Source organism: Cognatiyoonia sp. IB215182, from assembly GCF_033963905.1.
In the GTDB taxonomy this organism is placed as follows: Bacteria; Pseudomonadota; Alphaproteobacteria; order Rhodobacterales; family Rhodobacteraceae; genus Yoonia.
Genome location: NZ_JAXBMB010000021.1, coordinates 1 through 44,397, shown reverse-complemented (window position 1 = coordinate 44,397; position 44,397 = coordinate 1). Strand labels below are relative to the sequence as shown.

Below are 44,397 nucleotides of genomic sequence, written 5' to 3'. Positions count from 1 at the left end.
CGTGCGATCCATGGCGAGGAATGCTGCGACCTCACCAATCGTCGGTGGGTCAGGACGGTTGAGCGCCATCATCAGTGAGAACTGCCCCTGCGTGATGCCGAAAGGTCGAAAGGCGTTGTCAAATCGCCTGGCAAGAGCGGCTCGACCGGTGGCAGCTATCGGAGCGCAATCTCCGGGCGCTTCGTAACGGCGAAGCATGGCAAGGCCAATCCGAACACAACCGTTCGTGAGAAGTGAGGTTCGGTCTCTTCGTGGACAGATTAGGTGTTGCGATAACGTACGGCAGTTAGCCGTACACTTGACATGTACGTTGATATGCCGTACATGCAATTGGGAAGCTCTCTTGCAACCCAGTTGCAAATGAGCAACGTCATACCAAGGAGGCAACTATGTTGGCGTTTGAGGATAGCACTGTGGCTGTCGATGAGCCCAAGAGCGCTCGGCTGGAAGCGCGCACACAACCTTCGGTGAAGGATGCGATCAGTCGCGCAGCGACCTTGAGTGGCGTTGAGGTGAGTTCCTTTGTCGTGAGCGCTGCGTACAAGGCCGCGCAAACGACGATTGAATCGCACAAGGTGACTGTCTTGGAGAGCGAGGCGGATCGTGCTGCGTTCTTTGGCGCACTCGAGAACCCTCCGAAGCCAAATAGTCGTCTGAGACAGGCTTTTGCGTTGCGCGAGCAGCTGATCGCGAATGCCGACTGACGCCGCAGTTGACGCTAAGTTCACAATCGAGCCGTTCGATGCCAAGAGCCAGGATCGAGCGGCTTTTTCCTGTGGTGTACCTCAAATTGACAATTACCTGAAGCTGACGGCCAAGAAGGGTTCGAAGGCTGATGTTGTCCGGATATGGGTCGTCCTCGACGATGACCGTAACACCATTGGGTTCTACGGAATCAACATGCACGCGGTCATTGCGGAAGACATGCCTGCAGAATTGGCAAAGAAGGCGCCTAGGCACGGCATGCTGCCAGCGGCGTTCATATCTATGATAGGCGTCGATCAAACGATGCAGTGGAAGGGCTTAGGTAGCGCATTGCTTGCTGATGCGCTCAGCCGGATTGGGCGTGTCTCTGATGAGATTGGAACCTCTGCGGTCCTCCTCGACGTTTTCGACTGCGGTAACCCTGAAACAGTTGCGCGTCGAAAAGCATACTGCGAGTCCTTTGGTTTCACCCAGTTGCCAGATCAGCCTTTGCGTCTGTTCATGCCGATACAGACAGTGCGGGCGTTGTCGGGCTGACTGCTCATCAGGGCGGAAAGCCGATGGGGTGGATGGCTCCTGCTCCAACCGGCGTCGCAATGCGCCATAGTGCAGGTGTCGATATCTGCTTTTGAGAGGAGCCACCCCATGCAAGTTACCACAATTGGTGTTGATCTGGCCAAGAACGTTTTCCAGGTCCATGGAATTGCGGAAGATGAAAATGTCGTCTTCAACAAGCCACTACGGCGCGCACAGGTTGTGCCATTCTTCAGGAAGCTGGAAGCATGCTTGATTGGCATGGAGTCCTGCAGCACGGCACACCATTGGGCGCGTGAGTTGACCGCTTTGGGCCACGAGGTTCGTTTGATCCCACCAATGTATGTAAAGCCATATGTCAAGCGCGGGAAGTCAGACGCCATTGATGCCGAGGCGATCTGCGAGGCCGTGACCCGACCGACTATGCGATTTGTGGCGATCAAGACCGTCGAACAGCAGTCGATGCTTTCACTGCATCGAGCGCGAGATCTGTTGGTCCGCCAAAGAACACAATTGATCAATGGATTGCGCAGTCTGGTCGCCGAGTTCGACATCTACATCGCCAGAGGGCTGGCGCGCGTCATTAGTTTTGCCGAGGATATCATCCTTGGTGAAGTGCTCGACCTACCGGACATTGCAAATGAGGTGATCCGTAACCTGTCAGAACAGCTCATGGCTTTGCACCAGCGCGTCCGTTGGTACGAAGAACGCCTAAAGCAGGTCGCTAAAGAAGATGCGCGTGTCCGCTTGTTGCGCACGATCCCTGGCGTTGGAGCCGTCACAGCGTCTGCCATTATCGCCAGCATCGGTGATGGACATCAGTTCCGAAATGGTCGGGAGTTCGCAGCCTGGCTTGGTTTGACCCCCGCGAATAAATCTAGCGGTGGCAAAGAGAAGTTGGGGAGGACCACGAAGATGGGCGATCAGTATTTGCGGTCACTGCTTGTCGTCGGCATGACATCGCTGGTCCGACAAACACGTTCACACCCAGAGCGTGCCAGCAAATGGCGGACGTCGCTACTCGAACGCAAACCTGCCCGCTTGGCTACAGTCGCGATGGCTAACAAGACGGCTCGGATCGTCTGGGCAGTGCTCACCCGCAACGCCCCCTACAACCCACATATGGTCTGAGGAGAAAGAACCACGAGTTAGCAAGACCTGCGAAATGATGGTGCATAAGTCAGCCGCTAAAGCCAGAACAACCCGCCGAATGTCCCGGGCATCATAGCCCGCTAAGCCGTAAGGGATCTGGTTTTGCGGAACCCATCAGGGCCAGCGGTCAAAGCCGCGCGAACAGGCCGGACACATGACTGCTTCTGACAAATGCACAAATCAGCTCAAAAATGTCTTGCTATGCAGGAGCATGGTATGGACCCCTCCGCCCTCAGGCGGCGTATCATCGAAGAGAAAGAAGGAGGATCATACTATGCAAATCAAAAGGATCGGCCTCGATTTGGCCAAATATATCTTTGAAGTTCACGGCGTCGATGCTCAGGATGAAGTTGTGCTTAGAAAGACGCTGCGGCGAGATGCGGTGGCACAGTTCTTTGCCGAGCTTGAGCCCTGCATTGTTGGCATGGAAGCCTGCTGTGGGTCACACTACTGGGCACGGGTTCTGACAGATTTGGGTCATGAGGTGCGTTTGATCTCACCTCAGTTCGTGAAACCCTATGTCAAGTCAAACAAGAATGATCGCAATGATGCGGAGGCAATCTGTGAAGCAGTTGGTAGGCCATCAATGCGGTTCGTTCCGCCTAAGTCGGCGGAGCAGCTGGAAATACAGGCCGTTCACCGGATCCGCCAGCGGGTGGTTGCTAACCGCACGCGGCTGGTAAACCAGGTCCGTGGTCTTCTCGGGGAACACGGTATCGTCGTGGCGCGCGACATCACCCGCATCCGGCGCAAGCTTGGCGAAATTGCGGACGACCAGTCAGGAAACTTCGGGGAGCTCTTTGTCGATATGTTGCGCGACATGCGGGAAGAATTGGCCGAACTGGACACACGTCTCGCGGGCTACAATCGCCGGATCAAGAACCTCTTCCGTTCGAATGAGATGTGTCAGCGTATCGGACAGATCGAAGGCATTGGTCCGATCACGGCAACGGCATTGGTTGCTGCGATCGGTGATCGCTCATGCTTTAAAAACGGTCGTCAGTTTGCCGCCTGGCTGGGTCTGGTTCCAAAGCAACGATCCAGCGGCGGAAAGGCTCGATTGTTCGGCATCAGCAAGCGAGGTGATCGATATTTGCGGACGATGCTGATCCATGGAGCGGGCGCAGTTCTCGGTCGCTCAGCTGGCAAAACTGACATCCGTAGCCAGTGGTTAAATCGGATGCGAGAAAGACGCCATCCGAACGTCGTTGCTGTTGCTTTGGCCAACAAGAATGCGCGGATCGTCTGGTCACTTCTGGCACGGAACCAAATGTATCGCGCAGAACACGCCGTATCGCCAGCGTGATTGCCGCACCAGAAGGCTTATAAGGGAAGGAACACACAAGGAATATTGCAGCATCTGCCAGGAGATGGAACAGGGTCACGCCCGTTGCTTCTCGAACCTGATGTGTGGATCGGCACGGTCGACACCAATGCCTTAGGAGCGATGAGGTAGAAGCAAGCGGAAATCCATCGGGGCTCGCGGTAACGAGCTATCGGGCCGCTTTAAGAAGCCGGATATACATCAGCAATCGCGACCTCGAAACCAGAGCAAAACAGACCGTTGCAATAAGGCGGGGTCCATATACATCCAAACACGACATTCGCCGCAGTGCAGCAGTTTGATAGGTTGGGCTCTGTGCCGACCTTGGAGCAAGCTCGGCATCAGCATGTCGGGACCCACTCTGCGGGAGTAAGGACGGCCCATATGGCCGGGATTGATCCGCGTGTGTATCGGCGCAAGTCGAGGCGCCCGGCAGACACGGAACTGTTCACAAGGATCAAAGAACTGGCCTCTGAGCGGCGTCGGTTCGACGGGCTCACCCCGTGGGAATACCACCAACGGTCAAGAGAGGGCCAAACCCTGAACAGAGCTAACCTATAAACGCGGACTCCAAGGGGAGCAGGTCACTCTCTACCACCCTCTGAACAAAGCGGTCGTATGCTGCGATATTATCTACTCTCTTGATAATCATCTTTTGGCCATCAGGTTCTTCTGAAGTGGTTCCGGAACCAACATTGGTGAGGTCCCAGCGAAGTGGACGCTGGTTGTGGGCCACAGACGACCGGTATTCGGGACAAGGCCACCTGTTGTGCCTGCAGCTATTGCTGCTATGGCATCAGTTCGCAGGTGTGACAGAAACTTGTGTTTGATGCAGTGCAAATGACCGAAGCAGACACTTACACCACCTATGAAACACTTCCTTACGGCCAAGAACTGCCCCGAAATCGTCTGTAGGGGCAAAAAAAGGATTCATGCAATCTTCGAAAACAAGAGGCGACACCACTGAGTGCGCTGAAGTCTAGCCCTCACCCGGTTAGGCAGAAATCTCGTTTCGAGAGTTTGTTGTCTCTTCTAGCAGCAGCCGGCGGGTCAGCCACACAACCGTAACATGCAACAAGACCGCGAAGACGCCCAAGGTCAGCAATGACGCGAACATCAGGTCGGTTTTCGCGCGCCCGTTTGCCAATAGCATCAGATACCCAAGTCCACGCGACGCACCGACCCATTCGCCGATCACAGCGCCAATAGGGGCGTAAACTCCGGCCAATCGCAGGCCGGAGGCCAACGATGGAAGCGCCGCCGGAATGCGGATGTGCCACAAGATGCGCGCCGGGCTGGCCTGCATCGTGCGCGCGAGGTCCAAATATCCCGGTGGCGTGCGCATCAGCCCGTCGAAGAAAGATGAGGTAATCGGGAAATAGATGATCAACACCGCCATGAAGACCTTGGACCACAGCCCGAACCCCAACCAGAGCGTGAGGATCGGGGCCAGCGCGAAGACCGGGAGCGCCTGGGTAAAGACGAGGATCGGTTGCACCAAGACCCGCGCGGCGGGCGATGACGCAAGATGCAGCGCCGTGGCAACGCCCAAGGTCGACCCGATGGCCAGGCCAAGGACCACCTCCAGCGCCGTCACCCATGTATGTTCTGCAATCAGGGCACGGTTCGCCCACCAGGTCTCTGCCACCAGCGCCGGGCCCGGCAGGATGAACCGAGGCAAGCCCGTCAGCGTGACGATCAATTGCCAGATCGCGAGGGCGAACAGCGTTGCCAGAAGGGCCGAAAGCGCCTTCACGGGCTGCCCTCCCGCAGCAGTTTGAGCAACGCCGCCTGACATTCCAGCGTTTGCAGGTCGTCGATCGGGCGCGGGATGGGAGAGGTGGGATGTGGGAACCGCTGCACCCCGGCGGGGCGGAGAACGAAGATCGATTGTCCCAGGCGCGCGGCCTCGGCCGGGTCATGGGTGACAATCAGAACTGTCTGGCCCCGCAGCACATCCACCGTCAATTCTTGCATCGCCGAGCGGGTTTGTGCGTCGAGCGACGAGAAGGGCTCATCCAGCAGAATGATCGGTTTGTCCTCCATCAGGGTGCGGGCCAAGGCCACCCTCTGGCGCTGCCCCCCCGATAGGGCGCCAGGCTTTTTCCCGGCGTGATCGGTCAACCCCACCTGCGACAGGATGCGGGCCAACCGCCCGGTATCTGTATCCTCCCCGCGCAGACGTGAGCCCAGTTGCACATTCTGGCGCACCGTGGCCCAAGGCAAAAGCAGATCATCCTGCGCCATGTAGGCCACCCGGTCGGCCACGGGCAGCGCGTCGCTGGCAGTGACAGAGCCATCGAACTTCGCCCCGGTCGCAAGCCCCGAGATCAGACGCAACAGGGTGGATTTCCCCACCCCGGACCCACCCAGCAGACAGGTCCATTCCCCGGCATTCAGCGACAGCACCAGCGGCGCGAAAAGTGGCGCGCCGTTGATCGACGCGCCACCTTGCAGCGTGACGCCGGGAGCGTCGGTCACGGGGTCAAACCCATTTGCCAAAAGCCCACTTCAAGCTCGGTGGCCGTGCGGAAGGTCTGACACAGCCGCTCCCATCGCGGGGACGCTTCGTAGTTTGCGCCGAGACGGCGGGCGATGGCCGCGTCCAGCATCTCACCAACGGCACGGCACGCGGCCTGATATTCGTCACCAGCATAGGTGCCGATCCAATCGGCGTAGATGTCCGAGCTCCTTTCCGCCGCCAAACGCGCCCCGATCTCGCCATAGCCCATCACGCAGGGGGCCAACGCCGCGAGCAGGTCCAGAAGGCCACCGCTATAGCCCGCCTCCAACACAAAGCGCGTATAGGCGAGGTTTTCGGAGCGTTCATTCGTGGCGAACAGATCCTCTTGCGAGATCCCTGCCGCTTCGCAGATGCGGATATGTAGCTGCATTTCCTCAGCCACCAATGTGTTCACGGTACCCACGGCTATCAACATCTCGGCATGCGTCTCTGATTTCACAACAGCCAACGCCCACGCCCGCGAGAAGTGGATTAAGAATATGTAGTCCTGCCGCAGATAATGGAGAAACGCATCGCGTGGCAGGCTGCCGTCTTTTAACCCTTCGACAAAGGTATGGCGGGTGTAGTCCCGCCATGCGTCGCCTGCGTGGTCGCGTAAGGCAGCGAAGACGTCGCCATAGCCGCTCATTGTGCGGTCACGTCGATGGCGATGGCCTCGACCGGATTGGCGGTCTCGATCATGCCGCTTTCCACCAGGAACGCTTCGAACCGCGCATAGCGACCGGCATCCAGTGCCGCCGGGCGCAGCGCAAAGCGCGGCAGCGTGTCGACCCAGGCGCGCGCGTTCAATTCATCCTGAAGCTCTGCGGAGGTGCCCGAGAAGATCTCCCAGCTGGCTTCGGGGTTGTTCACAATGTACTGGGTGGCCAGCTCTGTCGCGGTCAGGAACCGTGCGATCATATCAGTATCCATCCGATCGGGATTGGCCACATAGATCAGCTCATCGTAAGAGGGTACGCCCTCTTCTTCGAGGTAGAAGCAGCGGCCCGGCACCCCTTCGATATCCATCTGGTTCAGCTCGAAATTGCGGAAAGCGCCAATGACCGCATCGACCTGACCTGACATCAGCGAGGGCGAGAGTGAGAAATTCACATTCACCAGGTCAATCTCGTCAAGGCCGACGCCATGGGTGCCCAGAACCGCGCTCAGCACAGCCTCTTCCACACCGGCGACCGAAAAGCCTATGGTGCGCCCAGCCAGATCCGCCGGGGTCTCAATCGGGCCATCGGCCAGGACAAGCAGGCAACTCAGCGGCGTCGCAACCAACGTGCCGACCCGCACCAGCGGCAGGCCCTCTTGCACCTGGAGATGCAGGTTTGGTTGGTAGGAAATTGCCAAATCGGCCTGGCCAGCGGCCACCAAGCGCGGCGGGGCCGAGGGGTCGGCGGGCGGAATGATCTCAACCTCAAGTGCTTGTTCGGCAAAGTAGCCCAGCTCTTCGGCGATGATCAGGGGGCCATGATCAGGGTTAATGAACCAGTCCAGTAGAACGGTCATTTGGTCTTGTGCTGGCGCGGGCGTAGCGGCGAATAGCGCGGCCGCCGTCAGAAGATGTTTCATATGTCCTGTTCCTTTAAGAAGCTGAGGCTGCGACAAGTACAATCTCGCCTGACCAGTTTGGTTGAAGATTTTCGGCGACACGCCAGGCCCGCAGGCCGGTGGCGCAGCACAGCGCGACGCGCGGGGCCCGCACGCTTTGGATTTCCGGGAATGTCAGGCGTCGGGCCGCCGGGTGGATCGGGGTTGGGGCCTCATCTTGGGGGCGTAGCTCGATGATCAGGTCATCCTCGGTCAACTGCGATGCGGCGCAGAAGGGGAACCGCGTCGCTGGTTCGGGCGCGGTGTCGAAGCGGAAGCCCGACATGGACAAAGTCTGCGCGTTGAAATTGACCAGCAGTCCAAGCGGCGAGGGGTTAAACCCAAGCAGCACGTTCAGCGCCATCTGCGCCTGCATCGCGCCGATAGTCCCCACAACGGGGCCGAGCACGCCCGCCGTCGCGCAGCTTGCGCCGCTATCTGGTGCATTGGGGAAGACCGCCCGCAGCGAGGGGGCACCCCCGCAGAACCCGCCGACGTAACCGCCTAGACCCAGCACCGATGCACTGATCAGCGGCGTGTTCTGGTCAAGGCAAAGGTCGCTGAGAACGTAGCTGACGGCATAGCTGTCGGCGCAATCCAAGACCAGATCGGCCTGCGCCACCAGCGCGAACGCATTTGCCGGGGTCAGCTTCTGAGCAATCGCTTCAACGACGATGTCACAGTTGATTTCGATGCAACGACGCGCCGCTACCTGCACCTTTGGCTGTCCGCAATCCGCCTCGGTGAACAGGGTCTGCCGGTGCAGGTTCGACAGCGATACCCTATCCCCGTCGATCAGCGCGATGCGCCCCACACCAGCCCCCGCCAACAGCGGCAGTAGAGGGGCCGCAAGCCCGCCCGCGCCTACGACCAGCACATGCGCGTCGCCCAAGCGGCGTTGGCCGGCCGCGCCAATCCCGGGCAAGATCATCTGGCGCGCATACCGGGTCATCGCGTTGCCTCGATCCATTCCTGCACCCGCGCCTCAGGGTCCGCATTCAGGGTGATGTCGGTCACGGCAGAGACGATATCGGCTCCCGCCCTAAACACACCCGCCGCGCGTTCAACCGACATACCGCCGATCCCCACCAGAGGCGTATCACCCACACGGGCTTTCCATTCCGTCACGCGTGGCAAACCCTGCTGATGCCATTTCATCTTTTTCAGTATCGTCGGATAGACCGGCCCTAAGGCGACGTAGTCCGGTGCCATGGCCAACACGCGCTCAAGCTCGTCATCATCATGGGTCGAGACCCCCAACTTCAGCCCCGCCTTACGGATCGCGGGCAGGTCGGCCGTGTCCAGATCCTCTTGCCCCAGATGGATCCAGTCACAGTCCAGATCGATCGCCGCCTGCCAATAATCATTCACCACCAGCACCGCACCATGGTCTCGGCACAGATAGCGGGAGGTGGCGATTTCGCGGTGCACGGCCTCGTCGGGCTGATCCTTGATGCGCAACTGCACCAGCTTCACGCCTACAGGCAGCATCCGCCGCAGCCAGTCGGAATGGTCGAAGATCGGATAGAACCGGTCAAGCCTCATGACAGAAACGCCTTGCCGATCACGGGAGTGGACGCCTCCGCCATGTCGCGCGCCTCAATCGGATCCGCGTCATAGGCAAGCCGCCCTGCCTCCACCGCGCGCATCATCGCGCAGGCCATCGCCACCGGGTCGCCCGCGCGGGCCACGGCGGTGTTCAGCAGGACCGCGTCATAGCCTAGCTCCATCGCTTGGGTGGCGTGGCTGGGGAGGCCAATACCTGCGTCGATGACCAAAGGCACGTCGGGGAACTCGGCGCGCATCGCCCGAAGCGCGTATTGATTGTTCAGCCCCCGGCCGGAGCCAATCGGGGCACCCCAAGGCATCAAAACCTGACATCCGGCATCAAGCAGGCGTTCGGCGACGATCAGGTCTTCGGTCGTGTAGGGGAACACGTCAAACCCCTCGTCGGTCAGGATACGCGCCGCTTCGACCAGCTCAAAGACATCCGGTTGCAGGCTGTCGGTATGACCGATCAATTCCAGTTTGATCCATTTGGTATTGAACACTTCGCGCGCCATCTGCGCCGTGGTGACGGCTTCTTTCACCGTATGGCACCCGGCGGTGTTGGGCAGGATATGCACGCCCAGGTCCTGAACCATTTGCCAAAATGCCTGGCCGCTGCCGCCAGCGCCCTCTCGGCGTAAAGAAACCGTGGCAACGCCCGCACCACTTTCGCGAAACGTCTGCTCCAAAATCGCGGGGCTGGGATATTGCGCTGTCCCTAGCATCAACGGGTTGGGCAGGTCTGTTCCGTAAAACGGTTTCATCTTCATCCGCCCTGCATCGGTGCGACGACCTCAACGCGGTCACCATCGGTCAGTTCAACGCTGGCGCGCAGGCCAGCAGCAACAAATTCTTCATTGACGGCGGTGGCGACGCGTCCGGAATACCCGCACTCCTGCAGAAGATCTGTGAGCGTCGTGGCTGCAACCTCGCGCGCCGTTCCGTTAAGCACAATCTTCATCGACCATCTCCGAGTGAATGTTATTTAACGCAAGGTCCGCCACGCCCTTGGCCAGCGCGGGAGCAAGCAGGTAGCCGTGGCGATAAAGCCCATTGGCGTAGATCGTGCCACCCCGCCTGCGAATACGCGGCAGGTTGTCGGGGAAGGCCGGGCGTAAATCGACCCCGATTTCCTGCACTTCCGCCTCGCCGAAGGCGGGGTTCAGCGCATAGGCGGCGCTGAGCAATTCCAGCATCGACCGGGCGGTGATCCGGTTGCTGTCCTCGCTTTCGATCATCGTCGCGCCCAGCATGTAGATCCCGTCACCACGCGGTACGATGTAAAGCGGGATGCGCGGATGCAGCAGGCGCAAGGGCCGGGTCAGAGAGACATCGGGGCAGCGGATCACCAACATCTCTCCCTTTACCCCCCGCAAATCGGGCAGCGCGTCGCGGGCGCTGAGCCCCCGGCAATCAATCGCGTTCGAAAGGCCTTCGGGCGCAGGTGTTTGGTGGAACACCACTCCGCGCTCAACGAGAGATTGATGCAAGGTTTGAAGTGCCTCGCGCGGGTTCAGGTTGGCTTCCGCCTCGAAGAAGAGGCCGTGAGGGAAGCCACGAAGATCAGGTTCAAGCTCGACGATTTTATCACCGACCTCGGTGAAGCCCTCTGTCCGACGCGCAAAGCGGCGCAGATCGGCTCGGTCCCTGCGGGCGGCGACCACCAACGTGCCTTTTCTTTGAAGGTCGACCTTGCCAGCCCACCAATCGATGGCCTGTTGACCAAGACGCAAAACCGGCTCGTCCGCGTTCTCGAACTCGCACCAGGGTGCCAGCATCCCGCCCGCCCACCACGAACAGCCATGGGGTCCGGGCGGCCCGGCGGGATCAAAGACCTGAACCTGCGCTCCGCGCGACACCAGCTCGGTCGCCACTGCAAGCCCCGCCACCCCGGCACCTATGACCGACCAAAGGCTCAAGTTTTGCCCGAAGCCGGCCAGAACCGGTGGAAGTGATGCACCGGGCCATGGCCGTTACCGACGTCCAGTTCGTCCGCAACCGCGATAGCGTCTTGCAGATAGCTATGCGACATCCCGGTGCTCCGCTTCCATGGGCACCGCGCAAAAAACTGCCTGCTTTCGCAAAGACCGTTCCCTCCGCCGGAATTGCCCGGATCAGGTTCGATGGGTTAGCGCAGTCGCGCCTCTCAGCCTTTCGCAAGGCACCCCAACGGTTCAAGATGCGGGTATCAAGTCGGCACGGATGAGTCAAACACATGCATATCTGTGACCACAGGCTGATTTGTGACTATCGTAAATAGTCGACTTACGCCGCCACCTACCTGATTGTGAGCTTAATGTTCGTTTTCCGTACTCCGAGGCAGCTTTAGATTTTTGCTAAGTGTTCAGATCCGCGGTCCCATTGATCATGACGAATACCTTACCATGCGGCACACCCAGCGTATCATTGATGCGTGTCTCTGGCAGGATGCGCATGAACGGCGGATGAATGGCTTAGACCAGGGGACGACCTGCCAAGCGAGGGCCTGCTACTGGCCGAGCTTCTCAACCAAGCCTTGCCGTGCCGGGAACAGCTGCGTGCGGGTGATATCGTGTTCAGGATGATGCGATGAGAGGCCCTGTCGAGACGGCAATTGCTCACTAAGGTCCGTCAGGGCTGGCTTGATGCAGGCTATATGATCAAGCGCGGGGCGACACTGCGATCATCCTCTTACATCCTGCGCATATTGCAGATGATTCCGGATGCAACACGCATCTGCGACACGGATGATCTCGACGAGGACGCGCAAATACAGGCGCTGCAGGACATGATCCGACAGCGGATGGCAAGCACCACTGATTGAGCGGAGAAACCAAATGCGCGGCATGACCGCTGTTACCGCGTATTCCTTTCGGCCATCGCGATTATCACGACTGTCATCTACTTACGATGGTGCTTGAGTTCAAGATATCACCATAGACGATAGCTATCTAAACATACAAACACAGTATTTCCCAATGCTGCAACGAGGTCGTATGCAGAAATAACGATTTGCCTGAGTGTATTCGAAGGCAAAAGAAAAACTGGAATGCTACCTGTGGGAAAAAGGCGCGAGTTGTTTTTACGTGATTCCTTTTCCCAGCGCATTTCTTGGTTTTAAGAATAGGAAGTTCAGGTGTGTGTATTTCAACAGAAATCTGTCTGAAGATTCGTCCAACGACTGCCATAAGTTGCAGTGAATTAAGCCTTTGGTTGCGAGCATTGCGAATGGCCGCCAACGGATCGTACCTGACATCGGGGCAAAGCGGTGAGTTATGTTCACCTCTTGTCGGTGGGCGTTAAGTCTTCCGCGCAAAATCGATCGAGACCGTTAGAAATAGGAAAATATAGGGTATGTACCCAATGCACGTAATAATGCAGCCTAGCTCTCACTTGTCGATGGTTGGTTATAAAGCAGTCTTCAATTTGCTTGGGTCTGAGCAGTCAGACAAGAAAGATAACGGATTAGGGGATGCGATGATTACTGATGCCGATGCAAAGAGGCAGATTTTTGTGTGGGCCAGACACCGAGCAGGGGAAGCTGCCGGCAAAGAAAGAATCTTCCAAACTCCAGCCGGGGTGCTATCCAATGCGTGGCGCAGAGATCCGGGGCAAACGCCCTCTTGCAAGGCGGCGAAGACAGAGACGTGCTGCTGATAGCGGGCTTGAGCCTGCCCTGAAACATCAGGCAAAGCCAGTGAATTTGAATTTGGAGCGAAGAGACTATGCCGTATATCGTTAACAACCTCGTGCGCGAAGGTACGCAACACGTCATCAGTTGTATGGGGGCCGAGCCAGCTGTAGAGCCAACGCCCTGGCTCAGTGCGATGCTCACGAAAGGCAGATCGAACTTCGACAAGCCCGGCGAGCAGATGCCGCTGACCGAAGAATTGCGCGCGCAGCTACCGCATACGGTAAGGGTTGAGAAGCCACCCGAACAGGGCGTGCCTGATATCTTTGAATGCCTGTGGGTCGGGAACATCGTTAGTGAGCGTTTGAAAGCCAAGCTTGAGGAGCTTGAGCCCGGAGCGCACGAGTTTTTTCCCGTAACCGTCAAGCGGGATGATGACAGTGAGACCTTTGGTACTTGGTATATCCTCTATCTGCACCAGAAACCTGACATAATTGATCATGACCGAACGCTCTATGCAGGCGAGATTGGTCAGGATATCGGGCCCGGTGCGGAACGGGGCCTGGCATGCAACTTTGGTTTTAAATACGTCGTCAACCCCAAAACGGCCGACCGGGACGTCGGCGGGCCATTGATCAATTTCAAACCCGGTGGATTGGCGGGCCGTCATCTCTGGCGCGGGACAGTAGGAAACCCACAGTATTTTGAAAGCAGCCCGGCAGGTCGTTATCCGGGTCATATGTCGTACACAGATCATCTGGGAAGGAAACTTTTCGTTTCCGATGAATTGGCCCAGTTTTTTGAAGATGAATCCATAACCGGCTGGAAACTCGTCAAGGTTATCGAGGAGCCGGTGTCCTGGTTCTTTGAGCAAAAAGAGAAGGGGGCCGTAGCATGACCACAATCGTAATTGACGGTCAGACTTATGATGTCGAGATCAGTGCAACAAATCATATTGGGTATTCTGATGTAAACAACAACTTTTCAGACGCCAACGGGTTGCCCAAATATCAGGTCACCGCAGTAGTCAATGGCCAGACTATGACCCAGACGGTCACAGCGAAGGCATGTCGTCGTTGTGGATGCGAAACCTACAAACGGTCGGTATCGTAATCGTCGGCCTGCCCTGAAACATCAGACAAAGCCAGTGAATTTGAATTTGGAGCAAAGAAACCATGCCATACATCGTTAACAACCTTGCGCGTGAAGGTAAGCAGCACGTCATCAATTGTATGGGGTCTGAACCTGCGATGGAGCGAACTCCATGGCTCAGCTCAATGCTGACTAGAGGTAGATCTTTATTCGATAAACCCGGCGAGCAGATGCCGCTGACTGAGGAAATGCGCGCGCAGGTACCGCATACTGTGAAAGTGTCAAAGCCGCCTAAACAGGGCGTTCCGGACATCTTTGAGTGTTCAGGTATAGGATACATCGTTAGTGAGCGTTTTAAGGCCAAACTTGAGGAGCTTGAGCCCGGAGCGCACGAGTTTTTTCCCGTGACTGTCAAGCGAGATGATGACAGTGAGACGTTCGGCACTTGGTATATCCTCTATCTACACCAGAAGCCTGACATAATTGATCATGACCAAACGCTTTATGCAGGCGAGATTGGTCAGGATATCGGGCCCGGCGCGGCGCGTGGCCTGGCGTGCAATTTTGGCTTTAAATACGTCATTGACCCCAAAACGGCTGACCGGGACGTCGGCGGGCCATTGATCAATTTCAAACCCGGTGGATTGGCGGGCCGTCATCTCTGGCGCGGGACAGTAGGAAACCCACAGTATTTTGAAAGCAGCCCGGCAGGTCGTTATCCGGGTCATATGTCGTACACAGATCATCTGGGAAGGAAAATTTTCGTTTCCGATGAATTGGCCCAGTATTTTAGCGATGAAGCCATAACCGGCTGGAAGCTCATCAAAATCATTGAGGAGCCGGTGTCCTGGTTCTTTGAACAGAAAGAGAAAGGGGTCGTAGCATGACCACTATCGTAATTGATGGACAGGCCTATGATGTCGATATCAGCGTAAAAAACCATATTGGGTATTCAACCGGCAACGTGAACTTTTCAGACCTGAACGGGGTGCCCAAATATGAGGTGACTGCGCAAGTCAATGGCCAAACCATGACCCAGACGGTCACATTCGCCGCGCATCATATCATTCCAATCAGTGTTTTAGATGATGAAAAGTCGAAAACACTTTTGAAAGCAATTGGATTTGATGCAAAGAACTTTGCCCAAAATGGTGTCGGTCTGCCGAACTTCGCGCCCGCCTCGTCGTCTACCAATGAACTCCTTGCTCTGAGTACCCAGTTTGGTGCAAGCCATACCGGCGCGCATGCAAGCTATAACATGCACATTGGCTCTACAGTCGAAGTGCTTGCAGATAAGTATGACGACCTTCTTGATAAAGGGACAGATCAGGAAATTGATAATTTCCTCAACAATGCCAAGGCAACGGTTAATGGAATGGTGGTGCAGATCCGTGCCGATCTGACCAATCCTCACAATGGCATCAGTTTACATCTAAATGATCCTGGCTATCAAATCGATGCTTATAGTGATCTAAAGCATCAAGTCGATGCGACAACAGGTGAGTTCAAAGCTGGCACTGCTTTTGGCGATAGTGACCTCGTCGCGGCAGGTGGAAAGCTGGGATCAGACAATCCGTTAATCACGGAATACCAGTGGTCAGGTGATAAAGAAATTGATCTGACGCAGGGACCTCAAACATTCGATGTTGAGAACTATCGCGCTGCGGATTTGGCCCATGGTGAGGCCTTGAACACGCGAATAGATGTCATGCTAGGCCGGTTCGATGTCACCAGGTCGGCGCTAAATGCAGCCGATAAGATTGATGGCAACGGCTCAACGATTATTAACTCTACGACCTACTTGGCCATTGCAACAGCTGTTTTAGGTCTTTCAATTCAGGAAGATATGTCTCCGGCTGACGCTGCTGCTGCAATGGGGTTGGATCTTGAAACAGTCGTGAGCGAAATCACAAAAGGCCTTGCCCAAGATGCTGCAGTCAGCGGTGTTGTCGCAGCACTGTCTGGGCCAGCAGCTCCAGGAACCGCCACTGTTGCGCAAGCAGTGCGGCAAGTTTGGAAAGCCTACCAGTCAGGAGAGGATGTTCAGGCAGCCCTTGAAGTGACAACGTTTGTCGTCACCTCTCTGGACCACGCCGCGATAGCAGGAAAGATTGCAGAGACCGCAGTGGATGCTGTTAAGGAGAGAGTCAACGCTGTAACAGAATGGATATTTGGGACAAGCGATCCGGAACCCTCCCAGACGTCTGGGCCGGTTATTAACCCAAACCCGGGTTCATATGTACCTGAACTCTCCATACAATCCGACAACCTTACTCCAGGAAACTGGGAGAGTCTCCTGAATGGAGTAGACATAGACAGAATATCTGATGGTGAAACTATAGTTGCCGTCGGCGTTGACAACTTGGGTTATGATTTCGAGATCACCGCTAATGAGGTAAGCTATTGGCAAAATCGAGCTCTGCAGAATGAGATTTCTCTTGATGCCGAATACGTTATTGCAGCAATGGCAAACGGGGCAGCTGATCTAAATGGTCCGGAAGCTGTTTATGACATCATTGGTGGGGCAGAACAGTTTTATGATGTGCATAGTGACAGCGCCCGATGGAGTGGTTTTGTGTCTACAGACACTATCACCTCTGCGCTCACTTCTCATGGGTTTGATTCTGACGAAATTGCAGCCTGCTTCGCCGATGACGGGTTCTCACAGTTTTCAACTCCCGGAATCATGGGCTTCGATTCATATCTGAATATTCATGACGCAGACGGCAATTTTACGTGGGAAGTTCCCACCCGGTCATTTGGGGGTGGGGGTTCTCTCGGCGGCGGTGCAACGGGCAATTGGATTGACAATCGCATTGACACCGCCTTCAGTCTTATTGGAGGTTCTACGAACCACGTTTCACCCTTAGTGTTTGACCTTGACGGTGACGGTATTGAATTGACGCATGCCTACGATCAGAACGTCTATTTCGATATTGATAACGATGGGCATGCCGAACGTGTCGGTTGGGTCGGGCCTGACGATGGCCTTCTGGCAATGGATCATAACGGCAATGGTAATATAGACGATATTACAGAGCTTTATGGCGATGACATCATGCCCGCCTTCGACAAGCTTGCCTTGCATGACAGCAATGATGATGGCGTGATTGACGCAAATGATGTCGATTTTGACAATTTCCTTATCTGGCGGGATCTCAATCAGAACGGCCTGACTGAAGACGGCGAACTTCAGAGTCTGAGCGAAGCCGATATCGTCAGCATTTCCCTGGATGAGCAACCGGATTCCCGCTGGATCGAGGAGAACTATATCTCCTCTAATTCCACCTTCAAATGGGCTGGTGGTCAGACAGGGGAATTAGTGGATGCCCATTTCCTGAACGACAATGCCGATAGCTGGTTCAAGGGTGCCGAGGGTGAAGTCTTTGGGTCAGAGATCGAGATTGATTTTGATGCACTGATCCTGCCGCAATCGCGCGGGTACGGTGAGTTGGCCGCCTTTCACATTGCCATGTCGAAAGACCCGGAACTGAAGGAAATGATGCGCGATCTTGCCAAGCTTACACCCTGGCAAATCGATACCGCCTACGATAAAACGGAAGCCTTCCTTTTGCGGTGGGCTGGTGTGGAAGACAATGATCCTGATGCCCGAGCAACGGCTGTTGGCTCGAACATTGACGCCCGTCACGTAGACTTTCTGGAAGCGGTTACAGGCATCACCTGGCTACAGCGCGGTTTGACTACTGTGGTTGGCGTGAATGCTTCGATGGGCCCCAAACTTGCCTGGGGTCAGATTCATTCTATGCTGACGGCTCGGATTCTGGCGCAGGGCCCGCTAAGTTCGATTTTTGCTGAAGTAACCTATGATTTCGTTGCCGACGAACTGGTTCTTGGGACAGATATCGATACGCTGGTGGAACGGGCAAAAGCTTTTGAGTCATTTACGGACATAGTGAGTGGGACTACGGAAGCATTCTGGCTTTCCTTCGCGGATGTTCTGATCACTGCGCAGGACGAGCTTGGCCTGACGGTTGCAGAGATCAACAATATCGTTTCAGACGCCTATGGCGAAGAACTGTTCATTAGCCAACTCACAATTGGAGCGGACAGCGGTCTCCTTGATGACGAAGCAGTCAACCTTGGTCAAAGCGAAACCCTGGTCCTGTCGACCCGTATTGGCGACGATGCGGATAACGAAATGACCGGTCTTGAGCGTAATGACAATCTGTTCGGCAATGATGGTAATGACATTCTCCGCGGAGAGGGGGGTGATGATTTTCTGCAGGGTGACGGTGGTGATGACCTCATTGAGGGTGGCGATGGCTACGACCGGCTTGAAGGCGGCGAAGGCGACGACACACTGAAAGGGGGTGCAGGCCGGGATATCTTGCGAGGTGGTGACGGTGCCGATGTCCTTGAAGGTGGTGAAGGCGGGGATAATCTGTCTGGCGGAGCCGGAGCCGATATCATCGACGGTGGCGAAGGCATTGACGAACTCGATTACAATGAAGGTGGTGAGGAAGCCTCTGGCATCTATATCAATCTTGCCACTGGAGAAGCAAAAGGTGGCCATGCAGAAGGGGATGTTTTCACCAGCATCGAGTCTATCAAGGGATCAAATTTCTCCGATGTTCTGGTTGGCGATGACCAACGGAACATTCTGAACGGTGAAGAAGGTGACGATTACATCTATGGAGGAGATGGCAACGATCAACTGTTTGGAGCAGGCGGCAATGACAAGCTATTTGGTGAGGGCGGCGACGATTTTCTGCGAGGGTATTCCGGAGCTGAACATCTTGATGGCGGTGCAGGTACCGACACCCTTGCTTATGATCATCCGTTCAACACGGAGGGTGTTGGTGTTGATCTGCAGGCAGGCAGGGGGTTTGCCGGTGCGGAAGGCGATACCTATGCGAACCTAGAGAACATAGTGGGAACCGAACGTGGTAATGACATTCTCTATGGTAACGACAGCGCCAATGCAATTGATGCACGTGGTGGGGTCGACGTCATTGATGGCCGAGGCGGTAATGATGTAATTTACAGCCAGCGTGGGATTGATCACATCACCGGTGGAGCGGGGAGTGATCAGTATGTCTTCAAATCCTATGCCAAGCTGACTTTCCTCGATGTGGATACGCCGGACGACCCAACCGATACGACGCGGACTCTTAGTATCCAGGATCAGGTCGCGATCATCTACGATTTTGACATCAATGACTCGGCCGAGATCATTGATTTGTCAGACCAATTACTTGACGAAGTTGTGCTGCGGGATCACTTGAATGGAACCTTGATCGAGCTGGATGGCGGCCGCAGCCTTGTCCTGATGGACGTTGATAAATCTGCGCTGACCCCTACTCAGTTCATCTTGCCAGAAGGTGTCGCTGACCTCACCTTTGGAACTCCGGCAACCACCTCCGGTCTGAACATTACTGGCAGTGCGCTCGACAACATCATGCATGGCGGTTTTGGCGACGACACCTTGAGCGGGGGCGCTGGAAACGACAACATATATGGATCTTTCGGAAACAATATCCTTGAGGGTGGTGCGGGCGAGGACTGGCTGGTTGCAGGTCAGGGAACCGATGTATTGGATGGTGGCGAAGATGCCGACGTCGCAAGCTTCCTTCTTTCCAGCGAAAGCGTTTACATTGATGCCGCCAACAATACGCTGCTTGGAGGCACTGCTGAAGGAGACACCCTGATCGACATAGAGAAGATTGATGGATCGTCATTCGATGATACGATCATTCTTGGCGGTTCGGTAGCGCGGACTAACGGTCAGGGTGGAGACGATACACTTGTAGCAACGATTGGTGCGTCAACGCGTTTTCTGGATGGCGGCAGTGGATCAGATACCTTCGTCATCCTGGATGGTGAGGCTGGATATGTTGGTATTACGGATTTCGACTTTGATGATCCAAATGAGAAAATTGATCTGAGCGATTTCGCACTCAGCGGTGAAGTGATCAAGGTGGTAACCGTGCTTGGAAACGCACCGTATCTCAACATCATCCTTCCAGGTCAAAAAATAATTCAACTGCAAAACATCCCGGAAGGTCGCAGCATTGGTATCGATGATCTCATATTGGCGGATGGAACAACCGGAGTTTCCTTCATCCGACAGGTTCATGGCACGGTTGGCGAAGATACATTCATTGGTTCAGAATTGGATGATGAACTGATCTACTCCGGCCAGTTAACCAATGGTCTTCAAAGCGGTGATAATTATGTCACGGGCGCAGGTGATGATACTGTTTACCTGGCACCCAACCACACAGATGAGGTGAAGATAACCCGGAATGCCGGTGATACTGATACAGTCTACAACTACCAGGGGGGTGGGACTTACTATTACGGTGTTGACAACACGATAGCAGTTGATGAAAGCAACATAACAACTGTCCCCAGTACGTTGATTCTTGCAAATGTTAGCAATCTGGTTTCACTCAATCTGACTGAATTCACGAATATCCGGGGTATTGATGATATCACGTTCTCTGTTGTCGATGGAGATACACATCTGGATCTCGGTGACGGTCAAACTCTGGTGCTCAAGAACTTCGAGCACGATGAGATTCAAATTCAGGGGAGCAGCGTTGGCACGGCTCGAACCATCTACCAGTTCTTCTGGCAGCATGTCGCCCCAGATACGATAACGTTTTATGATGGCACCCTCAATGGCACAGACGATGCTGACGAACTCATAGGCGGAGATGGTGATGACGCCATTGATGGTGGTTGGGGAGATGATTTGCTCGAAGCCAGGGATGGTAACGATGTCCTGACCGGCGGTGATGGGAGTGATGTTTTTGTTATCACCCGGAATGCAGGGACCAGTGACCGCATTACAGATCTTGAATTCTGGCGTCCCGGCGAACGGATTGATCTTACAGACTTCGTAGCTATTCCCAGTTTTACAAACTTGATGATGTTGGCGACGCAAGTTGCGGGCGATGTTGTTCTTGATCTTGGTTCCGGTCAGGAACTGGTTCTGGAAGGTCTTGCCAAAGCCGATTTAACTGCCGAGAGGTTCATCTTTTCCAACGTGGCTCCCACACTCTCTGGCCCGGTCGACCTGGGCGAGATCGATGAGGATGGCGCCCGGACGATTACCGAAGCTGAGTTGCTGACCCATGCGTCCGATGCAAATGAAGACACTCTGTCAGTTACCTCAGTGTCTGTTGATGCGTCTATAGGGACCGTCGAACTGGTTGCAGATGGACAATGGTTGTTTACGCCATTGCCCGATTTGAACGGTGATGATTTCGAGGTTTCCTTTGTGGTATCGGATGGGGAAAGTGAAACGCCGGGGACTGCAATCCTTGATCTTTTGCCCAAAGAGGATGCGCCGGAAGTGAACAATCAACTTGCGGATCATGCCTCGGATGAAGACGAGCCAATCCTTCTGACTCTGCCCGACGATACATTTGTGGACGTTGACGGGGATACGCTGACATTGACCGCTACACAGGGTGATGGATCGGATCTTCCAGACTGGCTGACCTTTGACGGCACAACCCGTACCTTCAGCGGCACACCACCTACTGATTTCAACGGCACACTTGATCTCAAGGTCACAGCTTCGGATGGCACATCTGACATCTCTGACACGTTTACGTTCGAGATTGTGCCGGTCAATGATGCGCCAGTGGTTAGCAGCCCCGTTGATCTGGGCGGGATTGATGAAGATAACAGCCGCACAATTACCGAAGCCGAATTGTTGGCTCATGCGTCTGATGCGGAAGGGGACTCTCTGTCGATTACCTCGGTGTCCGTTGATGCCTCGGTCGGAACGATCGAACTGGTCGCAACAGGACAATGGCTGTTTACACCATTGCCAAACTTGAACGGTGATGATTTCGAGGTTTCCTTTGTGGTCTCTGATGGAGAAAGTGAAACGTCGGGGACTGCAATCCTTGATCTTTGGTCCAAAGAGGATGCGCCGGAAGTCAACAACCCCCTTGTGGATCATGCCTCGGATGAAGATATGCCGGTTCTTCTCACTCTACCGGTAGATACCTTTGCGGACGCGGATGGGGATGCGCTGACATTGATCGCCACACAGGGTGATGGATCGGGTCTTCCGGACTGGCTGACCTTTAATGGAAACACCCGTACTTTCAACGGCACACCGCCTGCGGACTTCAACGGCACATTCGATCTCATGGTCACGGCCTCGGATGGCACATCCGACATCTCTGACACGTTCACGCTGGAGATTGTGGCGGTCAATGATGCGCCAGTAGTCAGCGGTTCCGTTGATCTGGGCGGGATTGATGAGGATAACAGCCGCACAATTACCGAAGCCGAATTGCTGGCCCATGCGTCCGATGCAGATGGGGATTCCCTGTCGGTCACCTCGGTGTCAATTGATGCCTCTGTCGGAACGATCGAACTGGTCGCTACTGGACAATGGCTGTTGACGCCATTGCCCAATTTGAACGGCGATGATTTTGAGATCTCCTTTGTGGTCTCTGACGGAGAAAGTGAGACGCCCGGGACTGCCATCCTTGATCTTTGGTCCAAAGACGATGCACCGGAAGTCAACAATCCACTCGCAGATCATGCATCGGATGAAGATGTGCCGGTTCTTCTCACCTTGCCGGAGGATGCCTTTGCGGACGTTGACGGTGATGCGCTGATCTTGAGTGCGACACTAGATGATGGCACCGCGTTGCCGGACTGGTTGGTGTTTGATGCGGTTGCAGGGAGTTTTTCGGGGACACCGCCTCAAGACTTCAACGGCACGTTCGATCTCATGGTCACGGCCTCGGATGGCACATCCGACATCTCTGACACGTTCACGCTGGAGATTGTGGCGGTCAATGATGCGCCAGAGGAACTCACCTTGATGGGTTCAGAGGTCCAGGAACAAGACGCCGGGGCCGTGATTGGCGCGCTCTCTGTCAGCGATCCGGATATTGGCGATACGTTTACATATAGCGTCGATGATGACCGCTTCGAAGTCTTGGGTGGCAGCTTGAAACTAAAGGACGGTGTCAGTCTGGATTATGAGAGCGAAACTCAAGTTGCCCTCACGGTCACAGCCACGGATTCGGGTGACCTTTCGACCAGTAAGACCTTCACCCTTGATGTCGGAGATGTTTACGATCCGGTCGTCAATGTGCATGTCTTGGTTACCGAGACATCGCGTGTCGCAACGTTGTCGGGCACCATGGACTACTACACGATGTCAACCGACAACGGTCTTATTGAACTGAACGCTCTCGGAGGAGGTGCAACGGTGGGCGGTGCTTACACGTTCCGCTTTGAGGATGATGACAGCGAATTCACCATCAGCCTGCAAGCGGAGCAGCGAGTTAGCGATAATCTGGGTACGGACACTATAAGCGCCCTTGTCCGCTCCACAGCGCTTGCAAATGGTGGCTACGTGGCCACCTGGACAAGTGGTCAGGCAGATGCCGCTGGCTTTGAGGTCCATGGCCGTGTGTTTTCTGCAAGTGGGACGCCTATTGGTGATGAATTGGTGATTAATACGATGTCCTCCGGAGACCAACAGATGTCTTCTGCAGCCGGTCTGAACGATGGCAGTTTCGTGGTGGTGTGGCAGTCGGACGATCAGGATGGCTCGGGCCAGGGTATTTACGGTCAGCGCTTTGATGCAAGTGGTGGACCCATGGGAGATGAGTTTCAGCTCAACACCGAAACTGTCGGACATCAGAGCGCGCCTGACATTGCTGCTCTGAACGACGGGGGTTTTGTTGCCGTGTGGTATTCGGAGGGTCAAGATGGCGATCAGGGCGGCATCTTTGCGCAGCGCTTCAGCCAGGACGGCACGCCGTCGGGATCCGAGTTCCAGGTGAACACGCATATTGCAGGGGGACAGGACTGGCCGACTGTCACCGTGCTGACGGATGGGAGTTTTGTTGTCAGCTGGCAGTCTGAACTGCAGGATGGAGACCTGTTTGGAATCTATGGTCAGCGTTTCAACGCTGATGGATCCCCCCTTGGCGAGGAGTTCCTTATCAATACGCACACGGCAAACCATCAAGTCGAGCCTTCAATCACGGCGCTGGAAGACGGGGGCTTTGTCGTCACCTGGCAATCCCTTGATCAGGATGGTGCGTTCTGGGGTGTCTATGGCCAGAAATACAATGCCGATGGCGCGGCAGAAGGTGGCGAATTCCAGATCAATACCGCCACGGAGTATAACCAGTACTACGTTTCGGTGTCCGGATTGCAAGACGGTGGATTTGTGGCAACCTGGACATCGTATGGCCAGGATGAATCCGGTGCCAGTATTCATGGCCAGAGATACGCCGCTGACGGCTCAACGGTCGGCAGCGAGTTCCAGGTGAACACGCAGTGGATCTATCACCACCAGATGTATTCCGATGTCGTAGGCCTGGAAGATGGCGGGTTTGTGATCAATTGGCATTCGTATGGCCAGATTAATACGCCTGACGGTTACGAGATCTATTCTCAGCGCTTTGATGCGGATGGCAACAAGGTTATCACGACAATCTTTGACGGCGGTGACGGGGACGATACGCTCAATCTGTCTGCAAGCAGCAGCAACGAGACCCTTCTCGGCATGACGGGGGACGATCGTCTCACGGGAGGCAGCGGTGAAGATGCTCTCGTTGGCCATGAGGGCAACGACATCCTCAACGGCGGCGCTGGCAACGACATCCTGACCGGCGGATCGGGAGACGACATCTTCGTCTTTGACCCCGATTTCGGTAAGGACATCATCACTGATTTTGCGGCTGGTGCCGGGACGGAGGATGTCATCGAATTCAGGGGTGTCACCAACCTGGCCTCCTATGCAGATGTCCTGAACAGTGCGGCGGATGATGGCACCGATACGACCATCACGTTGGATACGGACAACAGCATTGTCCTGAAGAATGTCGTCCTGTCGGAGCTGTCCTCTGACGACTTCCGGTTTTACGCGTAACGCATACGACGCATGGTGTCGCAATCAAGCACCCAGGACGGGCTTGTTGCGGAGTGCCTGCAGGCACTCCGTTCAACACTCGCAGGCATTGGCCTGCTCAGCCTGCCGATCAATCTCCTGATGCTCACGGGACCACTCTTCATGCTGCAGGTGTATGACCGGGTCCTGGCGAGCGGTTCGGTGCCGACGCTGATTGTACTGGCTGGTTTGGCGGGTGGCATGTATGTGTTCTACGGTCTTCTTGAGGGCATCCGCTCGCGTGTCCTGCTGCGCGTCGGGCAACATCTTGATGCACAGCTGTCTGCAACAAGCTATGAATGCTCCATCACGCTGCCGGTTCTGATGGGTCGGAAGGCGGAAACACTTGATCCGGTGCGTGACCTGGAAACCGTGCGGCAATTCCTTGTCGGGCCCGGGCCGACAGCGATCTTCGATCTTCCCTGGATGCCGGTTTATCTTACTATCATCTATGTATTTCACCCGATACTTGGACTGGTCGCCATTGGGGGTGCGGTCTTCATTTGTATCTTGATCGGCCTCAATGAACTGGTATCGCGCAAGCCGTCGGCAGACGCCAATCGGCATGCCGTTCAACGCGCGGCCATTGTTGAACAGGGCCGGCGGAATGCCGAGGCCGTCCGGGCCATGGGCATGACGGCCACACTGAAAGAGCAGTGGGAGGCGTTTAATGGCACCTTTCTCACCAAACAGCGGCGAGCCGCAGACATGGCGAACCTATTTAGCACACTCACCAAGTCCTTTCGCTTCATGCTGCAATCCGCCATGCTGGGAGTGGGTGCCTGGCTGGCCATTGGTCAGGAGATCACCCCTGGTGTGATGATTGCGGCGTCCATCATGACATCACGGGCGCTGTCTCCGGTTGAGATGGCGGTCAGCCAATGGCGCGGATTTGTGGCCGCGAGACAGGGGCTCAAGCGCCTTCGGGACGTCGTAGAAGGTCGCCCGGAAGACCCTGAGCGCATGGAATTGCCATTGCCGTCCAAAACTCTGGCCCTGGAAAATGTCGTTTCGGGTCCTGTCGGCCATCCGGTGCTTCAGAATGTTGGATTTACGCTGGAGGCAGGTGACGGGCTCGGTGTGATTGGCCCCTCGGGGGCCGGTAAATCGTCACTGGCACGGACCCTGGTTGGTGTCTATCCGGTGCTGCGCGGCTCACTCCGGCTAGACGGAGCGGATCTCTTCCAGTGGGCGCCGGATCGGCAAGGTGCGTTCATCGGTTATCTGCCACAGGATATCCAGCTCTTTGCCGGAACCGTCGCACAGAACATATCCCGCTTCCAGACGGAAGCCGGTGCGGAAGATATCATCCGGGCGGCAGAGCTTGCGGATGCGCAGGCGCTGATCAAGTCGCTGCCGAATGGCTATGATACCGAGATCGGACCGGGCGGTATCACATTGTCAGGTGGGCAGATGCAGCGCATCGCCCTGGCACGTGCGCTTTATGGGACCCCGTTCCTGGTCGTTCTGGACGAACCCAATTCCAATCTCGATTCCGAGGGCGAGACCGCCCTGACCAAAGCCATCGCTGCCTTGCGGGAGGCTGGGTCGATTGTCATCGTCATTGCCCACAGGCCAAGCGCACTGGCAGGTGTGGATACCGTCCTGTTCATGAAGGAGGGACGTGCGCAGGCCTTCGGGCCCAAGGAAGAAGTCCTGCAACAGGTTCTCACGCAAAGCCCCAAACCGGTGCGGTCGGCGTAGTGCAGACATGAGCGAAACGGTCCAAATACTACGTCGTAGCATCAGACGGCATCTGTGGGGCGCTGGCGTGTTCTTCTGTGCGCTTCTCGCGTTCCTCATCGGCTGGTTTGCCTGGATGCAAATCTCCGGGGCGGTCATTGCGCCCGGCGCCATTGTTGTCGAATCCAATGTCAAAACTCTCAAACACAAGGAAGGGGGCATTGTTGCAGATATTCTTGTCAAAAATGGCGACGTGGTTCACGCGGGTGACCTTCTTCTGCGTCTTGACGATGCGACCACCCGTGCAAATCTTGCAGTTGTCAGTCAGCAACTTGACGAACTGGTTGCGACGGAAGCGCGCCTGATTGCCGAACGCGACAACGCGACAGATATAGCGTTTCCGGAGAGTATCGCCCGTCGTGTAGCTGATGCAGAGATATCTCGTATTGTCGCAGGGCAGCGCCAGCTGAGGGCTGCAAGACTGGCAGGATTGGTCGGGCGGACGGATCAACTCAACGAGCAAATCAATCAACTCGGCAGCCAAATCAGCAATCTCGAGGTCCAGGCGGACGCCAGGGCAGAAGAGATCGACTTGATTGATATGGAACTTGTCGGGCTCGAGAAATTGCTGGAAAACAATCACGTCGCCACAAATCGGGTTCTGGCAGTACGCAGGGATAGAACCCGTCTGCGCAGTGAGCACGGGGCATTGCTGGCCGAAGCGGCCCGCACCGAGTTGGAAATCAGCGAAAGGCGTATCCAGATCCTGCAATTGCAGGAAGACTACCGTGCCGAGACGCTCCAGCACCTTCAGGAAACGCGGAGTGAGATTGCGCGTTTGGCGGAGCAGAAAGCGGCGTCTGTCGACCAGCTCTCGCGCATGGATATCCGGGCACCAAGCTCAGGCTTTATCCATCAACTCAACGTGCACACAGAAGGCAGCTTCATCAGCCCCGCAGAACCGATCCTGTTGGTTGTTCCGAAGGAAGATGTGCTGATTATCGAAACGCAGGTCGCACCGACAGATGTCGATCAGATTTTCATGGGTCAAGAGGCGACCATTCGCCTGCCTGGTTTAAACCAGCGCACAACACCGGAACTGAAAGGTCAGGTTGTCACAGTTTCTGCGGAAACGACCCTCGATGAAGTCACCGGAATGCGTTTCTTCACCGTGCGGCTCCGGTTTCTGGAGGGAGAACGTGAGAAGATCAGTGACAACATCCTGATGCCAGGCATGCCGGTCGAAGCGCTGATCCAGACGGGCGAGCGCACCATCCTGTCCTATCTCATCAAACCGATCCAGGATCAGATCAGCCATGCCTTGCGCGAAGAGTAGCTTGTCCGGGCAGGTGGTTCAGCTATGGTTTGGGCTCTGTAACGGTGAAGTACGACATTCTCTGCGATCATCTAGCGAAAAACCATCGTCGTTCATTGGCCAACTCGCGCGGGCTTTGCGCAGAGCGGCATCATCAGCCTCCCGCCTTTGACATTGGAAGACAGACCTGTGCAGGTCTGCCAACTCACACGCCTGACGCTCGCTGAGGCCGTGCCAATCCACGACATTCTTCAGCTCCATACACGACGCCGTGTCTCACGCCCTCCTTCGGGTATCGTTCCCGCTGCGAACCGATTGCTGGAATCCTCGCTCTGACGGATGTCAGGGGGCCTTTTCAAAGGAATGGGGTGGTACCAGGTGTTCGTCCGTTGCACCCAATCTCGCGGGGCCATGCTGGATGCGCTAACTTCGATGTTTTTCACTGAATCGGCGGTACTTGGTCGGTTTAGATGGTCGGTCAACTTGACGCTTTGCAAATTTGATTAATTGGTTAACTTTTCGTTGTTTGCAGCACTTTTGACAAAGGACCTCAGATGTCTTTCATCCGATTTGGTAGCGTTATTGGTTTTGCTTGTGTGACCGCGATGCCTGCCTGCGGCAGCAGTTCCTCCGATGGCGATTCCGGCCCGGTGGTTAATCCGAACCCAACGTCTCAGCTGGTGACGTTGAACCCTGACAATACGATCCCTGATCAGAATTTTAGCGGGCTGGGAGCGTCGGGTAGCATCAGCGTGTCTTACTTTAGCGACCCGGTTTTGGGCTCGACCGGGTTCGCCTATGCGTGGGGTAATGTCGAAGGCACGGACGATTTTCTGGGTGTTGCCGGTATTCATGCAACCTCGACGCCAGGCGACGCGATTACAACCGGGGCCGTGACCTATGACGGGCGGTATGATTTGTTGCGTGTTCGTGGAAATGTTGAAGATCAGCAATCAGGTCAAATTGAACTTACGGCTACGTTCAATAGCGGCAGGGTTACTGGCAGCGCTGACGGTCTGGAGGTCAATGGCACCTTCTCGGGAAACGTGACCGCAATGGGTGGTACCGTTACATTTGATGGTGTGACGGCTAATATGGAAGGGGTAGTCGGTCAGGATCGTGTTGTGGGCGCTTTTGCCGGTGACGATGCGGACGGTATCCTAATTGGCGGCATTTATGGGGCCGTCACGCCCTAAGGCGGTGTTCTTTTCTACTCGGCAGTCTCAATTACTTCGGGCAAGGCAGTCTGCCATGTCATTGCCCGAAATCTACATCCTCCGCCACGGCGAGACCGTTTGGAGTGTTGAGAAGCGGATGCAGGCCAAAGCCGTCATTGGATCGGCGCGCTCAAAGGGTGGGTCCTCGCCATGCTCGCTTCCTTCGTGCAGCTGCGCGTGGCTTGCGGTCCCGCTTCGGGCCTTTGATCTTACACACCCGTGCTTCGCCAGCAGGTCAGGGCTGCAGGCGCAACCTATTTTTCAATGAATATAGAAGGAAAGGTGGGCGCTATAGCTTTGCGATTTCGAAAGCGCGCAGCCGTCTAGCCATACCATCACGTATGGATTTGATGAGCTCTTCCGGAAAACCGGGAGGCAAACTCTCGACGACTGCCTTCCAAGCAGGATCAAAGCGCTCCGTTATGTCTTCGAAGAGCGCGACGACCACCTCTGCGCCAAGCCCGGCGGGCTTGGCCGTTTGCACAAAGTGGCGGGGTACAATGTCAGATACTTTGTAGTGATTATTCTGACCAACCGACATCGCCAGTTTAACCTTCTGCGCTTGTAGCTGCCCAGCATCGAGGCTGGGCTGCACAGAAATCACATCATAGAAGGGCGTCATGCCGTAGCGCGCACCCGGATACAAAAACACGCTGTAGTTTTTGGCATGCCCATCGGTTGCCGCCATGAGCCAGAACAGGATTTGTGCTTTCAAGAAGTCTTCACGATCCTTAGTCGGCTCGTCACTGCCTTTCAGGAGGTCCAAAATGTTGTTCATGTTCGGGCCGCCATCATTTTGATACTTGATGGTAGACGGCACCCCGAGCGCTTGGCAGCAATCCTCTTGCGGCAAACGGATCATGCGGCCATCTGCAGTTTTTTGGCGGTCAAAACGCTCAATAACAAGAACTCGGCGATCACCAAAATCTGTCATTTCGGTGTTGGCCACGTTCAGTCCGAAAGCATGCAGTAAGCGCAAACACAGATGCTCGTTCTCAACAGAGTTAGAGAGATCAACACCGATGGGCAGAGTGCCAATCTGCGGCTTCAGAATATGCGTGGTGGGTGTCGTACCATGAGGTCTGATCCATTTGCCGTTATATCGCAGTAGCGCTGTCTTTTCCTGTGCCCCGGCAACCGAGATGCGAAAGTCCTGATCCTCATCAAGACCCAGCGGCGCGCCTGCGAGATTGGCTATGATATCCGCTGCAGCGTCATCGCTCAGCACCTCACCGGTTAACTCTGGGTTGGTGCCAGGGGTTTCACCTTCTGGCAAAAACTGCATCGCTCCGACACAGTCCCGGCCAACAGCCGCAAGCAAACTGTAAACATCCACACCTTCTGCCCCGCGTTTCTCGGCAACACGGCGGCGGATATCCTCACTGTCTGGCAGAAGATTGTCGAAGACCGCCATGACGGGCGCTCCGACATAGCGATCCTCACGTAGCGGCAAGGACAGGGAGATTGGCATGGTATGCTCCCAAGCCAGCCAATCCGGCGCATAGGAAAAATCAACTGCACCGTTTGGCTTACGGCTAAGCCTGCCAACATGGCGCGCATTGAGAAAGACCTCTAATGGGGCGTAAGTCTTGCGCCTTGCCATTAGAAGATATCCTCGATCTTCGTATCCGAGCCCTTGCTACGTGGGCGCACCACAATCTCAAGATCGAGTGCGGTCAAGATATCCATCATGGTCGTGAGGCTGGCATCACTCTCACCGTTTTCGATGCTGGAGATGGTGGCCTGACGAAGACTGGCCTTTGAGCCAAGCGCTCCTTGGCTCATCCCATTGTTCTTACGGTATCTTCTTACGATACTGCCGAGCTGTTTTTGTGTTCTTGCAATATTTTCCATAGCGCACCTTTTGCATTCAATATACGTTAAGGCGCATATTTTATCAATATACGTTTTAACGTATAAATTTTAGATATGCGGTGAGGCGTATAAGGTTAGAGTATGCGCGTTAGCGTATAAAAGAGGATCCCACTAAAATGGAAGATCATCATCATAGTTGTAAGCTTCAGGAACCAAATCTGGCCCCTGCGCTTCCTGGCGCAACATAACCCGCAAGTTCTCGATCACAGCGCTCCCTAGATCGTTCTGCGAATACCTATCATAATCACGTGCAACATCCAAAGCTTCTTCCAAGTTTCCAGAGGTTAGTGCTGGTGAGGACGGCCCTAAACCGACATCCACCCCTCATCTTCGATGCTGCGGTCGCAGCCCGCTTTGCGGTCATTCGCTGCAGACGCAAACTCCGGGCTTCGTCGAACTCACACATCGCGGATCGGACGGACCTTCACATCAATGGATCGAAGGTCCGTTTTGGACGATTGTCCTGCAAAAGATTTTCTTGTCCGTCCAAGTGCTTGTCTGCTAGGTGGTCGTGAAGTTGGAGCGCACGATGAAAGTACGGTTTTCAGAACGAGATACCTGGACCAACGCCCTAGCGGGGTGCGTGGACTAGGTATGCGCATCCTAAAAGGTTAGGTTCGCAAGAGCCTTTCTGTCAGGGCGGCACCATCCGGTGGCCGCCTTTTTTGTTTCAAAAACACAAGGAGATCAAAGCTGTGTCAAATCAGCAGTTGGAAGAACCTGACGATACAGGGGAGACCCCGCACATCTGCGCGGTCTCCCTGATCTCATCTTCACGCATACGACACCAGCGTTCTGTTCTGACATTGCCGCCTTCGGCGATGAACAGAGAATACTTGCATTAAGTATTTGATTTAAAATGATAATTTGACGGGCCCGCTCGTCGGATGTATGAAGCTCTCATCTGCTTTGGGGCGTTCGTCTAGTGGTTTAGGACATTCGTCTTTCTAACGGAAAACACGGGTTCGAATCCCGTACGCCCTACCAAGTAGATTGCGGTCGCGTAGCTCAATGGGAGAGCACCGGATTGTCTATCCGGGTGTTGCGGGTTCGAGTCCCGTCGCGACCGCCACGCGCCCTGAACCTTTGTCGAAGCCAGCTTTGACGGCAACTTGTTGTTTGGACACCGAGACCAGACCTTCATGCATCGCGCAGCATTGCATATGTATGGGCTCGATGCCGTCATCTGACGGTTTTAGTCAGATGACGGGGGCCAACCCAAACCGGACCTTGGTTGTTGGTGATCCGACGATCGCAGGGCCGGACTTAGCTGACGTTCCCACTCGCGATGTATAAGGCTGCTTTCCGTTTCTCGGATCGATGCTCGGCAGTCAGTCAAAGGGTTTTTTAGGTACGGTCAACGAGGTCCTTTACCGACCGCCAATAGCTGCGCCCAACCGGGACTTCTTCGCCCGACGACAAGATGATGATCCTTCCACCTTCTCGCGTGCGGTAGGTGCAGATTGCCCATCGCGCCACCCACCAGGAGCGATGGACCCGGATGCCGTAGTCCCCGAGCGCGTCGGATGCTTCGCTAATCGAGCCACGGATAAGCGTTTCGCCCATAGGCGTCTGCGCTCGCAGGTAATGGTCTTGTGCCTGAAGCAAGAGAAGCTCTGAGCCCATTTCAGGCGGCAACCGGTCCAGCCATGCTGGCCGAGAGGTGGGCGGGGCAGGTCTTTCGACGGAGGTGTCGCCAGCCGAGGCTCCCTCGACAAGGAAGTTCAACACGAGGGAGATGACCGCGACATAAGGCAGGAGCCGACTGAAATCTGCCCAAAAGGGATCCCTAAGGAAGATAGCGTGTAAGGCTGAAAGCCAAAGGGTTATCGGAACGCTCGCTACCAATGCGCCAAGACCAACACTCAGCGCTGGTGGCGTATTCAAGCTCTCAAGCCATGTAGCTGCCGCAAACGAGATAAGCAAACCGATCCAGTAGCAAGACATCACGACAAGCGCCCAGTAGGCCAGCCGCATTGGGGTTTGCATCGTCGAATAGGTCCCGAAGGGGCCTGTGAGCCCGATCAGGAAACCACCACCCGCCAGCCCCGCCCACAGCAGCCGGTTCCGCGCCAAAGCGCGTGCTTCGACCAAGGTCTCTCCAAGGACAGTGTCGTTGGCGACAAAACGCATGCTGTTGGCGTCATACCCGTTTCCGTTCCGGTTATTGCAGGCTAACGAGCCCGTGAAAAAGGCTCAACGGGTTCGGAGGCAGGTGTGCGTCTTGTCTTGAAAATCGGTCTTGGACTGGGTGTGGCTCTCAGTCTCGTGGCGGCCGGGGGCTACCTTTGGCTCAGAAACTCGCCCTATTGGGCCGGTATCACGCTTTTCGCAGAAGACATGCGCGTTGAGAACTTCCGGTCCATGGACCGGATCATGCCTGCGCGGGACATTCCATCGGGCGATGATATCTGGACGTTCGGGACCTATGACCGAGGTCTGCCCGACACTTATGAGTTCGAGGGGGGCGAACGCTCGGTCTCGGCGTTTCTGAACGAGACGATGACGACGGGGCTGCTGGTTCTCCAGGACGGTATCATTACCCACGAAGAGTACCGGCTGGGCGCGTCCGAGACATCGCCTTTCACGTCCTTCTCGGTCGCGAAATCGGTCGTCTCCACGCTGGTCGGGATTGCGATCGCGGAAGGGCATATCGCGAGCGTGGACGATCAGATCACCGATTACGTGCCCGCGCTGGCCGGGTCGGGCTATGACGGCGTGACGATTGAAGACGTGCTCACCATGTCATCGGGTGTGGCCTTTGACGAGGATTACGACAACCCGATGTCGGACGTGAACCGGCTGATCTATGGGGTGATGGCAGGTCGAAGCCTCGCCAACGCGCTGGCAGATCTCGAGCGTGCCCGCGAGCCGGGCACCTACAATGAATACATCAGCTCGGACACCATCGCCTTGGGATTGGTGTTGGAGACCGCGACGGGGATGCCGAACGAGGCCTATCTCGCGACACGCCTCTGGCAGCCCATGGGCGCTGAGGGGCCTGCATTCTGGAACACCGGGCGCGCGGGCGAGGTGTTGCCCTATTGCTGCCTGAATGCGCGGCTGCGCGACTATGCGCGGTTTGGGCGGCTCATTTTGGAGGCTGGCGCGCGCGATAGTGTGCAGATTGTCCCGCGCGACTGGGTGGAAATCTCGACGCGCTCATCTGCGCCAAGGTTGGAGCCGGGCGACAATCCGGCCTCGTTTTGGACCTTCGGCTACGGATATCACTGGTGGATCCCGGAAAATCCGCAGGACGAGGTCCTCGCGATCGGGATCTGGGGTCAGTACATCTATATCGACCGCGCCCACGAGACTGTGATCGTCAAAACCAGTGCCGACTACGACTTCGATATTCGCGATCACGAAACCGTCGCACTCTTCCGGGCGATCGCATCGCATACCGCTTTGGGTCAGGATTGAAGACGCAGCGCCATCCCATGCTTCTCAAGTGATTGAAAAAACAGTGAGGTTACCGAGGATGCCCACCCCCTACGTTTATCTTGTGGCGTCGGTCATCGCCGAGACGATTGGTTACTCCGCACTCAATGCAAGCGCCCAGTTCACGAAGCTATGGCCGTCCCTGCTCGTTATCGCGGGCCTCGGAGGTTCGTTCTACTTCCTCACGCTTGCTCTGAAGCACATGCCGATGGGGATCACCTACGCGGCGGCATCCGGTCTGGGCGTCATCTTCGTGGCCGTTGCTGGCGTTGTGGTTTTTGGTCAGAAACTGGACCTTGCAGCTATCGTGGGCCTCGCCCTTATCATCGCAGGCATTGTCATTATCAACGCGCTCTCAGATTTCGCTGTGCACTAACGGAGCTGCGTCCGAAATCGCTTGCAAACGTGCCTCAATCTCTGGAGCAAACTCAGAAAAGTTCCGCGAATTCGGGGTTCATATTTTGGGGGCAATCTGATTGAGATTGCTGGACAGACGTAATCTGCCAAGAGCACCAAGCAAACGCGCCAGTTCTGCATGATCTTTGGCTGTTGTACGTCTTCTTGTACGGCGCGCTGTTATTGGTGATTGCTGATCAAGCATCTGAGCAAACTTCCATGTCGACATGCAAACGCATTCAGGCACACCACCTTCAGCACCCGAAGGGTTTAGCGTCATTTTAATCGATTACTTACCGGGCACGATCCATGAGAAATTCTGTGCACGAAGCTTAGCCGATCTATGCAGGTGACATGCGTGGTCTTCTATAAGGGCGGATCGGCACCGCACCTTACCCTCCGACAAACTCAATACGTAGGATTCGCAGTAGTGCCCGAATCCTCCTGATGCTGCACGCTTCTCGTATTGAGAAGTCTAATCCGAGCGAGGTGGCGATGATTGTAACCGCTCATGCCCACGAAATTGAAGCAAACGCGGCACTGTTTGACCAAATGTATCAGCTACGTGCACGCCAGTTTAAAGACAGGCGGAACTGGCGAGTTGATGTCGTTAACGGTCAAGAGCGCGATATCTTCGACCAACTAAACCCCTTATATGTATGCGTAATTGACGAAGACCGCAGACTACTCGCGTCGCTTCGCCTTTTGCCAACTACAGGGTCACACATGCTCTCTGATGTGTTCCCTGAAGTCATGGGTAACATAGGTATTGTGCGAAACCCACTAGTTGTCGAGAGCTCACGATTCTGCGTCGATACCAGCGCAGTGAAAAACGTCGGTGCAAGCGGAATTAACGACATCACCAGAGAGCTGCTTTGGGGTCTCTTTCACACAGCTCAGACCTCCGGAATGACACATGTGATCTCTGTCTATGATGTTTTCATGGAGCGAATATTAAGACGGTCGGGCTGCCCATTCGAGCGGCTAGGCCCCATCGTAAAGTATGACGGTCTGAAAACCGTAGGCGGTATGTGTGAAGCATCCGATGATGTACTCAATGCGCTCTCACCACAAAAACAGAAAACCGTTGCCGCCGCCTAACGGCAACCGCTTATGGGGGTAGTCACCAATGGAAGATTTTGCTGAACTCGAAAAATCGAGCTTTTTCTACGATAGCATGAAGCAGGTCGACCCTGCCGTTTTCTATGCCATAGAAGCCGAAAACCAGCGCCAAAATGCAGCGATTGAAATGATCGCACCCAAGAATTATCTGAGCGCTGCTGTTCGACAAGGTGTCTCTTCAATCATGTCAATGACATCCATCGAGGGGTATCCTGGCAAACGATATCACGCTGGTGTTCAGAACATCGACACGATAGAGCAACTTGCTATTGATCGTGCTAAAGAAATGTTTGGCGCTTCCCATGCGAACGTTCAACCGAACTCTGGTACGCAGGCCAACCAAGCAGTTTTCTTCGCCCTGCTTCAGCCAGACGACCCCGTTCTGAGTTTAGGTCTATCAGACGGTGGGCACCTCAGTCATGGCCTGAAGTCTAACGTCTCAGGAAAGTGGTTCGATCCCAAGTTCTATAGAACCAACTGCGACGGTCTAATCGACTATGCTCACATGGAGAAAATTGCCGCTGAACATTGCCCAAAGCTGATCATTGTAGGCGGCTCATCTTATCCTCGGACTATCGATTTTCCTAAGGTCGCTGAGATTGCACGAAAACATCGTGCGAAGGTTCTTGCCGATGTCTCTCACTTCTCAGGACTAATTGTGTCTGGCTGCTACCCCAACCCATTTCCCCACGTCGATGTCATTACTACAACGACAAACAAGAATCTCCGCGGCCCAAGGGGTGGTCTTATACTCACGAAGGACCCAGACATGGCCAAGAAGATCGACTCTGCCGTCTTCCCTGGCATACAGGGTGGACCACTTCCAGAAATGATCACAGGCAAAGCAATCGCCTTTGGTGAGGCTCTTACAGATGATTTCCAAATTTATGGCAATCAGGTTGTGAAAAACGCTCGAAAATTTGCGACTACCTTAATGGAAAATGGCATCTCCGTCGTTTCCGACGGCACTGACACCCCCCTCATAATGGTCGATCTCCGTCCACTTAGATTAACGGGTGACGTAGCGCAGTCTGCTTTCGAAGATATTGGCCTGACATGCAACAGAAACCTGGTGCCATTTGACCCGGAGAAGCCAAATATTACGTCCGGCTTGCGATTTGGCACATCGGCCGTAACCACACGCGGAATGCACGAACCTGAAATGGTTGAGCTGGGTACTCTGGTCGCAGATGTGCTCAAGTCATTGCCTATGACGGCCGAGCATATCTACGAACACGCGGTCACAAAAATTCGAACTTTGAGCGATGCTTTTCCAATCTATCCACGCTGATAGCTCCATGTTCAGGAAAGCTGATGGTACAACGGTTTGGCTGCGCACTGCCAGCTTTACACCCTACTTCAAGATCGAGGGGCACATAGAATGTGAATCGAACTTCAATCTAGATACTGTACTCAGACGTCTTGAACATCGATTCAAGCCAATGACAGGCATTTGCGACGGCTTCTGCTTCATGATCGGCGAGTTTGGCGACGCCGGTGGGGTACTGTTTTGCATCCAACCAGACATGCGCTGCGCTGTAATCCTCATCGGACAGAAGCAAGACGCTCGAGGCCGTTTTCCTGAAGCACAAGAAAACAAACGTCTCGTGGGCTTGGACGAACACTTGAAAACAGTAACCGAAGGCAATGGTTTTAAGATCAATGTTGCCAGTATCGGCAGCGAACTCTCGGCTATAGACTAGGCTTCCAGATGACACATCTACTCTTCGTCGACTCTAATGTCCCCGGCTTCAACACAATGAGGATTGCTCAAGAACGCGGTTACTCCGTGTCCTTCATTCAATCAAAGTATAGGCTATACACAGAAACAGGCTTCACAAGATCAGTCACAAATAAGGTCGATAATCTTGTTTCGATTGACGATCCAACATCGCTGGACGAAGTCATAGACGCCATGCGCACGATCCAGTCCTTAGAAGCTATCGACGGTGTGATCACTCAGCTTGAGCCATGCGTCGACACAGTTGCGAACGCCTGCCAAGCATTGGATATACGATTTACGGATGCACAGGCTGTTCAAAACTCGCGAAACAAGCATCGAGCGCGCCGCCTTATCGAGAAGGCTGGTCTTCGATCAGGCTTCCACGCTGTGGCCTACGATGCCGCCGAAGTAGCCCGAATTGTAGAAAACTTCGGCAAACCCGTTATCGTGAAACCCCAGGTTGGATTTGACAGCATCCTCTCTTTTGCGGCGCGCAACGCGAAAGAGGCACAGCTAGCCGCACAAGAGATAATGAACGGTATAGAAAATCTAGCCCCAGAGATTAGAGAGCAAATCTCGAAGGGTCTTCTTATTGAAGAGCTTCTGGTAGGTCCCCTTGTTTCCGTCGAGCTAGGTTTACTCGACGGTCAGTTCTATCGCTTCATGGTCTCAGGACGTCCGCGTGCTAAGGACAACGAATGCATCGAGATGGGAGCCTCGATGCCTGCGCAACTGACAGATGAGGCCAAATCAGAGTGTTGCGAGTATGCCGAGCAAGTCGCCAAAGCCATCGGCTTGGACTTGGGAATATTCCATATTGAATTAATCGTAACTCAACACGGCCCAGCTCTGGTCGAGGTAAACCCTCGATTGATGGGTGGTGTAATGCCTAGCCTCTATGAGAACGTCACAGGCGATTGCATACTCGAACACCTTATCGATATACACCTTGGCAATCCGCCAGCCTGGGGAGGCTGTCTTCCATCTTCCGCTATAACTACTCGGAAGTTGATGCCAAAAGTCGATGCGCAACTACCCAAATCTTTTGACCTCAGCTGGCTGTTCAAAATGGATGATGTCATTCAGTTCGATCCTTACAAGCTGGAACCGGGTGCGCCGGTTAAAATGCACGACATACTAGCAAGGTTTCAGGTGAAACACGATTCGATGCTTGAGGCCGATAGACACGCCGACACATACCTTGCAAAGATAGCTAAGGAACTAAGAATTGAACTTTTTGAATGACCATTAGGCAAGACCACCAGAACAATTCAATCATTGGAAATCAGCTCATATCACAGCGTCTACTCGCTGGTTCGATGTTAATAAGCGCAACAGGCACGAACATTATTTTGGTTGCCTTGTCCGTTGGCTTTTTCCAAGAGAGCGCTTCAGCTTTAGGAGCCGCCGGAGTCTACGTTGCTCAATTCTTGCCGATATTCATCCTCATGCCTGTGGCGTGGAAACTCGCTGATCGTTACGAGCCGAAGCGAACTTTAATAGGTTTAGAACTGGGCGCAGGAGTTGCTACGCTTATGGTCGGCTTATCTGTTGCAACCGGCTCCTTTTATCTAGCGTATGCGCTTCTATTTGTGAGAGGATTCTTCGATATGACCACCAAGGTCGCGAGGAACGTGGCGCTAAAGAGCTACCTCGATGACGAACATATCGACCGCGCAAACAACATCGTCATGACATGTAACTACATTGGTCAGGCGCTTGGCGCTGTTATCGGCTTTGCATTGATATCAGTACTTAGCATGACAAGCATTGCTATGGCCAACGCTGCAACGTACGTAATTTCGTCACTTGTGTGCCTTCTCTTGCCAGTGGTCTCGGCTATTCGATCTGACACAGGTGGCTACACCTCACTCTTTATTCGTGGAAAAAAAGCTCTCTTAGCAGACACAACTATCCTACATTCCATGATCATTCTCGTGTTTTCAGTGATTTTCTTGCAGGCATACAATCAAGTTGCTCGCGTATGGCTTCCTCTTGCATGGCTTGAACTGCCTCCGCAGTACGGCGCGGTATCAGAAGCTATCGGAGTTTTGGGGATAGTAGCAGGTGTCGCCTTTGTGAACTTCTGCTTCACCGGTGACCGGAATGCAGCGGCACCGTTGTCACTGATATTCGTGGCTGCTTGCATTACTATGATAACACCTTTCATTTCCACCGTGCCTGCAATTACATTCGTTTTCTACTTTATGTTTATGTTTGCGTTTGAAGTCGCTTTCATGGTGTCCATGAACCGCATCCTTAAGAACGCTGATCGCGGTGACGTTCCCTGTTTGATGGTGATCTTCTACGGCACCGCGTTTGGCGGCATGGCACTCACCACGATTCTTATGGGATTAGCCACTGACCACTTCGGTTTACTTCCTGTAGCAGCCGCGCTTGCTACCATTGCAGCCATTGCAACCCTTGCCGTTAGGAAGCTAGAGCCTTAAGAATCTATGCTCACGACCGAGAGCTACGTTAGTCATCGGCACAATACAGCCCAACTCATAAACCGACACTTAGATATCACGCAACTGAAACAAACAGTGTGATAGAATCCAAGTCGCGGCACTGCTCTTGGCGTGAGCGCGCCCGTACACTATCTTAATGGCTGCATCAGCATCTGGCGCAGTACTGTTACAACGGGAGATAATGAATTTATGCATTTGGATATTTCTCAAGAATTTGTCGAAAACGCTGAGAAGTTTGAAGGCACCGACGATAAACCGGGTTTTCTTCGCGCTTTTGGCCAACGCTTCGGTTTGTCAGACATTGCCTACATGCACTTATCCAACCAGAAAGCAGGAAAAAAACAGGTTGAACTAGTCACAACTTACTCAAGTGATTGGGAAAAACGCTATGTCGAAATGGGTTACGACGAGAGTGATCCGGTAGTCAGAAACAGTTTCCGTGGAATACTGCCGCTGGATTGGGAAGCAGTAACGTCGGGCGATAAATCAACCAAAGACTTTTTTGGGGAAGCCGCCGAGTTTGGCATTGGCACTCAAGGTGTTTCCATTCCAATTCGAACACCCGAAGGAAGCGAGGCACTTTTCTCGGTCAGTTCAATGGAGTCTTCTAGAGAATGGCATTCGATAAAAAAGCACCTCCTTTCAGATCTCGTGTACCTCGGCTTTTTGCTTCATTCGTCACTGGCAAAAAAGTGTCCCGAAAGCGGTGTGCCGCTTAAACTGTCTCCCAGAGAAAGGGATGTACTGACGTGGGCAAGTCGCGGAAAGAGTTGTTGGGAAACTGGAAAGATCCTTGGTCTTAGCGAGCGTACCGTGAATTTCTACATTGGGAATGCATCGGCTAAACTTGGAGCAGCAACTAAGACACAAGCTGTCGCGATCGCGCTTAGAAAAAGACTGATTCTCCATAATGTCATCAACTAAGGCTCAAACTGGGGAAACCTGAAACAAGTGTTTGGTGCACCTCCGCCTCCTACTCTCTTATACCATCTTCCCCATCGGTATCTGTATCCCCATCATGATTGAACTCACGTAGTTCTTCTTTTGACATTCGTCCTGCAGTAAGAACCACCTGGGCCGACCGCAACAGCGCGGTCTCTCTTTCGTCATTGGTCTCTGCTTTATCTTCGCGCCCCTCCGTTGAACCCGCCTTGTTTGGTCGGGGATCGAGCTACATGGGGAAATTCGTGAGGCCTCCATTTGCTGCAATCTGAGGAACGAGCAAATTGGGCTCGTTTCCGACCTCTGACAGTTTTGGTCGGATGACCAGTGCCCAGCTGATTGTGTTGAAAAACTCCGGCTCTCGAAAACCGGTGAAAAAATGGCGCATAGAGAGCCTCTCCAACGATTCATCAAGGGGGGTCGGCCCGGGATCGGCTCTGGCAGGCAATTGGTGCCAAGTCTGTGTCTGGATGCATACACTCATTACGTTCGGCATCTAGCCGGTCTGTCGGTCTACGCGGACAGAGTGCATCTGTTCCCGCGCGGTCGTGACCATGCCGCGAACTAGTTGCAACTGATCACGAGTGCAGTTCATGTCACTACAAGTCCAAGATTGGGCTTGGTCGGACATTCAACGGTGCATTCTGCCAACTCAGCAACTTCGCGTGCAAAGCTCAAACAGCCTAAGTGCCACTTTTCGTTTGATATGACTGGCTTGATGATAGTGCTCGAAGACATCGCTGACACACAGAGTTCGGGTTGGTACGGCAATTCCGTTTCAAGCACAGGTAGGGGCGCAAAAGCCTTGCGCACTGAACTCGGTGCACTTGAGCCCGCAACGACGCATCGCAATGTGTGGTAGCCGTCCAAAAACTCCTCTGGCAACGTCTCAGTTATCCAGCTTGCGTCTGCAGCGTCCCGAGCTGGGACAATCAACAGTGACGATTGACCTGTTGCTTCAAATACCGAAGCGGTTGGGTGAGCGGGCGTGTCAACAACTGCAAAGTGCCATGCCTCGCGCAACAACTGCCCTAGCACGGTTTCCAGATATGCGACCGTTGATGCGCGGATGTACTGAATTCGAGAGCCATAAGTGAATCAGAAGAAGTAGACTCTGAGACAAGTACGTAGGCATTTTTAAAGTCTTAGATGTCACTCTGTGTCTTGATTAAGTTGTTGAGCAGCGCGATTAACTCGCTCCGAACTTGCATGTTCAGCTTCAATCTTCGCAGTCTCTGACGCGTCCGGAATCTCGCGAAGACGCTGCAAACTGGAGTTTTGAAACCCCTTCGTTTCTGCAAGATCCATCAATGCTGAAGAGGGAAGCCCAATTTGAGTTCCATAGCTTGCAATTGTGCGAAACAACTCTTCCTATCCGCCATCGCTCTCGCTGCACTCGTAGTCTACTGGATATGAGATGCTGTAACGGGGCCTGCGTCACGCAAGACCGTTGCCACTTGTCAGATCAGCACTGCGCTGTCGCCATTCCCGTATCGAACCCACATGGAGGATGACGGGATGAAACAATTTATTGGATTGGATGTATCGCTTGCGAAGACTTCGGTCTGCGTGATCAGCGAGTTTGGCAAGATCATCAAAGAGACGGAGGTTGAGAGCGAACCCGAGGTTCTGGCGCGATGGCTGAACGATTTGGACGGCAGTATCGCGGCAATTGGCCTGGAAGCTGGGCCACTGTCGCAATGGCTGCACCAGGGGGCTGACCGAAGCGGGTCTGGAAGCGGTACTCATGGAAACGCGCCAGGTGAAAGGAGCCCTGAAGGCGATGCCGATCAAGACGGATCGACGCGATGCAGAAGGGATTGCACGCCTTCTTCATCTCGGCTGGTTCCGCCCGGTCCACTGTAAATCGGTCTCTGCTCAGGAAACCAGAGCGGTTCTCGGCGCTCGAAAAGCTATCCAGCAAAACATGATCGCTCTGGAAATGTCAGTGCGCGGACTGCTGCGGAACTCTGGCCTAAAGGTCGGTGCGATCTCTCGCGGAAGGTTAGAGACACGCATTTGGGAATTGGCAGATGGCAATCCGATGCTGGAAGCCGCGACTGAACCAATGCTGCGGGCCCGAGCGTCCCTACGGCAGGAACTGGCCGGTCTCGAAAAGTGCGTACGTCAGCTGGCCTGGGATGATCCGGTATGCCAACGCCTTATGTCGATGCCAGGAATTGGTGTTGTCGTAGCACTGACATTCCGTGCTGCGGTCGATGATCCTGCCCGCTTTCGGTCTTCAAAAAGAGTTGGCCCCTGGGTTGGTTTGACGCCTTCGCGCAACCAGTTTGGTGAACGAGATATATCTGGTGGCATTACCAAAGCTGGCGACGTCAATCTGCGGCGAGCATTGTGCCAGGCAGCAACTGTCATGATGAACCGTGGCCGATCAACATGGCTGAGAACATGGGGAGCCCAGCTCGCGCAGCGGCGCGGGCGCAAAATTGCAATGGTTGCTCTCGCCCGCCGCATTGCTGTCATCCTTCATCGGATCTGGATGGATGGCACGACCTTCCAGCCGGATGCAGCACCAAGAGCGGCTTAACGACAAAAAGCACCGCCCATAGCCTGTCTAATCACAGGCTTTCGAGGTCCCGCAGGGACGTGGTTCCGATGATGCCGTGGTCAGGACTGTCGCAGGCATTTGCCAAGCACGCCTATGAGATGGGCACATCGGAATTACATCGAACCAGCATCATGTTGGCAGCCGCTGCGCTGACCACGAACCGAAGCATGTACCCCAAGGATCTCAGCTGAAAGCCGCGACAGAAGCCAGGGCAGCCACAAAAACACCAAGGGAACCGCTATGGCGGATCAATTGTTTTGCGCAAAACGGCTTGACCGGGACGCCCACGTTACCGAAGTCCTGACCCTAATGTCATTCAACTCGAAGAGATCTGGGCTTTTCCTGCTCTGCCGTCAGCTAGGCCATTTTGGCAAATTGAGAGTTTGGCAGTGGCAGGCCTCACCATAGCTGATGCCTATCCAAATATAGGATTGGAGTATTTCCCAATGTGGTAAGCGGGTTCTAATGTTGGGCAGGAAACGAATGGTTCGCCCACCGCATGCTCGATAAAAAAATCGCAAATATCCGCAATAGATTCAATATGTTACTTGCGCTTGTGGTGAAGCTGCCGTATCATCAGCTCATCAGCTCATCAGCTCATCAGCTCATCAGCTCATCAGCTCATCAGCTCATCAGCTCATCAGCTCATCAGCTCATCAGCTCATCAGCT

31 protein-coding genes, 2 tRNA genes, 4 pseudogenes and 1 riboswitch are annotated in these 44,397 nt (G+C 54.6%); of the genes and pseudogenes, 23 read left to right on the top strand and 14 right to left on the bottom strand.

Annotation, left to right across the window (positions count from 1 at the left end; translation table 11 throughout):
- Nucleotides 1-198, bottom strand: a pseudogene (locus SLH47_RS24400) (hypothetical protein); the annotation flags it as partial.
- 191 nt (nucleotides 199-389) lie between these two features.
- Between SLH47_RS24400 and SLH47_RS24395 the strand changes: the two are divergent.
- From SLH47_RS24395 to SLH47_RS26450, 5 genes and pseudogenes are all read left to right on the top strand, one after another.
- Complete coding sequence (locus SLH47_RS24395; RefSeq protein ID WP_320243514.1) at nucleotides 390-704, top strand: DUF1778 domain-containing protein; 315 nt, start codon at nucleotides 390-392, stop codon at nucleotides 702-704.
- Nucleotides 694-1,242 carry a GNAT family N-acetyltransferase gene (locus SLH47_RS24390; protein WP_320243513.1) on the top strand — a complete coding sequence of 183 codons (549 nt, stop codon included), beginning with the start codon at nucleotides 694-696 and terminating at the stop codon, nucleotides 1,240-1,242. Before SLH47_RS24395 ends, SLH47_RS24390 begins: the two co-directional genes overlap by 11 nt.
- Before the next feature lie 108 nt (nucleotides 1,243-1,350).
- Complete coding sequence (locus SLH47_RS24385) at nucleotides 1,351-2,370, top strand: IS110 family transposase (RefSeq protein WP_320243511.1); 1,020 nt, start codon at nucleotides 1,351-1,353, stop codon at nucleotides 2,368-2,370.
- A gap of 295 nt (nucleotides 2,371-2,665) precedes the next feature.
- Nucleotides 2,666-3,697 carry an IS110 family transposase gene (locus SLH47_RS24380; RefSeq protein WP_320243517.1) on the top strand — a complete coding sequence of 344 codons (1,032 nt, stop codon included), beginning with the start codon at nucleotides 2,666-2,668 and terminating at the stop codon, nucleotides 3,695-3,697.
- A 390-nt stretch (nucleotides 3,698-4,087) separates the two neighbouring features.
- Nucleotides 4,088-4,204: pseudogene (locus SLH47_RS26450) on the top strand (IS3 family transposase); the annotation flags it as partial.
- A gap of 505 nt (nucleotides 4,205-4,709) precedes the next feature.
- On the opposite strand, the gene SLH47_RS24375 reads toward SLH47_RS26450, so the two are convergent.
- The 10 genes and pseudogenes from SLH47_RS24375 to SLH47_RS24330 all read right to left on the bottom strand — a co-directional run.
- Nucleotides 4,710-5,513: an ABC transporter permease gene (locus tag SLH47_RS24375; protein ID WP_320243509.1), complete on the bottom strand. Its 804-nt coding sequence runs from the start codon at nucleotides 5,511-5,513 to the stop codon at nucleotides 4,710-4,712.
- The gene (locus tag SLH47_RS24370) at nucleotides 5,468-6,196 is read right to left on the bottom strand and encodes an ABC transporter ATP-binding protein (protein WP_320243507.1); all 729 of its coding nucleotides are present in this window, start codon (nucleotides 6,194-6,196) and stop codon (nucleotides 5,468-5,470) included. The genes SLH47_RS24375 and SLH47_RS24370 overlap by 46 nt, the downstream gene beginning before the upstream one ends.
- A complete protein-coding gene (tenA, locus tag SLH47_RS24365; RefSeq protein ID WP_320243506.1) occupies nucleotides 6,193-6,867 on the bottom strand; it encodes a thiaminase II in 675 nt (224 codons plus the stop codon). Before tenA ends, SLH47_RS24370 begins: the two co-directional genes overlap by 4 nt.
- Nucleotides 6,864-7,799: an ABC transporter substrate-binding protein gene (locus SLH47_RS24360; RefSeq protein ID WP_320243504.1), complete on the bottom strand. Its 936-nt coding sequence runs from the start codon at nucleotides 7,797-7,799 to the stop codon at nucleotides 6,864-6,866. Before SLH47_RS24360 ends, tenA begins: the two co-directional genes overlap by 4 nt.
- Before the next feature lie 13 nt (nucleotides 7,800-7,812).
- Complete coding sequence (locus SLH47_RS24355) at nucleotides 7,813-8,769, bottom strand: HesA/MoeB/ThiF family protein (RefSeq protein ID WP_320243502.1); 957 nt, start codon at nucleotides 8,767-8,769, stop codon at nucleotides 7,813-7,815.
- A complete protein-coding gene (locus tag SLH47_RS24350) occupies nucleotides 8,766-9,362 on the bottom strand; it encodes a thiamine phosphate synthase (protein ID WP_320243500.1) in 597 nt (198 codons plus the stop codon). Before SLH47_RS24350 ends, SLH47_RS24355 begins: the two co-directional genes overlap by 4 nt.
- Nucleotides 9,359-10,129 carry a thiazole synthase gene (locus tag SLH47_RS24345; protein ID WP_320243498.1) on the bottom strand — a complete coding sequence of 257 codons (771 nt, stop codon included), beginning with the start codon at nucleotides 10,127-10,129 and terminating at the stop codon, nucleotides 9,359-9,361. The genes SLH47_RS24350 and SLH47_RS24345 overlap by 4 nt, the downstream gene beginning before the upstream one ends.
- Before the next feature lie 2 nt (nucleotides 10,130-10,131).
- A complete protein-coding gene (thiS, locus tag SLH47_RS24340) occupies nucleotides 10,132-10,326 on the bottom strand; it encodes a sulfur carrier protein ThiS (RefSeq protein WP_320243496.1) in 195 nt (64 codons plus the stop codon).
- On the bottom strand, nucleotides 10,310-11,284 hold the full coding sequence (locus SLH47_RS24335) for an FAD-dependent oxidoreductase (protein ID WP_320243494.1): 975 nt from the start codon (nucleotides 11,282-11,284) through the stop codon (nucleotides 10,310-10,312). The genes thiS and SLH47_RS24335 overlap by 17 nt, the downstream gene beginning before the upstream one ends.
- Nucleotides 11,281-11,394: pseudogene (locus SLH47_RS24330) on the bottom strand (bifunctional hydroxymethylpyrimidine kinase/phosphomethylpyrimidine kinase); the annotation flags it as partial. The pseudogene SLH47_RS24330 and the gene SLH47_RS24335, both read right to left, overlap by 4 nt.
- A 45-nt stretch (nucleotides 11,395-11,439) precedes the next feature.
- Nucleotides 11,440-11,544: riboswitch (TPP riboswitch) on the bottom strand.
- Nucleotides 11,545-11,958: 414 nt separating this feature from the next.
- On the opposite strand from SLH47_RS24330, the gene SLH47_RS24325 reads away from it, so the two are divergent.
- The 7 genes from SLH47_RS24325 (at nucleotide 11,959) to SLH47_RS24295 (ending at nucleotide 29,167) form a co-directional block, all read left to right on the top strand.
- Nucleotides 11,959-12,168, top strand: a complete 210-nt coding sequence (locus SLH47_RS24325; protein WP_320243492.1) for a hypothetical protein — start codon at nucleotides 11,959-11,961, stop codon at nucleotides 12,166-12,168.
- 925 nt (nucleotides 12,169-13,093) lie between these two features.
- Nucleotides 13,094-13,873, top strand: a complete 780-nt coding sequence (locus SLH47_RS24320) for an imm11 family protein (RefSeq protein WP_320243490.1) — start codon at nucleotides 13,094-13,096, stop codon at nucleotides 13,871-13,873.
- Between the two features lie 277 nt (nucleotides 13,874-14,150).
- The gene (locus SLH47_RS24315) at nucleotides 14,151-14,954 is read left to right on the top strand and encodes an imm11 family protein (RefSeq protein WP_320243489.1); all 804 of its coding nucleotides are present in this window, start codon (nucleotides 14,151-14,153) and stop codon (nucleotides 14,952-14,954) included.
- Nucleotides 14,951-24,955, top strand: coding sequence for a cadherin-like domain-containing protein (locus tag SLH47_RS24310; protein WP_320243487.1), 10,005 nt, complete (start codon nucleotides 14,951-14,953; stop codon nucleotides 24,953-24,955). Before SLH47_RS24315 ends, SLH47_RS24310 begins: the two co-directional genes overlap by 4 nt.
- Before the next feature lie 12 nt (nucleotides 24,956-24,967).
- A complete protein-coding gene (locus SLH47_RS24305) occupies nucleotides 24,968-26,677 on the top strand; it encodes a type I secretion system permease/ATPase (RefSeq protein WP_320243485.1) in 1,710 nt (569 codons plus the stop codon).
- A 7-nt stretch (nucleotides 26,678-26,684) separates the two neighbouring features.
- Nucleotides 26,685-27,992 carry an HlyD family type I secretion periplasmic adaptor subunit gene (locus tag SLH47_RS24300; protein ID WP_320243483.1) on the top strand — a complete coding sequence of 436 codons (1,308 nt, stop codon included), beginning with the start codon at nucleotides 26,685-26,687 and terminating at the stop codon, nucleotides 27,990-27,992.
- Between the two features lie 533 nt (nucleotides 27,993-28,525).
- Nucleotides 28,526-29,167 carry a hypothetical protein gene (locus SLH47_RS24295; RefSeq protein ID WP_320243482.1) on the top strand — a complete coding sequence of 214 codons (642 nt, stop codon included), beginning with the start codon at nucleotides 28,526-28,528 and terminating at the stop codon, nucleotides 29,165-29,167.
- 310 nt (nucleotides 29,168-29,477) lie between these two features.
- Here the strand turns inward: SLH47_RS24295 and SLH47_RS24290 are convergent, their stop codons facing one another.
- Both SLH47_RS24290 and SLH47_RS24285 read right to left on the bottom strand, forming a co-directional pair.
- Nucleotides 29,478-30,791 carry a type II toxin-antitoxin system HipA family toxin gene (locus SLH47_RS24290; protein ID WP_320243480.1) on the bottom strand — a complete coding sequence of 438 codons (1,314 nt, stop codon included), beginning with the start codon at nucleotides 30,789-30,791 and terminating at the stop codon, nucleotides 29,478-29,480.
- Nucleotides 30,791-31,042 carry a helix-turn-helix transcriptional regulator gene (locus SLH47_RS24285; RefSeq protein ID WP_320243478.1) on the bottom strand — a complete coding sequence of 84 codons (252 nt, stop codon included), beginning with the start codon at nucleotides 31,040-31,042 and terminating at the stop codon, nucleotides 30,791-30,793. Before SLH47_RS24285 ends, SLH47_RS24290 begins: the two co-directional genes overlap by 1 nt.
- Nucleotides 31,043-31,974: 932 nt before the next feature.
- Here SLH47_RS24285 and SLH47_RS24280 point away from each other — a divergent pair.
- A tRNA-Glu gene (locus tag SLH47_RS24280) sits at nucleotides 31,975-32,050 on the top strand.
- Nucleotides 32,051-32,060: 10 nt separating this feature from the next.
- Nucleotides 32,061-32,135: transfer RNA gene (locus SLH47_RS24275), tRNA-Asp, on the top strand.
- Nucleotides 32,136-32,410: 275 nt separating this feature from the next.
- On the opposite strand, the gene SLH47_RS24270 is transcribed toward SLH47_RS24275, so the two are convergent.
- Nucleotides 32,411-33,196 (bottom strand): LytTR family DNA-binding domain-containing protein, encoded by a 786-nt coding sequence (locus tag SLH47_RS24270; RefSeq protein WP_320243477.1) that lies wholly within the window; start codon nucleotides 33,194-33,196, stop codon nucleotides 32,411-32,413.
- Nucleotides 33,197-33,316: 120 nt separating this feature from the next.
- Here SLH47_RS24270 and SLH47_RS24265 point away from each other — a divergent pair, with 120 nt between their 5' ends.
- The 9 genes and pseudogenes from SLH47_RS24265 to SLH47_RS24225 all read left to right on the top strand — a co-directional run bounded on the left by SLH47_RS24265 (nucleotide 33,317) and on the right by SLH47_RS24225 (nucleotide 43,706).
- Nucleotides 33,317-34,486: a serine hydrolase gene (locus SLH47_RS24265; protein ID WP_320243475.1), complete on the top strand. Its 1,170-nt coding sequence runs from the start codon at nucleotides 33,317-33,319 to the stop codon at nucleotides 34,484-34,486.
- A 58-nt stretch (nucleotides 34,487-34,544) separates the two neighbouring features.
- Nucleotides 34,545-34,880 carry a DMT family transporter gene (locus SLH47_RS24260; protein ID WP_320243473.1) on the top strand — a complete coding sequence of 112 codons (336 nt, stop codon included), beginning with the start codon at nucleotides 34,545-34,547 and terminating at the stop codon, nucleotides 34,878-34,880.
- Nucleotides 34,881-35,347: 467 nt separating this feature from the next.
- Nucleotides 35,348-36,001 (top strand): acyl-homoserine-lactone synthase, encoded by a 654-nt coding sequence (locus SLH47_RS24255; RefSeq protein WP_320243472.1) that lies wholly within the window; start codon nucleotides 35,348-35,350, stop codon nucleotides 35,999-36,001.
- 28 nt (nucleotides 36,002-36,029) lie between these two features.
- A complete protein-coding gene (gene glyA, locus SLH47_RS24250; protein ID WP_320243470.1) occupies nucleotides 36,030-37,313 on the top strand; it encodes a serine hydroxymethyltransferase in 1,284 nt (427 codons plus the stop codon).
- Between the two features lie 7 nt (nucleotides 37,314-37,320).
- Nucleotides 37,321-37,725, top strand: a complete 405-nt coding sequence (locus SLH47_RS24245) for a hypothetical protein (protein WP_320243468.1) — start codon at nucleotides 37,321-37,323, stop codon at nucleotides 37,723-37,725.
- Between the two features lie 8 nt (nucleotides 37,726-37,733).
- Nucleotides 37,734-38,990 carry an ATP-grasp domain-containing protein gene (locus SLH47_RS24240; RefSeq protein ID WP_320243467.1) on the top strand — a complete coding sequence of 419 codons (1,257 nt, stop codon included), beginning with the start codon at nucleotides 37,734-37,736 and terminating at the stop codon, nucleotides 38,988-38,990.
- On the top strand, nucleotides 38,987-40,195 hold the full coding sequence (locus tag SLH47_RS24235) for an MFS transporter (RefSeq protein WP_320243465.1): 1,209 nt from the start codon (nucleotides 38,987-38,989) through the stop codon (nucleotides 40,193-40,195). The genes SLH47_RS24240 and SLH47_RS24235 overlap by 4 nt, the downstream gene beginning before the upstream one ends.
- A 132-nt stretch (nucleotides 40,196-40,327) precedes the next feature.
- Nucleotides 40,328-41,140 carry a LuxR family transcriptional regulator gene (locus SLH47_RS24230; protein ID WP_320243463.1) on the top strand — a complete coding sequence of 271 codons (813 nt, stop codon included), beginning with the start codon at nucleotides 40,328-40,330 and terminating at the stop codon, nucleotides 41,138-41,140.
- A gap of 1,536 nt (nucleotides 41,141-42,676) precedes the next feature.
- Nucleotides 42,677-43,706: pseudogene (locus SLH47_RS24225) on the top strand (IS110 family transposase).
- Nucleotides 43,707-44,397: the final 691 nt, after the last annotated feature.

What these genes read in the sequence shown, in the direction of transcription:
- SLH47_RS24395 (WP_320243514.1), top strand. Translation starts at nt 390, where the DNA reads ATGTTGGCGTTTGAGGATAGCACTGTGGCTGTCGATGAGCCCAAGAGC.
- SLH47_RS24390 (WP_320243513.1), top strand. Translation starts at nt 694, where the DNA reads ATGCCGACTGACGCCGCAGTTGACGCTAAGTTCACAATCGAGCCGTTC.
- SLH47_RS24385 (WP_320243511.1), top strand. Translation starts at nt 1,351, where the DNA reads ATGCAAGTTACCACAATTGGTGTTGATCTGGCCAAGAACGTTTTCCAG.
- SLH47_RS24380 (WP_320243517.1), top strand. Translation starts at nt 2,666, where the DNA reads ATGCAAATCAAAAGGATCGGCCTCGATTTGGCCAAATATATCTTTGAA.
- SLH47_RS24375 (WP_320243509.1), bottom strand. Translation starts at nt 5,513, where the DNA reads ATGTCAGGCGGCGTTGCTCAAACTGCTGCGGGAGGGCAGCCCGTGAAG.
- tenA (WP_320243506.1), bottom strand. Translation starts at nt 6,867, where the DNA reads ATGAGCGGCTATGGCGACGTCTTCGCTGCCTTACGCGACCACGCAGGC.
- SLH47_RS24360 (WP_320243504.1), bottom strand. Translation starts at nt 7,799, where the DNA reads ATGAAACATCTTCTGACGGCGGCCGCGCTATTCGCCGCTACGCCCGCG.
- SLH47_RS24355 (WP_320243502.1), bottom strand. Translation starts at nt 8,769, where the DNA reads ATGACCCGGTATGCGCGCCAGATGATCTTGCCCGGGATTGGCGCGGCC.
- SLH47_RS24350 (WP_320243500.1), bottom strand. Translation starts at nt 9,362, where the DNA reads ATGAGGCTTGACCGGTTCTATCCGATCTTCGACCATTCCGACTGGCTG.
- SLH47_RS24345 (WP_320243498.1), bottom strand. Translation starts at nt 10,129, where the DNA reads ATGAAACCGTTTTACGGAACAGACCTGCCCAACCCGTTGATGCTAGGG.
- thiS (WP_320243496.1), bottom strand. Translation starts at nt 10,326, where the DNA reads ATGAAGATTGTGCTTAACGGAACGGCGCGCGAGGTTGCAGCCACGACG.
- SLH47_RS24315 (WP_320243489.1), top strand. Translation starts at nt 14,151, where the DNA reads ATGCCATACATCGTTAACAACCTTGCGCGTGAAGGTAAGCAGCACGTC.
- SLH47_RS24310 (WP_320243487.1), top strand. Translation starts at nt 14,951, where the DNA reads ATGACCACTATCGTAATTGATGGACAGGCCTATGATGTCGATATCAGC.
- SLH47_RS24305 (WP_320243485.1), top strand. Translation starts at nt 24,968, where the DNA reads ATGGTGTCGCAATCAAGCACCCAGGACGGGCTTGTTGCGGAGTGCCTG.
- SLH47_RS24300 (WP_320243483.1), top strand. Translation starts at nt 26,685, where the DNA reads ATGAGCGAAACGGTCCAAATACTACGTCGTAGCATCAGACGGCATCTG.
- SLH47_RS24295 (WP_320243482.1), top strand. Translation starts at nt 28,526, where the DNA reads ATGTCTTTCATCCGATTTGGTAGCGTTATTGGTTTTGCTTGTGTGACC.
- SLH47_RS24290 (WP_320243480.1), bottom strand. Translation starts at nt 30,791, where the DNA reads ATGGCAAGGCGCAAGACTTACGCCCCATTAGAGGTCTTTCTCAATGCG.
- SLH47_RS24285 (WP_320243478.1), bottom strand. Translation starts at nt 31,042, where the DNA reads ATGGAAAATATTGCAAGAACACAAAAACAGCTCGGCAGTATCGTAAGA.
- SLH47_RS24270 (WP_320243477.1), bottom strand. Translation starts at nt 33,196, where the DNA reads ATGCGTTTTGTCGCCAACGACACTGTCCTTGGAGAGACCTTGGTCGAA.
- SLH47_RS24260 (WP_320243473.1), top strand. Translation starts at nt 34,545, where the DNA reads ATGCCCACCCCCTACGTTTATCTTGTGGCGTCGGTCATCGCCGAGACG.
- SLH47_RS24255 (WP_320243472.1), top strand. Translation starts at nt 35,348, where the DNA reads ATGCTGCACGCTTCTCGTATTGAGAAGTCTAATCCGAGCGAGGTGGCG.
- glyA (WP_320243470.1), top strand. Translation starts at nt 36,030, where the DNA reads ATGGAAGATTTTGCTGAACTCGAAAAATCGAGCTTTTTCTACGATAGC.
- SLH47_RS24245 (WP_320243468.1), top strand. Translation starts at nt 37,321, where the DNA reads ATGTTCAGGAAAGCTGATGGTACAACGGTTTGGCTGCGCACTGCCAGC.
- SLH47_RS24240 (WP_320243467.1), top strand. Translation starts at nt 37,734, where the DNA reads ATGACACATCTACTCTTCGTCGACTCTAATGTCCCCGGCTTCAACACA.
- SLH47_RS24235 (WP_320243465.1), top strand. Translation starts at nt 38,987, where the DNA reads ATGACCATTAGGCAAGACCACCAGAACAATTCAATCATTGGAAATCAG.